This window comes from Pseudomonas sp. MAG002Y (assembly GCF_019400845.1).
Taxonomy (GTDB): Bacteria; Pseudomonadota; Gammaproteobacteria; order Pseudomonadales; family Pseudomonadaceae; genus Chryseomonas; species Chryseomonas luteola.
Window position 1 is genome coordinate 115,150 of record NZ_WOEJ01000002.1, and the last position, 56,205, is coordinate 171,354.

General features: G+C 58.9%; 55 protein-coding genes and 1 pseudogene (2 of these 56 cut by a window edge). 34 read left to right on the forward strand and 22 right to left on the reverse strand.

The features are described 5' to 3' along the window. Together GM154_RS03485 and GM154_RS03490 are read left to right on the forward strand one after the other, a co-directional pair. On the forward strand, positions 1-135 hold the 3' portion of the coding sequence (locus tag GM154_RS03485) for a phospholipase D-like domain-containing protein (RefSeq protein WP_219651009.1). 1,110 nt of this gene lie to the left of the window's left edge; the window shows 135 of its 1,245 coding nt (coding positions 1,111-1,245); its start codon lies off the left edge, out of view; the stop codon is at positions 133-135. Between the two features lie 58 nt (positions 136-193). After that, positions 194-817, forward strand: coding sequence for a phosphatase PAP2 family protein (locus GM154_RS03490; RefSeq protein ID WP_219651010.1), 624 nt, complete (start codon positions 194-196; stop codon positions 815-817). Here the strand turns inward: GM154_RS03490 and GM154_RS03495 are convergent. From GM154_RS03495 to GM154_RS03515, 5 genes are all read right to left on the reverse strand, one after another. Next, positions 789-1,262, reverse strand: coding sequence for a nucleotidyltransferase family protein (locus GM154_RS03495; protein WP_219651011.1), 474 nt, complete (start codon positions 1,260-1,262; stop codon positions 789-791). The genes GM154_RS03490 and GM154_RS03495 overlap by 29 nt on opposite strands. 49 nt (positions 1,263-1,311) lie before the next feature. Continuing rightward, the gene (gene ureG / locus GM154_RS03500) at positions 1,312-1,926 is read right to left on the reverse strand and encodes an urease accessory protein UreG (protein WP_010795863.1); all 615 of its coding nucleotides are present in this window, start codon (positions 1,924-1,926) and stop codon (positions 1,312-1,314) included. A gap of 13 nt (positions 1,927-1,939) precedes the next feature. After that, positions 1,940-2,611: an urease accessory protein UreF gene (locus tag GM154_RS03505; RefSeq protein WP_219651012.1), complete on the reverse strand. Its 672-nt coding sequence runs from the start codon at positions 2,609-2,611 to the stop codon at positions 1,940-1,942. Further along, a complete protein-coding gene (gene ureE / locus GM154_RS03510; protein WP_219651013.1) occupies positions 2,608-3,108 on the reverse strand; it encodes an urease accessory protein UreE in 501 nt (166 codons plus the stop codon). The genes GM154_RS03505 and ureE overlap by 4 nt, the downstream gene beginning before the upstream one ends. A 95-nt stretch (positions 3,109-3,203) precedes the next feature. Continuing rightward, entirely contained in the window at positions 3,204-3,896 is a 693-nt protein-coding gene (locus GM154_RS03515; RefSeq protein WP_219651188.1) for a TetR family transcriptional regulator, read from the reverse strand. A gap of 222 nt (positions 3,897-4,118) precedes the next feature. On the opposite strand from GM154_RS03515, the gene GM154_RS03520 reads away from it, so the two are divergent. Next, positions 4,119-5,426, forward strand: a complete 1,308-nt coding sequence (locus GM154_RS03520; protein ID WP_010795859.1) for an MFS transporter — start codon at positions 4,119-4,121, stop codon at positions 5,424-5,426. Between the two features lie 60 nt (positions 5,427-5,486). Here GM154_RS03520 and GM154_RS03525 read toward each other — a convergent pair whose 3' ends face one another. The 3 genes from GM154_RS03525 to GM154_RS03535 form a co-directional block, all read right to left on the reverse strand. Continuing rightward, positions 5,487-6,002, reverse strand: a complete 516-nt coding sequence (locus GM154_RS03525) for a hypothetical protein (protein ID WP_010795858.1) — start codon at positions 6,000-6,002, stop codon at positions 5,487-5,489. 154 nt (positions 6,003-6,156) lie between these two features. After that, positions 6,157-7,056: an alpha/beta hydrolase gene (locus GM154_RS03530; RefSeq protein ID WP_219651014.1), complete on the reverse strand. Its 900-nt coding sequence runs from the start codon at positions 7,054-7,056 to the stop codon at positions 6,157-6,159. 476 nt (positions 7,057-7,532) lie between these two features. After that, positions 7,533-8,063 carry a GNAT family N-acetyltransferase gene (locus GM154_RS03535; RefSeq protein ID WP_162842006.1) on the reverse strand — a complete coding sequence of 177 codons (531 nt, stop codon included), beginning with the start codon at positions 8,061-8,063 and terminating at the stop codon, positions 7,533-7,535. A gap of 118 nt (positions 8,064-8,181) precedes the next feature. On the opposite strand from GM154_RS03535, the gene GM154_RS03540 reads away from it, so the two are divergent. From GM154_RS03540 to GM154_RS03605, 14 genes are all read left to right on the forward strand, one after another. Beyond that, positions 8,182-8,697 carry a Rho termination factor N-terminal domain-containing protein gene (locus GM154_RS03540; protein WP_219651015.1) on the forward strand — a complete coding sequence of 172 codons (516 nt, stop codon included), beginning with the start codon at positions 8,182-8,184 and terminating at the stop codon, positions 8,695-8,697. Beyond that, on the forward strand, positions 8,697-9,080 hold the full coding sequence (locus GM154_RS03545) for a DUF3140 domain-containing protein (RefSeq protein ID WP_219651016.1): 384 nt from the start codon (positions 8,697-8,699) through the stop codon (positions 9,078-9,080). The genes GM154_RS03540 and GM154_RS03545 overlap by 1 nt, the downstream gene beginning before the upstream one ends. Next, entirely contained in the window at positions 9,080-9,508 is a 429-nt protein-coding gene (locus GM154_RS03550) for a VOC family protein (RefSeq protein ID WP_019367358.1), read from the forward strand. Before GM154_RS03545 ends, GM154_RS03550 begins: the two co-directional genes overlap by 1 nt. Before the next feature lie 174 nt (positions 9,509-9,682). Continuing rightward, complete coding sequence (locus GM154_RS03555; protein WP_219651017.1) at positions 9,683-10,819, forward strand: gluconokinase, GntK/IdnK-type; 1,137 nt, start codon at positions 9,683-9,685, stop codon at positions 10,817-10,819. A 65-nt stretch (positions 10,820-10,884) separates the two neighbouring features. Next, entirely contained in the window at positions 10,885-12,162 is a 1,278-nt protein-coding gene (locus GM154_RS03560; protein ID WP_219651018.1) for a TRAP transporter large permease, read from the forward strand. Positions 12,163-12,225: 63 nt separating this feature from the next. After that, positions 12,226-13,242, forward strand: a complete 1,017-nt coding sequence (locus GM154_RS03565; protein ID WP_219651019.1) for a TRAP transporter substrate-binding protein — start codon at positions 12,226-12,228, stop codon at positions 13,240-13,242. A gap of 230 nt (positions 13,243-13,472) precedes the next feature. Then, complete coding sequence (gene ssuE / locus GM154_RS03570) at positions 13,473-14,057, forward strand: NADPH-dependent FMN reductase (RefSeq protein ID WP_219651020.1); 585 nt, start codon at positions 13,473-13,475, stop codon at positions 14,055-14,057. Between the two features lie 95 nt (positions 14,058-14,152). Next, positions 14,153-15,127, forward strand: coding sequence for a sulfonate ABC transporter substrate-binding protein (locus tag GM154_RS03575; RefSeq protein WP_219651021.1), 975 nt, complete (start codon positions 14,153-14,155; stop codon positions 15,125-15,127). After that, positions 15,124-16,113: an aliphatic sulfonate ABC transporter substrate-binding protein gene (locus GM154_RS03580; RefSeq protein WP_219651022.1), complete on the forward strand. Its 990-nt coding sequence runs from the start codon at positions 15,124-15,126 to the stop codon at positions 16,111-16,113. The genes GM154_RS03575 and GM154_RS03580 overlap by 4 nt, the downstream gene beginning before the upstream one ends. Then, complete coding sequence (locus GM154_RS03585; RefSeq protein WP_219651023.1) at positions 16,110-16,250, forward strand: hypothetical protein; 141 nt, start codon at positions 16,110-16,112, stop codon at positions 16,248-16,250. Before GM154_RS03580 ends, GM154_RS03585 begins: the two co-directional genes overlap by 4 nt. A gap of 68 nt (positions 16,251-16,318) precedes the next feature. Beyond that, positions 16,319-17,482 carry an FMNH2-dependent alkanesulfonate monooxygenase gene (gene ssuD / locus GM154_RS03590; RefSeq protein WP_219651024.1) on the forward strand — a complete coding sequence of 388 codons (1,164 nt, stop codon included), beginning with the start codon at positions 16,319-16,321 and terminating at the stop codon, positions 17,480-17,482. A 9-nt stretch (positions 17,483-17,491) separates the two neighbouring features. Next, positions 17,492-18,283, forward strand: a complete 792-nt coding sequence (ssuC, locus tag GM154_RS03595) for an aliphatic sulfonate ABC transporter permease SsuC (protein ID WP_219651025.1) — start codon at positions 17,492-17,494, stop codon at positions 18,281-18,283. Beyond that, the gene (gene ssuB, locus GM154_RS03600; RefSeq protein ID WP_219651026.1) at positions 18,280-19,083 is read left to right on the forward strand and encodes an aliphatic sulfonates ABC transporter ATP-binding protein; all 804 of its coding nucleotides are present in this window, start codon (positions 18,280-18,282) and stop codon (positions 19,081-19,083) included. Before ssuC ends, ssuB begins: the two co-directional genes overlap by 4 nt. 19 nt (positions 19,084-19,102) lie before the next feature. After that, the gene (locus GM154_RS03605) at positions 19,103-19,318 is read left to right on the forward strand and encodes a molybdopterin-binding protein (RefSeq protein ID WP_219651027.1); all 216 of its coding nucleotides are present in this window, start codon (positions 19,103-19,105) and stop codon (positions 19,316-19,318) included. 82 nt (positions 19,319-19,400) lie between these two features. Here GM154_RS03605 and GM154_RS03610 read toward each other — a convergent pair whose 3' ends face one another. Both GM154_RS03610 and GM154_RS03615 read right to left on the reverse strand, forming a co-directional pair. After that, a complete protein-coding gene (locus GM154_RS03610) occupies positions 19,401-23,543 on the reverse strand; it encodes a CheR family methyltransferase (RefSeq protein ID WP_219651028.1) in 4,143 nt (1,380 codons plus the stop codon). A 252-nt stretch (positions 23,544-23,795) separates the two neighbouring features. Beyond that, positions 23,796-24,413: a hemolysin III family protein gene (locus GM154_RS03615; protein ID WP_197872567.1), complete on the reverse strand. Its 618-nt coding sequence runs from the start codon at positions 24,411-24,413 to the stop codon at positions 23,796-23,798. 348 nt (positions 24,414-24,761) lie between these two features. On the opposite strand from GM154_RS03615, the gene GM154_RS03620 reads away from it, so the two are divergent. Together GM154_RS03620 and GM154_RS03625 are read left to right on the forward strand one after the other, a co-directional pair. Beyond that, positions 24,762-24,980: a cold-shock protein gene (locus GM154_RS03620; protein ID WP_010795836.1), complete on the forward strand. Its 219-nt coding sequence runs from the start codon at positions 24,762-24,764 to the stop codon at positions 24,978-24,980. 80 nt (positions 24,981-25,060) lie between these two features. Continuing rightward, positions 25,061-25,411, forward strand: coding sequence for a DUF3509 domain-containing protein (locus tag GM154_RS03625; RefSeq protein WP_010795835.1), 351 nt, complete (start codon positions 25,061-25,063; stop codon positions 25,409-25,411). 116 nt (positions 25,412-25,527) lie between these two features. Here GM154_RS03625 and GM154_RS03630 read toward each other — a convergent pair whose 3' ends face one another. After that, a complete protein-coding gene (locus tag GM154_RS03630) occupies positions 25,528-25,737 on the reverse strand; it encodes a cold-shock protein (RefSeq protein WP_010795833.1) in 210 nt (69 codons plus the stop codon). Between the two features lie 530 nt (positions 25,738-26,267). Between GM154_RS03630 and GM154_RS03635 the strand changes: the two genes are divergently transcribed. Continuing rightward, positions 26,268-26,477 (forward strand): cold-shock protein, encoded by a 210-nt coding sequence (locus tag GM154_RS03635; RefSeq protein ID WP_019367346.1) that lies wholly within the window; start codon positions 26,268-26,270, stop codon positions 26,475-26,477. A 54-nt stretch (positions 26,478-26,531) separates the two neighbouring features. Further along, positions 26,532-26,798, forward strand: coding sequence for a hypothetical protein (locus GM154_RS03640; protein ID WP_010795831.1), 267 nt, complete (start codon positions 26,532-26,534; stop codon positions 26,796-26,798). A 690-nt stretch (positions 26,799-27,488) separates the two neighbouring features. Here GM154_RS03640 and GM154_RS03645 read toward each other — a convergent pair. Beyond that, complete coding sequence (locus tag GM154_RS03645) at positions 27,489-27,662, reverse strand: general stress protein (protein ID WP_010795829.1); 174 nt, start codon at positions 27,660-27,662, stop codon at positions 27,489-27,491. Positions 27,663-27,936: 274 nt separating this feature from the next. Between GM154_RS03645 and GM154_RS03650 the strand changes: the two genes are divergently transcribed. The 4 genes from GM154_RS03650 (at position 27,937) to GM154_RS03665 (ending at position 31,277) form a co-directional block, all read left to right on the forward strand. After that, positions 27,937-28,518: an alpha/beta hydrolase gene (locus GM154_RS03650; protein WP_219651029.1), complete on the forward strand. Its 582-nt coding sequence runs from the start codon at positions 27,937-27,939 to the stop codon at positions 28,516-28,518. 58 nt (positions 28,519-28,576) lie between these two features. After that, entirely contained in the window at positions 28,577-29,215 is a 639-nt protein-coding gene (locus GM154_RS03655; protein WP_219651030.1) for a peroxiredoxin, read from the forward strand. 229 nt (positions 29,216-29,444) lie between these two features. Further along, entirely contained in the window at positions 29,445-30,887 is a 1,443-nt protein-coding gene (locus tag GM154_RS03660) for an ATPase domain-containing protein (protein ID WP_219651031.1), read from the forward strand. Positions 30,888-30,914: 27 nt separating this feature from the next. Beyond that, positions 30,915-31,277, forward strand: coding sequence for a response regulator (locus GM154_RS03665; RefSeq protein WP_074822007.1), 363 nt, complete (start codon positions 30,915-30,917; stop codon positions 31,275-31,277). Between the two features lie 12 nt (positions 31,278-31,289). On the opposite strand, the gene GM154_RS03670 is transcribed toward GM154_RS03665, so the two are convergent. Beyond that, entirely contained in the window at positions 31,290-32,639 is a 1,350-nt protein-coding gene (locus GM154_RS03670) for a sodium:proton antiporter (protein WP_219651032.1), read from the reverse strand. 178 nt (positions 32,640-32,817) lie between these two features. On the opposite strand from GM154_RS03670, the gene GM154_RS03675 reads away from it, so the two are divergent. Further along, positions 32,818-34,740: a PAS domain S-box protein gene (locus GM154_RS03675; RefSeq protein WP_219651033.1), complete on the forward strand. Its 1,923-nt coding sequence runs from the start codon at positions 32,818-32,820 to the stop codon at positions 34,738-34,740. 2 nt (positions 34,741-34,742) lie between these two features. Here GM154_RS03675 and GM154_RS03680 read toward each other — a convergent pair whose 3' ends face one another. From GM154_RS03680 to GM154_RS03720, 9 genes are all read right to left on the reverse strand, one after another. Next, positions 34,743-35,312 (reverse strand): HD domain-containing protein, encoded by a 570-nt coding sequence (locus GM154_RS03680; protein ID WP_010795822.1) that lies wholly within the window; start codon positions 35,310-35,312, stop codon positions 34,743-34,745. A gap of 207 nt (positions 35,313-35,519) precedes the next feature. Further along, positions 35,520-37,262, reverse strand: a complete 1,743-nt coding sequence (locus tag GM154_RS03685) for a ClcB-like voltage-gated chloride channel protein (protein ID WP_219651034.1) — start codon at positions 37,260-37,262, stop codon at positions 35,520-35,522. Positions 37,263-37,404: 142 nt separating this feature from the next. Then, the gene (locus tag GM154_RS03690) at positions 37,405-38,715 is read right to left on the reverse strand and encodes an MFS transporter (protein ID WP_010795820.1); all 1,311 of its coding nucleotides are present in this window, start codon (positions 38,713-38,715) and stop codon (positions 37,405-37,407) included. A 194-nt stretch (positions 38,716-38,909) separates the two neighbouring features. Further along, entirely contained in the window at positions 38,910-40,244 is a 1,335-nt protein-coding gene (locus tag GM154_RS03695; protein ID WP_010795819.1) for a sigma-54 dependent transcriptional regulator, read from the reverse strand. Continuing rightward, on the reverse strand, positions 40,241-42,001 hold the full coding sequence (locus tag GM154_RS03700) for an ATP-binding protein (RefSeq protein WP_258019721.1): 1,761 nt from the start codon (positions 41,999-42,001) through the stop codon (positions 40,241-40,243). Before GM154_RS03700 ends, GM154_RS03695 begins: the two co-directional genes overlap by 4 nt. A 124-nt stretch (positions 42,002-42,125) precedes the next feature. Next, the gene (locus GM154_RS03705) at positions 42,126-42,854 is read right to left on the reverse strand and encodes a DUF4198 domain-containing protein (protein WP_219651035.1); all 729 of its coding nucleotides are present in this window, start codon (positions 42,852-42,854) and stop codon (positions 42,126-42,128) included. A 93-nt stretch (positions 42,855-42,947) separates the two neighbouring features. Further along, positions 42,948-45,071 carry a TonB-dependent siderophore receptor gene (locus GM154_RS03710; RefSeq protein WP_219651036.1) on the reverse strand — a complete coding sequence of 708 codons (2,124 nt, stop codon included), beginning with the start codon at positions 45,069-45,071 and terminating at the stop codon, positions 42,948-42,950. A gap of 177 nt (positions 45,072-45,248) precedes the next feature. Next, positions 45,249-45,527 (reverse strand): DUF3820 family protein, encoded by a 279-nt coding sequence (locus GM154_RS03715; RefSeq protein WP_010795815.1) that lies wholly within the window; start codon positions 45,525-45,527, stop codon positions 45,249-45,251. Between the two features lie 82 nt (positions 45,528-45,609). Further along, positions 45,610-46,503 (reverse strand): chemotaxis protein, encoded by an 894-nt coding sequence (locus GM154_RS03720; RefSeq protein WP_074822021.1) that lies wholly within the window; start codon positions 46,501-46,503, stop codon positions 45,610-45,612. 315 nt (positions 46,504-46,818) lie between these two features. On the opposite strand from GM154_RS03720, the pseudogene GM154_RS25885 reads away from it, so the two are divergent. The 8 genes and pseudogenes from GM154_RS25885 to GM154_RS03755 form a co-directional block, all read left to right on the forward strand. Then, a pseudogene (locus tag GM154_RS25885) lies at positions 46,819-47,523 on the forward strand (cache domain-containing protein); the annotation flags it as partial. 132 nt (positions 47,524-47,655) lie between these two features. Continuing rightward, positions 47,656-48,384, forward strand: coding sequence for a methyl-accepting chemotaxis protein (locus tag GM154_RS25890; RefSeq protein ID WP_374940298.1), 729 nt, complete (start codon positions 47,656-47,658; stop codon positions 48,382-48,384). A 151-nt stretch (positions 48,385-48,535) separates the two neighbouring features. Beyond that, the gene (gene kdpF, locus GM154_RS03730) at positions 48,536-48,625 is read left to right on the forward strand and encodes a K(+)-transporting ATPase subunit F (RefSeq protein ID WP_010795812.1); all 90 of its coding nucleotides are present in this window, start codon (positions 48,536-48,538) and stop codon (positions 48,623-48,625) included. A gap of 10 nt (positions 48,626-48,635) precedes the next feature. Next, on the forward strand, positions 48,636-50,336 hold the full coding sequence (gene kdpA, locus GM154_RS03735) for a potassium-transporting ATPase subunit KdpA (RefSeq protein ID WP_219651038.1): 1,701 nt from the start codon (positions 48,636-48,638) through the stop codon (positions 50,334-50,336). 1 nt (position 50,337) lies between these two features. Next, positions 50,338-52,383, forward strand: coding sequence for a potassium-transporting ATPase subunit KdpB (gene kdpB / locus GM154_RS03740; RefSeq protein ID WP_219651039.1), 2,046 nt, complete (start codon positions 50,338-50,340; stop codon positions 52,381-52,383). Between the two features lie 28 nt (positions 52,384-52,411). Then, positions 52,412-52,957, forward strand: coding sequence for a potassium-transporting ATPase subunit KdpC (gene kdpC, locus GM154_RS03745; RefSeq protein WP_219651040.1), 546 nt, complete (start codon positions 52,412-52,414; stop codon positions 52,955-52,957). Further along, positions 52,954-55,599: a sensor histidine kinase KdpD gene (locus GM154_RS03750; RefSeq protein WP_219651041.1), complete on the forward strand. Its 2,646-nt coding sequence runs from the start codon at positions 52,954-52,956 to the stop codon at positions 55,597-55,599. Before kdpC ends, GM154_RS03750 begins: the two co-directional genes overlap by 4 nt. 60 nt (positions 55,600-55,659) lie before the next feature. After that, on the forward strand, positions 55,660-56,205 hold the 5' portion of the coding sequence (locus GM154_RS03755; RefSeq protein ID WP_219651042.1) for a response regulator. The gene runs 156 nt beyond the window's last position; the window shows 546 of its 702 coding nt (coding positions 1-546); its start codon is at positions 55,660-55,662; the stop codon falls past the right edge of the window.

Sequence of the window (56,205 nt, forward strand, 5' to 3'; positions counted from 1 at the left end):
CTAGAGGTGGTGATGCAGGATTACGCCATGGCCGAGCGCATTCGCCAGCTCCATGAGCAGTTGTGGAACAGCCCCTATGCCGACATGATCAGCGTGACGCGTACTTACCCGGAGCCGCATCCCGGTATGCCGTGATTACCAACGGGACGGGTATCGGGCTGAATGCTGCTCACCCTGGAAAGGAGTCTGTACCGTGACACGTAAACCGCTGCTGATCGCTTGGGCAGGTGGCCTTGTGCTGATCCTGCTGGGATATGGCGTGATCGACCAGCCCATTGCCTATTGGGCCCATGCAGGCGACCTGCGCCGCCTGGCGTGGCCCAACCTGATGACCCATGTGGCGGACTGGCTGACGGTGCTGGCGGTACTGCTGATCATTGTCTTGGGCATCGGTCAGCGATTGTTGCCCGTGCATCGTCACCGCTGCTTCGTGCTGGCCTTCAGCGTACTGGTCGCCAAGGGCGTGAAGGATTCGCTCAAGCCTGTCTTCGGTCGTTATTGGCCGGAGACCTGGACCCACGGCAATCCCTCACTGATCCATAACCAGGCTTATGGCTTCAACTGGTTTCACGGCGGAGACTGGTACGCGTCCTTTCCTTCCGGACATACCACAGTTGCCTACGCTGCCGCCGTGGCGATTGCCCTGTGCTGGCTCCGCCTGAGGGGACTTGCGGTAGTAATAGCCGCGGTGGTACCGGTGGGGCTTTTGCTGTGTAACTACCACTTCTTTTCCGATGTGGTCGCCGGTGGCTTGCTTGGCGCCAGCGTAGCGGTACTCGTCACCAAGGTCATGGGTGTGGCATCGAAAGGGCGATAAGGTCTTCTGTATCCACTTCGCGTCCGAGCATAGCTTTGTAGGCAGCCAGCTCATCACGGTCCATTACCTGAAGGGCTACGCCCAGCAGCGTGGCGGGGCGGGCTTTGGCCAGGTTTGCCTCAAGGTCTCTCCAGGTTGAGTGGCCCTTATCGAAAATCCGGGCACCGGGCGTGCCGCCTATCTCGATCTTCACGCCTTCAACTTTGAACTGCGCGTACTCCACATCCCAGCTTTCTTCGCAGCGGCGTTCAAGGGGCTTGGTCGTGACAGCAGCACCGGCAGCGGCTATTTCTTGCAAACGGTCTGCTGGAACCAGGAGATCAATATCGTTCAGCGGGCGTCTGGCGCCATAAACATGGGCCGCCAGACCGCCACATAAAAGAAAGGGGATGTGTCGCTCGTTCAGCAGATCGATGATCCAGTGCAAGGCAGCAGCGTGACTCATGGGAACCCCTTTTGGCTCTACTGCGTATCTGCCTTGCAGTATAGAGGCGCTACGCAGCCGTCAGCATGCCCTGCTTTTCGATAAAGGCGATGATGTCCTCCAGGCCCTGGCCCACTTTCTGGTTGCTGAACACGAACGGCTTCTCGCCCCGCATCTTGCGGGCGTCACGGTCCATCACTTCAAGTGAGGCACCGACCATTGGGGCAAGATCCACCTTGTTGATAACCAGCAGGTCAGACTTGCAAATGCCTGGGCCGCCCTTGCGGGGGAGTTTGTCGCCCGCAGACACGTCAATCACGTAGATAGTCAGGTCGGACAGCTCCGGGCTGAACGTGGCGGAAAGGTTATCGCCGCCGGATTCGACCAGGATCAGATCAAGACCAGGAAAGCGGCGGTTGAGCTGGTCTACCGCTTCCAGGTTGATGGAAGCATCCTCACGGATGGCCGTGTGCGGGCAGCCACCGGTTTCCACGCCGATGATGCGCTCAGGGGCCAACGCCTCGTTACGCACGAGAAAATCGGCATCTTCACGGGTATAGATATCGTTGGTGACAACCGCCAGGTTGTAACGATCACGCAGGGCACGGCAGAGGGCGAGGGTGAGGGCCGTCTTGCCGGAACCGACCGGGCCGCCAATACCGACGCGCAGGGGTTGAGTGTTCATCGCGCTTGTTCTCCTAGGATCTGAAAAGACGGCTGTATTGTTGTTCGTGGGCCATGCTGGCGAGCGCCAGACCAAACGGTGCGCTGCCCCAGAGGGTTTCCGGTAGCGCACGGGCAGTTGTGAGGGCTGCGTCCAGGGCTGGCAGGAGTTCAGAGGTCAGTCGCTGTGCTGCCTGCTGGCCGAGGGGCAGGGTTTTCATCAGAACGGCCAGCTGATTTTCCAGCCACCCCCAGAGCCAGGCCGAGACGGCCTCTGCCGGGGCAATGGCCCAGGCACGCGCGGCAACCGCCCAACCCAGGGCAAACGTTGGCTCGCTGGCTAAAAGGTGCTCGCGTGCTTCGGGGTCCAGTTCGGGCAAGTCCTTGAGCAGTTGCGTCAGGGAAAAACCGGTCTGGCGGCTCTCCAGGCGCAGTTCTCGGGTTTCTCGGCTGGCTGAGTGGCGGCCTGCCAATTCAGCCAGCCGAAGCCAGTCGCCTGAGGCAGCCGCTTGACAGTGAGCCAGCAGCAGCGGTGCTTCGAAACGGGCAAGGTTAAGCTCCAGCTGATCTTCGAGCCAGACGCGAGCCGAGCTTGAGTCGGTTACGAGGCCGGTCTCGATGGCCGCCTCTAACCCTTGGGAGTAGCTGTAACCGCCGATGGGTAATTGCGGGCTGGCCAGACGCATCAATGCCCAGGCCGGGCTCATATCCGCACCCCGAAATGGTGCAGCCGAGGGCCATAATTGAAATCAGCCTCACCGTGGTGCGAGTGGTGATGCCCACCACCATAAGCGCCATGCTCAGGTTGGAAAGGCGCCTGGATCGATTCACACGTAGCGCCCAGTTGATCCAGCATGGCCTTGAGTACATGATCATCCAGAATGCGTAGCCAGCCATCGCCTACTTGCAGCGCAACATGACGGTTGCCCAGGTGGTAGGCAGCGCGGGTCAGCTCATGGGCATTGGCGCAGGTGATGTGCAAAAGAGCCTCGGGGCGGGCGCAGACGCGTACGATACGGCCGTCCTGGGCACGCAGCCCTTCACCGTCAAACAGGGGCGGCTGGCCGCGTTCGAGAAACAGCCCGACATCTTCGCCACTGACCGTCACGGTTCGCAGCCGGCTCTTGCTGCGCGCCTCGAAGCCAAGGTGAATTTCTTCGTGCCAGGTATCGGGGGAGGGCAGACGGGTGTGAATGACCAACATAAGGCAGTATCCGCTGTGCTTTATGAAGACTACAGCAAGCGGCCTGCCAGAACGCAACGGCTCGTTTCACCGGCGTTGCACAGGGGATCGTGCGCTCAGTTTGCCTGATTTCGGTGCAGCAGCGGGTCGGAGGGCAGGGGTTCGCCCTGATTTGGTGCGAACAGCATGTTAAGGCCGCGCCAGTGCTTAGCACCGATCATGATGAAGCGTAGCTGATGAATGATCTTGGCCTGGGGCGTCTTGTGCGGCTCCAGTCCCTCATCAGGTACATCAATCAGCTCGGGCAGAGTGGCGAATACGGTCTTGACCACCAGATCCGCCAGAACATCGATGTCCTGACACGTAAGGTGGGGCAGCCGGTTGAGCTGGGACAGGTCCAATGCAAGGTCATCAGTGATGCGCTGGCGCAGTTCACTGATGGCCTGACGAATCGACAGCGAACCGCCGTATTGCTCCCGGGCAAGAAAGATGAACTGGCTACGGTGTTCGGCGACGGCTTCGATAAAGATGCCGACCGAGGCATCAATCACACCACGCAGCTCGATTTCGTTATGACGTACCCGGCGCAGGGTTTCGCGAAAGGTCTCGCCCACTTCGGCGACCAGCGCAAGTCCAAAGGCATCCATATCGGGAAAGTGCCGGTAGAAGCCCGCCGGGACGATGCCGGCACTTCGGGTGACCTCTCGCAGGCTCAAGCTGCCGAAGCCGCGCCCACTGCTCATGAGCATGCGCGCAGCATCCAGCAGGGCATGGCGGGTTTGCAGTTTTTGCTCGGCGCGGGAGGACATGGCGGTTTTCCAATCAGGCAAGGGGGTACTCTATCAAATACCCGCACGTCCGGTTGAAACACTTGTCGTGTGACAAAATCCGGGCGCCGGTAGTCTGTCTGCATATGGCGCACTATCCAGGTGATAATCGATGCGCTTAAAGATGAAGCACCCACGGCCGATAGCCGTGCCTTCAATCGCTCTCTTCCCGCCAGGATTGGCTCAGCTCAAATCAGACGACTCATGTTCAGCCCGCTTGTCACATTTCCCGCGCTCTATATTGCTACGCTCCTGATGCTGGCCGGTTCCGGCCTCTTCACCACTTACATCGGCCTTCGCCTGACCGAACAGGGGGCGGGCGATCTGTGGGTCGGCTGCCTGATGGCGGCATATTATTTCGGGCTGGTCTGCGGTGGCAAACTCGGCCACCGGCTGATCGCCAACGTAGGGCATATCCGCTCATACGTCGCCTGCGCCGGCGGCGCGACGGTGACGGTACTCATTCACGCCCTGACCGATCATCTGGGCGTCTGGCTGGTGCTGCGCTTCATCATGGGTGTTCTGATGATGAACCAGTACATGGTGATTGAAAGCTGGCTCAACGAGCAGGCCGAAAACCACCAGCGGGGCAAGGTGTTTGCTGGCTACATGGTGGCGGTGGATCTGGGGCTGGTGGTCGGACAGGCCTTGCTGGCCGTACACCCGGCACTGGATTACAAGCCGCTACTGCTGGTGGCAATCTGCTTTGCGTCCTGCCTGATTCCCATCGCCATGACGCGTCGCGTACACCCGGCCAAGCTGGTCGCCGCGCCCCTTGAAATCAAGTTCTTCTGGCAGCGCGTACCGCAGTCACTGGTCACGATCTTTGCCGCTGGCCTGATGGTCGGTGCCTTCTATGGTCTGGCGCCGGTATATGCCAACCGCAATGGGCTCGATACGGCGCAGTCGAGTATGTTTGTGGGTATATGCATCGTGGCAGGTTTTTGTGCACAGTGGCCGCTAGGCTGGTTGTCCGATCGGGTCGACCGCTGCAAGTTGATCCGCGCCAACGCCGTGCTGCTCTGCCTTGCGGCAATTCCGATGTGGGGATATATCACCTTGCCCTATGCCGGATTACTCGGCACCGGCTTTTTGACCGGCATGCTGCTGTTCACGTTGTATCCGTTGTCAGTGGCCTATGCCAACGACCATGTAGAGCCCTCGCGCCGCGTGGAGCTCTCCGCCATGCTGCTGACCACCTATGGCGTGGGCGCTTGTATTGGTCCGCTGCTGGCCGGTGCGCTGATGAATCAGTTTGGTCCCGGCATGTTCTACATTCTGGTGTCGATCTATGCCGTCATTTTGATCATCTGGGTTCAGCCTCGCTTCGTAACAAATGAGCATCTCGTGGATGAAGCACCACTGCATCACGTGGCGATGCCGGATACAGTTAGCCCGATGGCCGCAACGCTCGACCCCCGCGTGGAGGAAGTGCCCGAGGAGCTGATGGTGGATACGCCGCCTAACATTGGCCGCTCCGATGGCCTCCCGGATGAAAAGCCGGTCGCGTGAAACAGTCGTTATAAATAAAAAAGCCCGATCAACTGGTCGGGCTTTTTTATGGGGCCAGCATCAGACAATCCGGTGCATGCGGTGATGCGAACGGTCGATGGTCTGCTGTGAATCATCAGCAGCCAGCTGCGGCTGAATGTGCTCCTGTTGACGCTGGATCATCCGGTCAATGGTCTGCTCGGTGCCATCTTCGGCTACCTGAAGCTGGTGCTGCTGGCGATGGATCATCTTATCGATGGTCTGCTCGGTACCATCTTCAGCTAACTGGATCTGATGTTGCTGACGATGAATCATCTTGTCGATGGTCTGCTCAGTACCGTCTTCGGCCAGTTGGGCAGGAGTATTCAGGCGGTTTTGCTGGCGCTCGATCAGGCGACCCAGGGTCTGGTCGGAGCCGTTCTCAGTCAGCAGGCGTTCCTCAATGCTCTTGGTCTGACGGTTGATCATCTTGTCCACGGTGTACTGGCTGCCATCTTCTGCGTACAGCTGGGCGGCTTGGGGCAGGGATTGAGCAGCAACCAGAGTGTTGAATGCCAGGGCGGTGAGGCCGATACCGAATGCGATAGTGCGTTTCATGATCTGTTTCCTCGATGGGATCGTTTCGACAGATTCAGTATCGGTTCGAGTTGATCCATTAAAAAATGGATCGTAGGCATACCAAACATCACCGGAAATGATGCCCAATCGAGGTGGCATATGTTCTCGTTGATAGTGCAGGGCGCGCTGATCTCTAATACGCGCCTTTCAGCCCAAAGAGATCCCGTACTGCCCGGGCATATTCCTGGCTTCCGATGGACATGCTGTTGGTGTGGTTGCCTCCCTCAATGAGCAATAACCGCTTCGGATCCTGAGCTTTCCTGAATAACTCCTCGCTGAAGCGGGAGGGTACATACTGGTCACCTGTTCCATGGACGATCAGTACCGGCATATCAACCTGGTCGATCTTGTCGATGGAATTGAATTTCTCCGACATGATCCAGCGGATCGGCAACGAGGTGTCGACCACGGCAGCTGCCGCATCCGCCAGGCTGGTAAAGGTCGACTCGATGATCAGGCCGGCTGCGGCGGCGGGGTCGCCCTCCGGGTCTTTCTGTTTTGAAATCTGCTGAGCCAGGTTGACGGCTATTGCACCGCCCAGCGAGTGTCCGTAGATGTAGCGTTTTTTAGAGTCGGGCTGCAGCTCAACGAGGCGCTTCCAGGCCACCCGGGCATCCTCATACACCGTGCTTTCCGAGGGCAGATCGCCAGGGCTTTCACCAAAGCCCCGGTAGTCGATGGCCAGGACGGAATAGCCCAGGCTGCGCAGGGTAGTGATGCGACGCACCTGGGCGGTCAGATTCCAGCGTGTTCCATGCAGGTACAGGGCAGCAGGGGCATCTTTCTTTGCAGCAGGCCACCACCAGGCATGGACATATTGCGTCTTGCTGATCCCTGTCGTGACGGGGATGTTGAACTGCTGGACGCCGGCGGGCACGCCCGAGAACCAACTGGCAGTGCCGGGTTCGATGTTGAACACCAGCTCGCGCTCTTTGTGGGCGAGTTCAGAACAGCCAAACGGCAGACCCACACCCAGCAACAAGGCAAGAAAGGCCAAGGGGCGCCAGCGGCGGCGAATCAATGTGGTAGACATGAACAGGGCTCTTGCGAAATGCGGATGGACCGTTGGAGGCGCGTTACCTAAGAGAGACTGGGGAACCTGCCTGGCCGTTCGGCAGAAGCCTTTAATGAATATTTCAGCGAACGTCTGCGAACAACTGGCGTCTTAATAAGTGAACGCACTTAATCAAGGAGCATGGGTATGTTGAAGTTTATTGGGGGCACTGCCGGCGTTATTTTCATCATCGGCCTGATCGTGGTTATCGGCATCATCAAGTTGATCTTCTGATGCGAGGCTCATGAAAAGCCCACCTGAGCATGCGGTGGGCTTTTTTATGGGCGCATGCGTTACTCTTCTTCGTCCTCAGGCATTTCTTCAAAGTCATCCGGGGACAGTTCCGCTTCCTGGCGCTCTGGTGCTACTGGCGATTTATCGGCCATGCTAGGTCTCCTCTGAGTGGGTGTACCTGTTGTGAGGAGCCGAAGTAACCGAAGTTCTGTACAGCCGACTTACGGTGTATCGCTGCTGCCTTTACCCAGATTTTTCTGCATCATCACCACATCATGCCACTGGCCGAACTTGAGGCCGACCTTTTCCAGAATACCTATCTGACGAAAGCCCAGGCTGCGATGGAGCCCGATGGAGCCTGCATTGCTGCTGTCGCCGATAAGCGCCACCATCTGCCGCCAACCTCCCGCTTCGCAGCGCTCAAGCAATGCACTCAACAGGGCTTTACCCAGGCCGCGGCCACGCCAGCCTTCCTCCAGATAAACCGTGTCTTCCAGGGTGTAACGATAGGCCGATCGCGTGTGATAGAAGTTGGCATAGCAGTAGCCTCGTACCATGCCATCCAGCTCGGCGACCAGAAACGGCAAGGAGGCTTCCTGAAGGGTCCGCAGGCGTCGTTTCATGCCGGCTTCATCGGGTGGAATTTCTTCGAAGGTGGCCGTTCCATGCAGAACATGATGGGCATAAATGGCCTGGATAGCAGGAATATCCGACTCGGTGGCATCACGGATTTGAAGCGAGGGTAGCGGCATGACCATGTCCTTCTTGAAGCGTCCTTCTTGATACACCCCGTCGCCTGGCTAGAACAAGCGTCTCGATAGGTGGTCCCCATTTCCGAGGGGTCCGAAACTCTACTGAGGAGAAAGACAGATGTCTGCTACCGCCAGGAAGACCGATCCGGAATTGTGGAACAGTGTTAAAGAGGATGTGACGCGTGGCTCGAAGGGTGGTCGTGTCGGCCAGTGGTCGGCGCGAAAAGCGCAATTGGCGAGCCAGGAATACCAGAAGCGGGGTGGGTGTTATGAGGGCGGCAAGGGCCCCGATAACCATCTCCAGCAATGGACCGAGCAGGACTGGGGGACAAAGTCCGGCGATAAGTCCACCGAGACGGGTGAGCGCTATCTGCCTAAAAAGGCACGAGAGCAGATCAGCGACAGCGAATATGCCCGCAGCACTGCCAATAAGCGGCGCGACACTCGTCGAGGCAAGCAGCACTCCAAACAACCGGATGATGTTGCCCGCAAGACGGCGTCTGCCCGTAAGACCGCCCTATCCGATATGACCAAGACCGAGCTGATGGCGCGTGCAGCACACCATCAGGTCCGTGGGCGCTCGCGGATGAAAAAGGACGAGCTGATTCATGCACTCAAGCAGGCAGGTGAATAATGACAGCAAAAGCGCTTACCGATGCGGACAAGAAAGAACTGCGCAGTGAATTCAAACAGGTGGTCAACATGCCGCCTGCCCGGCTGCGCAAGTGGTTGCAGAGCGAGGAGAGCCAGTCTGTAGGCATGACGGCCAAAGGCCAAAAGGTCAAGGCAAAGGCTGACGGCGAGGCGGTTGGCCATGAGATGGGCGAGCGGATTCTCGAGATCAAAGGCAAGCGGCAGGCTGAGCTGAACGAAGATGACTACCTGGCCATGCGTAAGGTCATCGGCTATGTGCATCGGCACATCAAGCAGCGCCCGGATGGTGAGGTAGGTGATACGCGCTGGCGCAAGTCCCTGATGAACTGGGGGCATGATCCCATGAAGCAAAAGGCCAGCTGATGACATCTCCAACCGCTCCGCCCCTTGGTCCAGTACTGGAAACCGGTCTTTATGTAGCTGACCTGGAAAAGGCTCGCCGTTTCTATGAGGAACTGCTGGGCCTGAGCGTCATGTTTCATGATGAGCGTGTGGCGGCCTATGACGCCGCACCGGGTAGCGTTTTACTGCTTTTCCAGCAGGGCACGACCGATACGCCTGCTCAGCTTCCCGGCGGCACCATTCCACCCCATGACGGTTCAGGCAGACTTCATTACGCCTTTTCCATTGCTCCTGAATATCTACAGCCGTGGCGTGATCATCTGGCGACTCACGGGATTGTGATTGAAGGTGAAGTGCGATGGCCGAAGGGCGGAGTGAGCCTGTACTTTCGTGATCCTGATGGGCATTTGGTTGAGCTGGCAACGCCGGGGCTGTGGGAAAACTACTGATCTGCCCATTGCTCTAGCGCAGGGCATCCCACTCGGTTCATGAAATATCTTGTTACGTCTATACGGGACACGTTCGACTGGTGGCCTTTCAGTCTCATTGCCCAATTGTGATGTTAGCGCTAACATCAAACAAAAATAAGAATGAGCGCACCGAAAGGCGCTCTGGAGAGCGCGATGACTTCACCCGTCAGTACCTCCGCTACACCCGCTCAGGCCCTTGTCATCATGGGCGTCAGCGGTTCAGGGAAGACCGAGACGAGCCTGGGCGTTGCCCGCTGTCTTGGCTTTCGTCATATCGAAGCCGACCATTTCCATTCCGCTGAAAACGTGGCCCGCATGCAGGCCGGTACGCCATTGACCGATGCCGACCGTATCGAGTGGCTCGATTGCCTGCGGCTTGAGATGCAAAAGGCCGTTCAGGATGGCACGGGATTCGTGCTGTCCTGCTCGGCACTGCGTCGCAGCTACCGGGACCGTCTGCGTGATGCCGTACCCGGCCTGCGTTTCGCGTATCTATCGGTCGATTACGAAACGGCGCTCCAGCGAGTCGGAGAGCGTTCTGGCCATTACATGCCTACGTCACTCGTCAAGAGCCAGTTCGACACCCTCGAATCTCCCAGAGGAGAGCCAGGGGTGTTGTATGTCGATGCCTCCAAGGCCAGCGATGCGGTTGTTCAGGAGGTAAGCGCCTGGATGCATGCGCCAATTCCAAGTAACGAAATGGCTGCCTTGATCAGCCTAGCCTCAAAGATGCCCGATGCACCTTCTCCGCGGAACGAGCCGCCCCTGACCAGCGAGCCGATCTATAACAACCGCACGGCCCAGCGCTTCGATAAGCTCACCGACAGCTTGATGGCCATTCTGATGGCCTTCATGGTGGGTGCTGTCTTTGTCAATGTGGTGCTGCGTTATGCGTTCGGCTCCGGATGGGCCGGGGCCGAGGAGCTGTCCCGGCTGGCCTTCGTCTGGCTGATCTTTGTTGGCGTTGCGTCCAGCATGCGTCGCGGCGAGCTGATGAGTTTTACCCTGATCCGTGACAAGTTTCCGCGCATTGCCCGGCGGCTTGTCGATTCGGTCAGCGCCTTGCTGATTGCCACAGGCAGCGGCCTGTCTGCCTGGGGCGCGTGGTATCAGATGCAGTTTGGCTGGCAGAACGCGAGCCCCGTGGTGGGCTACCCGTTGGCTATCGCCATGCTGCCGGTACTGGTCAGCATGATTGCGCTCGCGCTGCTGGCACTGGTGCAACTGCTTAATGCCTGGCGTACCGAGCGGGAGGTGCCGCCGGCCCTGGCAAATGTCACGGCAGACTGAGCCCGGTGTAATCAGTCGATTCCAATAACAAGACTACGAGGCACTGCCTCCCTTAAGGGCTGATCATGACCGTTGCTGTCTTTCTTTCCTCCCTGTTGGGCTTCATGGCGTTCGGGATGCCGATTGCGTTTGCGCTTCTGCTGACCGGCGCGGTGCTGATGTGGTACCTGGACTTCTGGGATGTGCAACTGCTGGCCCAGAACCTACAGGCCGGTGCCGACAGCTTTCCGCTCCTGGCTGTACCGTTCTTTATATTGGCTGGCGAGCTGATGAACGCAGGCGGCATTTCCCGACGCATCATCACCATGGCCCAAGCCTTTGTCGGCCACAAGAAGGGCGGGTTGGGTTACGTTGCCATTGCCGCCTCGGTGCTGCTGGCCAGCATGTCGGGTTCGGCCCTAGCCGATACCGCGGCGTTGGCAACCCTGCTATTACCCATGATGCGTCAGCGCGGCTATCCGCTCAGCTCTTCCTGCGGACTGGTGTCGGCGGGCGGCATTATTGCGCCGATCATTCCGCCGTCGATGCCCTTTGTGATTTACGGCGTTGTAACCAATACCTCGATCAGCCAGTTATTCCTGGCGGGTCTGGTTCCTGGGCTCATCATGGGAGCCGGGCTGATCATCACCTGGACATTGATCGCCCGAAGCATTCACGAGCCGCCGCAGCCCAAGGCTTCCTGGGCGGAACGCCGTCATGCCATCGTGGACGGCATTGCCGCCCTGATGCTGCCGGTGATCATTGTAGGTGGCCTGCGGGGCGGTATCTTTACACCCACCGAGGCAGCCGTGGTCGCGGCGGTGTATGCGCTACTGGTTTCAACGCTGCTGTACCGGGAGCTGAGCTGGAACGCGCTGGTTGAAGTGCTGACCCGGTCCAGCCGCACCACGGCCTCGGTGATGTTCCTGTGTGCGGCCGCGACCGTTTCGGCCTACATGGTCACACTGGCCCAGCTCCCCGATGAAATCGCTGCCATGCTGGGACCGATTGCCGACAATCCCAAGCTGCTGGTAGCCGCCATCATGCTCTTGATGGTAGCCATCGGCATGGTGCTGGACCTTACGCCCACCATCCTGATCCTGGGGCCTGTCCTGGCACCCATTGCCGCCAAGGCGGGCGTCAACCCGGTTTATTTTGGCGTGATGTTTGTGCTGATCGGCTCGATCGGCCTGATTACACCACCCGTGGGCACGGTATTGAACGTGGTCGGAGGGATCGGACGCATCCGTATGGAAAAGCTGGTACAGGGCGTGTTGCCCTTCTTCTTTACCTATATCGCCATTGTTGTCCTGCTGGTGATCTTTCCCGAGATCATTACCGTACCGCTGAAGTGGTTGCATTGAACGGCCTGGGCCCTTGTAGAGCCCAGGCATCAGGCTTTATCAACAACAATAAAAGGAACGCCCATGAAACGCTTTCTCTTCGCAACCCTGGCCACGGCTGTGCTCTGTGGTCCGCTGGCCGCCCTGACAACCCAGGCCGCCGATGATATTCGTCCCCGCATGATCCGCTTCGGCTATGGCCTCAACGAAGACAGCAACCAGGGACGCGGCGCCAAGGTGTTTGCGGAGGAGGTGGCCAAGGCGTCAGGCGGCAAGCTCAAGGTGCGCACCTTTGGCGCCGGTAGCCTGGGCCCGGATGCCCAGATGCAGAATGCGTTGATTGGCGGCGCGCAGGAAATGATGGTGGGCTCTACCGCGACCCTGGTCGGCATCACCAAGGAAATGGCGATCTGGGATACGCCCTTTTTGTTTTCCAATGCAAAGCAGGCGGATTATGTGCTCGACGGGCCGGTCGGCCAGCAGATCATGGACAAGCTCCAGGATAAGGGCCTTGTTGGCCTCGTCTACTGGGAAAACGGCTTTCGCAACATGACTAACAACGTTCGCCCGATAAACAAGCTGGAAGACTTCTCCGGCATCAAGGTGCGGGTGATGCAGAGCCCGGTCTTCATGGATACCTTCAAGCAGCTGGGTGCCAATGCCGTGCCGCTGCCGTTCTCCGAACTCTTTACCGGCCTGGAAACCAAGGCCGTGGATGGGCAGGAAAACCCGTTCAACACGATTCTGTCATCCAAGTTTTATGAGGTGCAGAAGTACCTGACCGTGACCAACCACGTCTATAGCCCCTGGATCATGATGGCCTCCAAGCGCTGGTGGGATGGGCTGTCCAAGACCGAACAGGACATCCTGATGGAGGCAGCCAGAAAGGCACGTGATGCCGAGCGGCTGGACACACGCGCCGAAGGCGAAAAAGCCCTGGAAGAGCTGAAGGCCCACGGAATGCAGATCAACCAGGTAAGTGCAGAGGAAACCCAGCGCATGCGTGAAAAGGCGCAGCCGGCCATCCAGTCGGTTATCGATACCGTGGGCAAGCCGCTGTTCGATCAGGTTCAGGCTGAAATCCAGAAAGCGCCGCAGTAAGGGGCACTTCACCCTGTAAATCGAGGGTGCAGTACCAATCTTCCGCACTCTGCTTGCAAGCCTTAACAACACCAGAAAACCCCGGCCCGCGCGCTGGGGTTTTTCATATATACAAAAAGTTATAAGTAAATGAATAAAAATGATTTTTAGGTATAAGCTAAGGCTTGCTATGGTTCGCTACATACCTGAAGGGCATACCGACCCTGACAGGACAGTTGAAGGGGAACGGCATGCTAGTGGTTTCGCTGGCGGGCAGCCCGGGGGCCAAATCCCGATCGAGCGTACTGCTCGGCGAGGCCCGGCAATGGCTGAACGCACATGGGGTCGAGGTAGCCTCCTGGCGCATCCAGGATTTCCCGCCTGAAGATTTGATCCAGGCGCGGTTCGATAGCCCTCAGGTCAAGGCCTTTGTCGAGCACGTGCACAATGCGGACGGCCTTGTGGTGTCCACACCGATCTACAAGGCCTCGTTTTCCGGGGTACTCAAGACGGTGCTCGATCTGCTGCCGGAGCGGGCACTCAGCCACAAGGTAGTGCTGCCGCTGGCAACCGGCGGCTCCATTGCGCACATGTTGGCGGTGGACTACGCACTCAAGCCGGTTCTGGCTGCGCTCAAGGCGCAGGAGATCCTGCCCGGCGTGTTCGCCGATGACAGCCAGGTCAGCTATGAAAGCGAAACACCGCTCTCATCTGCACTGGCGGAGCGTTTGGACGAGTCACTGGAGCTTTTTCTAGCCGCACTGGCCCGTCGACCGAAGCCGGTCGAGCCACATGTTTTGACAGCGCAGCTGACACAGGCACGCTGGAGCATCTGATGTAACCACTCCCCCACGGGAGAACAGATTACCGACCTTACTGACCCGACAACGGGGCAGCAGGCAGGACACCACTCGAAGCCAAGGAGCACGCGATGCGCGTCAAACCCTTGCATCGAGGATGGGTTGCCGCGCTGCTGCTGGCCCTGTCACTCGATGCCACCGTTCAAGCCGCCGAAACCTTACGGGTCGGCTATCAGAAATACGGCACGCTGGTGCTGCTCAAGGCCCGTGGCACGCTGGAAAAGCGCCTGGCCGAGCAGGGCGTTACCGTGCAATGGACTGAATTTCCCGGCGGCCCTCAATTACTGGAAGGGCTGAATGTTGGCAGCATCGACTTTGGTGTTACTGGTGAAACCCCACCCGTTTTCGCTCAGGCGGCGGGTGCTGACCTCGTATATGTCGCCCATGAGCCGCCCGCGCCGACCAGCGAAGCGATCCTGGTGCCTAAGGATTCTTCCATCCAGGCGCTGGCCGATCTCAAGGGCACAAAGATCGTTCTGAACAAGGGCTCCAACGTTCATTACCTGCTGGTTCGCGCGCTGGAAATGGCAGGCCTGAAATACAGCGACATCCAACCAATCTACCTGCCTCCGGCTGATGCCCGTGCCGCTTTTGAGCGCGGCAGTGCCGATGCCTGGGTTATTTGGGACCCGTATCAGGCGGCTGCGGAAAAACAGCTTCAGGCGCGCACGCTTACCGACGGTACCGGGCTGGTCGACAACCACCAGTTCTATCTCTCAACACGCCCTTACGCCCAACAGCACCCGCAAGTCATTGCCACGCTGGTCGACGAGGTTCGCTCGGTAGGGGAGTGGGCAAAGGCCAATCCTGAGGAGGTCTCCAAGCAGGTCGCGCCGCTGCTCGGCTTGCCGGAAGACATTGCCCGTACGGTCGTGGCGCGGCAGGGCTACGGAGCCCAGTTCATCTCCCCTGAGGTGGTAACCGCGCAGCAGAAAATTGCTGATGCCTTTACGCAGATCCGTCTGATTCCCAAAACGCTGGCGGTTCGTGACGTGATCTGGACACCGCCTGCCAACCTTGCCCAGCGCGCGGAGGTAAAACCATGAAGCCTGCTTTCCTGACCCGCAGCCTGATCCTGCTCGGCACGCTGGCAGCGTTCGCGTTCCAGACCGCCTCGGCCGATCCCGCCGAGTTGCGCATCGGTTATCAGAAGAGTGCCGTGAATCTGGTGGTGGCGCGGGAGAAGCGCTTCCTGGAGACGCGCTTCCCGAACACGCAGGTTCGTTATGTGGAGTTTCCGGCCGGGCCGCAGCTGCTCGAAGCCCTGAACGCAGGCAGCATCGATTTGGGTGCGACAGGTGATATCCCGCCGATCTTTGCCCAGGCTGCCGGAGCCGATCTGCTCTATGTTGGCACCGAGCCCGCCAAGCCGTTGGCCGAAGTCATTCTGGTGAGCAAGGACAGCCCGATCCACACCCTGGCGGATCTCAAGGGGAAAAAGGTAGCCTTCCAGAAAGGCTCCAGCTCCCATGCGCTGCTGCTTCGAGCGCTTAATCAGGCAGGCCTCAACTACACCGATATCCAGCCGGTCTACCTGCCGCCTGCCGATGCCCGTGCAGCCTTCGATCAGGGCAACGTGGACGCCTGGGCCATCTGGGATCCCTTCTATTCGGCGGCGCTATTAACCGGTCAGGTGCGTGTGCTGACCGATGGTCGTAACGGGCTTTCCAACTCAGGCTCCTTCTACTTGGCGGCCCGTCCGTTTGCCGAGCGCAATCCAGACCTTATCCCGCAGATCTTCAATGCGCTGAACCAGGCCGAGGCGCTCACGCGGGCCAATCCCGAAGGCAGTATCGAAATCATGACGCGCCAGCTGGGACTGCCGCAGGACGTGGTGGCCTCCTATTTCAGCCACCGTCCGGATTCGCCCATCAGCCCGATTACTGCCAGGGACATCGAAAACCAGCAGCAAACCGCTGACCTGTTCTACCAGAACCGCCTGATTCCCAAGCCGATACGCGTGGCCGACGTTGCGACGCCCGCCGTACCGGTTACTGCGCAACGCCAAACCAACACCGAGGTGACGCCATGAATACCAAGCCCCTGCCTACGATCGCCAGCCGTCTGGTCGAGCGCTACCTGAATGGGATGGATCGGGCGATGGCACGCGTCATGGTGTGCCTTTGTCGACGCCCATGTGCAGCCCTTGCCCCTGGTGCCCACGGCTGATGCCGCTAAAAGCACCCTGAAGCCCACATTCGAATTGACCCAGATTTCCATCTGACGGAGCACTGTACATGAGCAATCTCAACGTTTTCTGGTTTCTACCAACGCACGGCGACGGCCATTACCTCGGCACAGCAGAGGGCGCCCGCGCCGTTGACCACGGCTACCTGCAACAGATCGCCCAGGCGGCGGATCGGCTCGGGTTTGGCGGCGTACTGATTCCTACCGGCCGCAGCTGCGAGGACTCCTGGCTGGTGGCGGCCTCGCTGATCCCTGTGACCCAGCGACTCAAATTTCTGGTAGCGCTGCGCCCCGGCATCATTTCACCCACCGTTGCTGCTCGTCAGGCCGCTACGCTCGATCGCCTGTCCGGCGGGCGGGCATTGTTCAACCTCGTGACCGGCGGCGACCCGGAAGAACTGGCCGGGGACGGGTTGTTCCTGAGCCATGAGGAGCGTTACGAGGCCTCGGAAGAGTTCGCCCATATCTGGCGTCGCGTGCTGGAAGGCGAGACGGTCGACTTTGACGGCAAGCACATCAAGGTCAAGGGCGCCAAGCTGCTTTATCCGCCGCTGCAACAGCCGCGTCCGCCACTGTACTTTGGAGGCTCCTCCGAGCCTGCCCAGGAGCTGGCTGCCGAGCAGGTCGAGCTGTACCTGACCTGGGGTGAACCGCTTGAGGCGGTGCGCGAGAAGATCGAGTCTGTACGTGAAAAGGCCGCTCGCCATGGCCGTACCGTTCGCTTTGGGATTCGCCTGCACGTCATTGTCCGTGAGACGAACGAAGAGGCCTGGAAGGCGGCCGACCGGCTCATCGCCAATCTGGATGATGCCACCATCGCCAAGGCCCAGGCTTCGTTTGCGCGGTTCGATTCGGTTGGTCAGCAGCGCATGGCTGCGCTGCACGGCGGACGACGCGACAAGCTGGAAATCGCGCCTAACCTCTGGGCCGGTGTAGGGCTTGTGCGCGGCGGGGCGGGGACTGCCCTGGTCGGTGACGGCCCTACGGTGGCCCAGCGGATGAAGGAATATGCTGAACTGGGTATCGATACCTTCATCCTGTCCGGCTATCCGCACCTGGAGGAGTCCTATCGCGTGGCCGAACTCCTGTTCCCGCACCTGCCGCTCAGCCGGCCCGAGCAGCCGGCGGGTGCCAATAACATCAGCCCCTTCGGCGAGATCGTGGCCAACGACATCGTGCCATCCTCAACCACGAAGTATGCCGCGCAGAGCTGAGGAGGCGGTATGAATCATACGATCAACACCTCCCTGCAACGCGTAGCGCCCTGGGTGCTGCCCGTGCTGCTCCTGACCGGGTGGCAGGTGGCCGTGGAAACCGGCCTCTTGTCCAGCCGTATCCTGCCGGCACCCAGTGCAGTACTGGAAGCAGGCTGGAGCCTGGTGCGCAGTGGCGAACTCTGGCAACACCTCGCCATCAGCAGCTGGCGCGCCAGTATCGGCTTTGCTATCGGAGGTAGTATCGGCCTGCTCCTGGGCTTTATCACAGGGCTTTCGACCTGGGGCGAGCGTTTGCTCGACAGCTCCGTGCAGATGGTCCGCAACGTACCGCACCTGGCGCTGATCCCACTGGTCATCCTGTGGTTCGGGATCGACGAGTCGGCCAAGATCTTCCTGGTCGCCCTGGGTACGTTTTTCCCGATCTACCTCAATACCTATCATGGCATTCGCAACGTTGATCCGGCTCTGGTGGAAATGGCGCGCAGTTACGGGCTCTCTGGCTATCGATTGTTCACGCAGGTCGTGTTGCCCGGGGCGCTGCCGTCGATCCTGGTGGGCGTGCGCTTCGCCCTGGGCCTAATGTGGCTGACCCTGATCGTGGCGGAGACCATCTCGGCCAGTTCCGGCATCGGTTACCTCGCCATGAACGCCCGTGAATTCCTGCAAACCGACATCGTGGTTCTGGCGATCGTGCTGTATGCCGTCCTCGGCAAGCTGGCGGATCTTGCGGCCCGCGGCCTTGAGCGTGCATGGCTGCGCTGGCATCCGGCCTATCAGAAAAAAGGAGGTGCAGCATGACGGCTTTGCACAGTCTTCCTTACAAGCGGGGAACAGCCCTGACCCTGGAAGGGGTCGGCAAGCGGTTCGGTGAGCGCGACGTTCTTCAGGGCATCGACCTGACGATTCCCTCCGGTCAGTTCGTGGCCGTGGTGGGGCGCAGCGGTTGCGGCAAGAGCACCTTGCTGCGGCTGGTGGCCGGGCTGGATAAGCCGACTGGCGGGCAACTGCTGGCGGGCAAGGAGCCGCTTGCCCGGCATCAGGACGCGACCCGTCTCATGTTTCAGGATGCCCGCCTGCTGCCCTGGAAACGCATCATCGATAACGTCGGCCTGGGCCTCAAAGGCCATTGGCGGCAGAAGGCGCTAGAGGCGCTGGACGCCGTGGGGCTGGCTGAGCGGGCCCATGAATGGCCGGCTGCGTTGTCGGGTGGACAGAAACAGCGTGTGGCCCTGGCGCGGGCTCTGATTCATGAGCCGCGCCTGTTGCTGCTGGATGAGCCCTTGGGTGCGCTGGACGCCCTGACCCGCATCGAGATGCAGCAGTTGATCGAACGTCTCTGGCAGCAGCATGGATTCACCGTTCTGCTGGTCACGCACGACGTTGGCGAAGCCGTAGCCATGGCGGATCGCGTCCTGCTGATCGAGGAGGGCCGGGTCGGCCTGGACCTCAACATCAATCTGCCGCGTCCGCGCAACCGCGGCTCGGCCGGGCTTGCCGCACTGGAGGCCGAAGTGCTGGCCCGCGTACTGGCCCAACCTTCACTGCCCGACCATCACGACACCGACTACCGTCCCACGCAACTGCGCTGGGCACTTTGATCACTTGAGGAGCACAACCATGACCATCAAAGCCATCAACGTTCGTAACCAGTTCAAAGGCACCATCAAGGAAATCATCGAAGGGTCGGTGCTTTCTGAAATCGACGTACAAACCGCTGCCGGGATCGTTACCTCCGTGATCACCACGCGCTCGGTCAAGGAGCTGGAACTGGCGGTCGGCAGCGAGGTGATTGCCTTCGTGAAGTCCACGGAGGTCTCGATCGCCAAACTCTGATTGCCACGCGGTCACCCACGTCACGCTGCCTGTAGTTATTCCCCTATAAGGCACCTTTAGCCCGCCGCAAGGCGGGCTCTTTTTAAGACCGACGCCGATTGACCGTTTCAAGCGTGTGCTGGATAAGCGTATCGAACTGGATGGGCTTGCTTAAATGAGCGTCGAAACCCGCCTGCATGGCCTTGTCGATGTCCGTCTTGCTGCCGTAACCCGTCAAGGCAATCGCTGGCGTCTGCTGATTGAGACTGTCCTGACGCAACGCGATCATCAGCTCGTGTCCATCCATGCCCGGCATGCCAATATCCGACAGGATCAGATCGAACACATGCTCTTTGGCAAGTGCCAGTCCCTGCTCACCGCTGCAGGCCGGTGTAACCTCGGCCCCTTCGCTTTCAAGCAGCATCTGCATGGTTTCGACAATATCTTCGGAATCATCCACCAGCAGCAGCTTGAGCCCCTGCAGTTGTCCCGCCTCCGAGCAGGTGTCGATACACTCGCCAGTTGCCTCGTTGTGGCTGCATTTCGGTATCCAGACCGTAAAGCGTGAGCCTTGGCCCACGCCGGCCGATTCGGCTTCAATCCGGCCGTTATGAGCCTCGACCAACTGCTTTACCAGGGCCAGGCCAATGCCCAGGCCATGCCGGGCGCGCGCCGTATTGTGCATTTCAGCCTGGCCAAACATGTCGAATACCTTGGGTAGAAACTCAGGCGCGATGCCTTGTCCGGTATCGATGACATCCAGCCGGACGCTGTCGCCGTCTTCGCTCAGGCGGAGCGTAACGGTGCCGCCAGCAGGCGTGAACTTCACTGCGTTGTTAAGCAGATTCCATACGATCTGTTCCATCCGGGTGCGGTCCGCCTCGATCAGCAAGGGCTGCTCGGACACATTGGGACCCTCCAGGCGGATAGACTCGGCAACTGCCGTAGGCCGCAGGACATTGGCAATTTCCTGCAGCAGGCTGACAACATCCACTATCGTGCGATCGAGCTTGAGCTTACCGGTTCGCACACGTGAGAAATCGAGCAGATCGTCGATGATCTGGGCCTGACTGCGTACCGAGCGCTGGATCGTTTCGGCGGCGCGCAGCGTGGCGGCGGAGGCACGAACCGAGGGCGCGCGAGCAATCAACTCAACGTTCAACTGAATCAAATTCAACGGATGCTTCAGCTCATGGGACATGACGGCAAAAAACTCGTCCTTGAGCTGGCTGCTGGTTTCCGATCGGACCAGTTGATCGTCCTTCTCGCAGGCACGCTGATACTCTTCTGTGGTGTCCTGGGCGATCTTGGCATAGCCGCGTAGCTCGGTATCTTGCATAGGGTAGGTGACACCACTGCAATACAAGCGGCTGCCATCCTTGCGCTGATGCCAGCGTTTATCAAGGGAGTGGCCTTTCTCCCGGGCAATTCTAAGTTCCTCAAGGTGTATGCCCTTGGCCCGCTCTTCAGGCGTGAAGATGGTCTCGATGCAGTGCCCGGCCACCTCCGCCTCGGAATACCCGAACATGATTTCGGCGCCATGGTTCCAGGTGGTGATGAGTCCGTTTTGATCCATGGTGATGATGGCGTAGTCACTGACGCTTTGTGCCACCAGCTTCATATGGTTTTCGCTGGCGCGTACCTGCTCTTCAGCTTCACGTCGCCCGGTTATATCAATAAAGGTGAGTACCGCGCCTTCTATTCGGTCATCCGCCGTGCGGTAGGGCAGCATCCTGGCCAGATACCAATGCCCATTCGAGGCGCAGATTTCACGCTCGATCAGGTGCAGGGATTCGAAGACCCGGGTCGCGTCCTCAGCCAGTTCGTCGTAATCCAGCCGATGCGTGATATCGAGCAGGGAGCGTCCGGCATCGTTGGCGATGATATTGAACAACTCGGTTGCTCGGGGCGTGAACCATTTGATACGCATGCGACGGTCCACGAATACCGTGGCGATATCCGTCGAGGTGATCAGGTTCTGAAGATCGTCATTGATCTTGCCGGTCTCTTCAATTTTACTCTTGAGTTCAGCGTTAACAGTAATCAACTCTTCGTTGATCGACTGCAACTCTTCCTTGCTGGTCTCCAGCTCCTCGGTGGCCGACCGCAACTCTTCATTGATGGCCTGAAGCTCCTCGTTGGATGCCTTGAGTTCTTCAGTAGAGGTTTCGGAGTGCTCGATGGTGAGCTGCAACTGCTCCTTGGTGCGGTGCAGCTCCGCTTCGAGCTGGGTGAGTACGCTGTCCTTGGCTTCGGTATGCGGTGTGCTGGACTCCATGCTCATCACATCCTCGACTTCATCGAAGATCACCAGCATGAAATCGCTGTTGGCCTCATCGTCGCGGAAGGGGCGCACGACCATGTTGATGTAATACGTCCGATCGTCACGGGTGATTCGCACCCGCCGTGCCTCGACGCTCTTATTGGACTGTATCGCCTGGAAGAGCGCAGTCCGCAATTCAACGCGCAGTTCGGGTAGTACCAGGGTTGGCAAGCTGTGAGACGGCTCGCCGCCCACATAGCGCAGGAACCGCCCGGCACGGTCCGACATGTGCACAATGTTCGATTCGTGATCGACGATTACGCTGGGTGGCGCATACTGCTCCAGTACCCGGCGATGCACTTCGGCAAAAGAAACCTTCTTGCTGCGGCTCCCCTGATGTTGGGGCAATTGTACCGCTGGATAGCCTGTGCTGAGTTGCAGTACCGGGCGGGACCGAAGGATCCCGGCCGTGTTTTTGGCCTGATAGATACGGTTCTTTTTATCGACTGGCGTAAACAGGTTGCTGCACATGTCGGCTGATTCGGAGCTGCCTAGAAAAAGATAGCCCCCTGGCTTCAACGCAAAGTGAAACGTTTGCAGGATTTCACTCTGCACTTCACGGTCCAGATAAATCAGCAGGTTGCGGCAGCAGATCAGGTCCAGCCGGGAAAAAGGGGGGTCGCTCAACAGGTTATGCGCCGCAAACAACACCCGCTCGCGAAGCTCTTTCTTGATCCGGTAATGGATCTGCTCTTTCGTAAAATGCTGGCGCAGACGGGGCGGAGGAACGTCCGTGACAATGGCTTGTGGGTATAGGCCTGCACGCCCTGTGGCCAGTGCCTGATTGTCGATATCGCTTGCAAACACCTGGATTTTGGCAGGCGAGCCTCTTAGCTCAGCCTGTTCGGTGAACAGCATGGCCAGGGAATAGGCTTCTTCACCTGTCGAACAGGCAGCAGACCATATCCGCATTTCACCGTCTTCGCTCTCTGCCGCAGCGAACTGCTCGAACAGGTCGGGAATAATGTCTCGCTCAAGCGCCTCGAAGGCTTCGCGATCCCGAAAAAAGTTGGTCACGCCTATCAGCATGTCTTTGAGCAGGGCGGGCGTTTCCTCGACATGATCATGCAGAAATGTTGCATAACTGCTCATGTCCGGGATGGAGTTGACCTGCATGCGCCGTTCGATACGGCGCAATATGGTGGCGGTCTTGTATTGCTTGAAGTTATGGCCGGTGCGCGTTAGCAGCAGCGTCAGGATATCCCGAAGGGCCAGCTGATTCGTTCGATTCCTGATCTGAGGATCGATCTGCGGCTCGTTCTCTTCACGGGGATCGTTAATCGGTATCTGGATATTTACCAGATTGGCAGCGATTTCCAGCAGCTTTGGCGGCATTTCAACCACAGGCAGGACGATATCCACCACACCGGTAGAGATGGCGCTGGTGGGCATCGAGTCATAATCGGCATCCTGTGGCGACTGCGCAAAGGTAATGCCGCCTTGCTCCTTTACCCGGGCAAGCCCCACCGAGCCGTCTGCTCCGGCGCCCGATAGCACGATGCCAATGGCCTTGGTGCGGTGAACATCGGCCAGCGTTCGAAAGAACAAGTCGATTGTTACCTGATCCCCACGGGTGCGCTGCGGCTCTCCTAGACGCAGATAGCTGTCGTTCATGCTGAGATCCTGGCCCGGCGGTATCACATAAACGTGATTCTTCTCGACTGGGACAGGACTTGTGACCTGCTTTACCGGCATCTTGGTTACGTTTTGCAGGATACGGTCAGCCGCGCTCGTGTGCTTGGGCGACAGGTGCATGATGACTACAAATGCCATGTTGCTATCGCTGGGCATGTGTTCAAAGAACTTCAGAAGGGCTTGCAAACCGCCTGCCGAGGCGCCGATACCTACCACCGGAAAATCAATAGTGCTGCGAGTCAGGTTCTTCTGATTATCAGGAACCGATGGTTGGGTAGTAGTGTTCATATAACCCCGTACGATCCAGCGACTCGCCTATAGGTGAGGCGAAATGTAAGTAACAAGCCTTGCGCAGGAGTACTGTCAGGCAAACCTGTTAAAGCTTTTATATGGTCCAAGACAGCGCTCAAAAATTAGAAACAATGCGGTGAGCAAAGGCCTTCAAGCATAGCGCCTGATTCAGGTCTTTTTCAGTAACAGACGAGTGGCCTGACTCCGGCCTGATACCTGTGTTCGCTGAATACTACTGAATTGAAGGTATCACACCACATACAGGGCGATGGTAATAAAGTGCAGCAGGCTGCCCCCCATGACGAATAAGTGCCAGATGCCATGCCAGTGGCGAAAACGGTGATCGAACGCGAAGAAAACGATCCCTAGTGTATAAAGGCAACCCCCTGTGACCAGCCAGGTAAAGCCTGCCGCGCCCAGCGACGCCAGCAATGGATTGACCGCGACCAGAACGATCCAGCCCATCACGGCATAAATTACAACGGACAGAACGCGGGCCTCTGAACGGGGTTTGATCTCCTGCAGCATGCCGATGGCCGCCAGCCCCCAGACGATAGCGAACAGCGTCCAGCCCCAGGGGCCTTTCAGTGTCACCAGGCAGAAAGGCGTGTAGCTGCCAGCAATCAACAGGTAGATGGAGAGATGATCCACCTTGCGCATGACGGTTTTCGCACGGCCCTGCACACTGTGGTAAATCGTCGAGGCGCTATAGAGCAGCACCAGCGTGACGCCATAGATAATGATGCTGATGACCTTGGTTGGTGAGCCGTCCAGGCTGGCCCGTACCAGTAGCCATACCGCACCCATGAACGCCAGGGCTGCGCCGATCAGGTGCGTCCAGGCGTTGAATCGCTCTCCGTAGTACATAGTTCTCCCAGGCTGAATGCCTTCGGTTCATATCAGTACCGCGCCTGCATCAGCGACAAGAACCCGTCTGGCATGGGCTTTCTAGACGTGCTCAATCAGGCCTGCCGCTGTGCTGAGCAGTTTGTCGCTTTGATCGCATGGCAGAGCAAGGATTCCCACCCGTCGCCGCACAGCTAAATAGCCGCACACCCCAGGCCGAATGCGCCTATGGTGAAGTAACTACGTTGCTATCATGCTGCCATGACCCCTTGAGGGTGTTTTATCTACACCCCAGCCTCTCTTTGGATCACTGCCGCCTCGGCTCGCACGGGATGTTTCCCTGCGGCCTACCTTATCCAGGAGCCTTTCATGTCTGATCGTCAAACCGGTACCGTCAAATGGTTCGACCGTGTCAAAGGGTATGGCTTCATTGTTCAGGCCCAGGGGCCTGAATTGTTTGTGCACCACAAGTCGGTCAACGGTGGTCATGCGGTCAAGCAGCTGATCGCGGGCCAGCCGGTTTCCTACATTGCCGCTGAAGGCAAATTAGGGAAGGGCATGCAGGCTGAACATGTCGAGGCACTCTAGGTGCCTCGCACTGGCTTGTGGAGCCATAAACGCAGCGCTGGCTGCCAATATCTACCATTCTGCTCGGCGAGGTGTTTCACATGAAGGCGTATCTCAAGACCCTGTCATCCTCCTTTGAGGTTAACCGGCCCGTCATTTCAGCCGTTCGACCTGACGGCAGTCTGACGCTAACGTTTTCAACGCAAAACAAGGATGTAGTGGCCATACGTGTGATTTCCGCAGCCGATCTGGATGATCAGGAGCGGTTACATACGGTTATTGATGGTATCAAGACGCAGCTCGCGGTTATGGCTGGGAAAATGAACCGAAAAGCCGCCACCCGCAGCAACATGGTGTACCTCAGCCGATTCCGCAGTGAGTGGGCATTGGCACCTTTGGCACCGGGTTTTACAAAGCCGTTTATATCACCGGATGGGCCCGTGCCTACCTGATCATTGTCCAGGTGCAGGCATGCCCACGGGGTATGCCTTGGGCGAATCGGTTGGCAGGCTATTTTCCAAGGCAATAAAAAAGCCCCGCAGTGCGGGGCTTTTTTGGATCAGGTGTCTTAAGCGACTTGAACCTGATCAGCTTGCATGCCTTTCTGACCTTTGACGGCCACGAAGGACACTGCTTGACCTTCACTCAGGCTCTTGAAGCCTGAACTTTCGATCGAGCGGTAGTGGACGAACAGGTCCGGACCACTCTCAGGAGTGATAAAACCAAAACCTTTTTCATCGTTGAACCATTTGACGGTGCCATTTTGACGACCAGACATGATGTATCTCCAGGGTAAAATAAGGCTGCGGCGCTGAAACATTCAGGCCGAGACTGAGGTGCGAAAGTAAAACGAGCCGAGGAGATGAAACGAAAAACAGAACATCAAGCCAGGTATCGAAGTAGCAGTTGCAAAGCAGTGAGATCACAATACGCTTTTTTCAGCTCTTGTATACCTTTATTTTTATTTTCTCGATTATTTTTCTCTGCTAAGAAACGGTTTAAATAACACTTGCTCAATGAAATCAGAGTGTTAGACCAAATAAATGGCAGACCTATAATATTTGGGAAGCATAAATAATGGAGTAATAATGGTCATATTTTTTTTTCATTTATTCCGTCCGTCTAGGTTCAGTATAAAAGCAACACATGGACGTGAAAGAGAGTACAGTGGCCTTACTGTATAGCTAATTGTCACCGCGATGCTGACTTGATGGCCTGTCTGAAATCATCTCCTCGGTTCCTCTGCCCGTTAGGTGCAGTCTCGGCGCATTTCAAAGGCTGCCGTGATTCATACCCAGGAGAAAAATCATGTCCATTAGACATCAAGGCACTATCAAGTGGTTTAGTGAAGATAAAGGATTTGGCTTTATTATTCCGCAAGAAGGACCAGACCTTTTCATTCATACGAAATCTTTTGAAAACCGAAGCTTCAGAGGCCCGAATGAAGGCCAGCTTGTGAGTTATCAGTTGATCGTAGGGCCTAAGGGCTTCGAAGCGGGACAGGTCAGAGAGCGTTGACATAAGGCCCCGCCAAGCCGGGGTTTTTCACGTTTATTAGCGTAAGGAAAATTCATGTCAACTGACGTATCAGCCCCTGTTCTCACCTATATGAAGTCGCAGTTTCTGCCCTTGGGTTTCCAAGTGCTAGAAGAGAGCGAAAAAGGCTTCGCCGTACGCATCTTCAATCAGCAAAGCGGTATTACCATTCTAGAAGCCAGACGAAATAGTTCACCTTATCAAATGAGCCAGGCTGAGGCGCAAGTGTGGGTGACGGGCATCAAGCGTGAAATAGATAATCAGTTTGATATTCGAAGAAAGAATAGTCTGGCCAAAGTTTAACGAGGCGCAACGGTTATTCATTAACTATACAGGTACTTCATGACTGCCTGGACAATCAAGACCAGTGACGGAAGAACGCTACATAGCTGTTCATTACGAGGAAAGTTGGTCACGGTGGTATGGCAGGAAAGAAACATACCGGCTATGTGTACTGAATCCCAGCGGCCGTCTATTGAATTTCGCCATGAACATCAGGCTCATGCGTTTCTCGCTTCGCTGAAATTGTTGCGGGTGGAAGAGTTCAGCGATGCCGCTATTGTGCAAACCATAGGAAGATGAAATCGGCTTTTTACCGGTATTGTTTTTAAGCTCTGGTTATCGGTGTGTCTGTTCTACCAATTTAATTCATAAGCCCTCTGGCAACTCCCAATTGCCCTCATCAGGTTATTACTTTTACACGCTTAAGGCAGATGTCTCTGTGTAGCTCTATTTTAGAGAGGCTATGCCAGACCCTCATGCGCTTGAGCTCTTCTCTGGAGGCCGAAATACTCCAAAGAGCAGGCTCTTTCTATCGCTCAGGCAGATACGTCTGAAGCGAGCGATCAGGTCATGTCAGGGAGGGTGACGATCAAAGAGGGGTATTAGAGGTTGGTAAAAGCGTGGATTTACTCAAACGGTAGGAAGTGTCTTCAGCAGCGCCTGAAAACAGAGCTTGAGCGGAAGCTGGGCCTCCGCTCAACCACTCAGCTGCTAGCTGCGGCCGCCGCCATGGCTGTTCTGGCCACCTTTTTTGCCTGCTTCAGAGGCCTTCTCGCGATCGTTGGCAAAGTTACCGCCGCTGTTCTGACCCCCTTTCTTACCTGCTTCGGAGGCTTTTTCGCGGTCGTTGGCAAAATTTCCTGGGTTGTCGTTTTTAGCAGTCATTTGAATTCTCCAGGGGGAAACCCTGATTCGGCTATTGATGATCAACAGCCTTCCTAGGTAAGGAGAGGGATATCCGCCGGGAGTTCAGATATTACGGGCTGATGGTAAGAAAGAAGACCAATGGCATAGGGGGCGTAATCATTCAGGCCAAAGCGCGGCAGCTTATCGAGGAACAAGCCTTATTCCATTAAATAATAAATCAATTATTACTTATTCTTTGTGCGTATTTTAGGTGTGCGTACACTGCTGGCATGACTCCTGTAGAGGCATCGCCATGGGCACCACCCCGATACACTATCTGATCGTTCCCGGCTGGCAGGGCTCGCCTGACAATCATTGGCAAAGCCACTGGCAGCGTGTTCTGCCTGATTGTTCTCGGGTAGAGCAAAAGGATTGGTTCATGCCGCAACGTCAGGAATGGGTGGATGAACTGGAGCGCAGCCTGAAGGCCTGCCACGCTCCGGTTATCCTTATCGCTCACAGCCTGGGCTGTGCAACCGTGGCCCATTGGGCCCAGCAGGCCGACCCTGAAACAAGACAGCGTGTAGTCGGTGCGTTGCTGGTTGCACCCGCAGACGTCGAGCGGCCGGCCTGTCCCGCGCCGCTAAAGAATTTTGCGCCATTGCCTCGGCAGGCTCTGCCGTTTCCGGCGCTGCTTGTCGGCTCCGGTAACGACCCCACTGCCACACCGGAGCGCGCGCGTTATCTGGCGAATATCTGGGGCGCCGCCTCAACGATCCTGGCCGATGTTGGTCACATCAATGTGAAGTCCGGTCATGAACGCTGGGAGGACGGTTTCACATTCCTGTACCAGCTGCAGCATCAAATCGAGCGAACGTCACGATACCGGGCTTAACTTATCCGGACCATCTGTCCAGGCAGGTGGCCCCTTGAACCGATACAGGAGGATCACCATGAGCCTTAGATTGGGCGATATAGCACCCGATTTCGAACAGGATTCCAGCGAAGGCCGTATTCGTTTTCACGAGTGGCTGGGCGATAGCTGGGGCGTGCTGTTCTCGCACCCGGCCGATTTCACGCCCGTCTGTACGACAGAGCTTGGGTTCACGGCCAAGCTAAAGAACGAATTCGCAGCCCGAAACGTCAAGGTCATTGCTCTGTCGGTCGATCCGGCCGATTCTCACCGCCGTTGGATCGATGACATCAACGACACTCAGAAGACCACCGTCAACTTTCCCATCATTGCCGATGAAGATCGAAAAGTGTCGGGCCTGTACGACATGATCCATCCGAACGCGAACGACTCGCTGACGGTTCGCTCGTTGTTTGTCATCGACCCGAACAAAAAGGTCCGGCTGATCATCACGTACCCGGCCAGCACGGGACGTAACTTCAATGAGATCCTGCGGGTGATCGATTCGCTGCAGCTGACCGATAACCATAAGGTGGCTACGCCAGCCAACTGGGAGCAGGGTGGCGATGTGGTGATCGTGCCTTCGCTCAAGGATGAAGACGAGATCAAGCAGCGCTTCCCGAAAGGCTATCAGGCGCTGCGTCCCTACCTGCGCATGACGCCCCAGCCAGACAAGTAACATTCCCCCGAGGAGCGGCAGTTGCCGCTCCCGTCTCTACAGGCGTGGTGCCCCAGGCGTTGCCGTCTGAGAACTCCTGCTCATTTGTCATCTCTGATAAGTACCCTGGGCCTCTCTCCGAAGCATTCGTCTGGATATTTGAGGCGCCGAGTCATAGTCTTGTCGACCTGTTCAGACCGCTCCGGTGTGGTCGATCAATGACTTTTACTCTTTGGCAGGGCCAATCGAATTGAAGCAACTAACGCGCCTGGAAAGTGGAATCGAGGGGCTGGATACCTTATTGCGGGGCGGCTTTGTGGCCGGCGCGTCATATATCATTCAGGGCCGTCCGGGTTCCGGCAAGACAATTCTGGCCAATCAGATTGCCTTCAACCATGTGCGCAAGGGTGAGCGTGTCCTGTTCGCCACGTTGTTGTCCGAATCCCATGAGCGGATGTTCCAGTTTCTTTCCACGCTCAGCTTTTTCGATCACAGCCAGATCGGCGGTGATATCCAATACCTTAGTGCGTTCGACACCATGGAGCAGGAAGGGCTGGAGCCGGTCGTCAAGCTGCTGCGCCGGGAAATCTCCCGGCAAAAGGCGACGCTGCTGGTGGTCGATGGACTGCTCAATGCCCGCTCCAGAGCCGAAACGCCTTTGGACACGAAGCGATTCATCGCCGAATTGCAGGCCCATGCCGCCTTTGCCAATTGTACGGTTCTGTTTCTGACCAGCTCGCGCCTGGATGACGGCAGCCCGGAGCTGACCATGGTCGACGGGGTGCTGGACGTGGGTGAAGAGCTTCGTGGCGTGCGCTCCATTCGTCGCATGAGCCTGCGCAAGACGCGTGGTAGCCCTGCAATTGCCGGGCTGCATGAGTATCAGATCACTGAAGATGGGTTTGTGGTCTATCCAAGACTCGAGGCTGTCTACAACACGCCTTATCGTCCGGAGCAGATTGATGAGCGCCGAGTCGGCACAGGGCTGACCAGTTTTGACCAGATGCTTGCAGGAGGCCTTAGCCGATCCTCCATCTCCTTGCTGATGGGGCCGTCAGGAAGCGGCAAAACCTCCATGGGCCTGAGCTTTATTGCCCAGTCCTCTCTGGAAGAACCCGGCGTGATCTTCGGGTTTTACGAGACGCCAGACAGGCTCCGGATCAAGGCACGCAGCATGGGGCTGGATCTGGGCGGCCTGATCGATAGCGGCGCTGTACATATTCATTGGCAGCCAACGATTGAGTTGCAGCTGGACCAGGTAGGCCATCAGATTATTGATGAGGTCCGCCGGTTGAAGGCCAGGCGGTTATTGATTGACAGCCTCGGCGCCATTGCTCGCATGGCCAGCAAGGAGGATCGACTCATGGAATTCTTTACCGCGCTCACCAACCAGCTCAGGTCTATGGGTGTCACAGTGTATGGCACGTGGGAGATGAAAGACCTCTTCGGGTCGGATATTCATGCGCCTGCGCCTGAACTGTCAGGCATTACAGACAATCTGTTCATGATGCGCTTTGCGGAAATGAATGCCGAACTCAAGCGGGTCATTTCCATATTGAAGGTGCGGGACAGCCACTTCGACCCGTCACTTCGTGAAATTGTTATCAGTGATAGTGGTATTGATTTAGCTAAGGCTTTCAGAAATGCGGAGATGGTTCTTTCAGGCTCAGCAACGTCGAACAGTCAGGGCTGATGTCGTCATTACAGGGAAGGTAAATACATGACGACGATTCTGGTGGTCGATGACGAGTTTTTAATCGCTGAAATTCTCTCGTTCGCGCTTGAGGATGCGGGGTTCCAGGTCAAAACGGCCAGCAATGGCCAAAAGGCGTTGGATGCCTTGCTGCGCGAGCAGCCTGCGCTGGTCATTACGGATTTCATGATGCCCTTGATGAATGGCATGGAGTTGGCCCAGGCCATTCATGACCATCCCGATCTCAAGGCGATACCCATCATCCTGACCACCGGTGCGCAGGCGCATATCGCTCAGCAGAACCAGCATCTGTTCAATGCCATCTTCGAAAAGCCTTTCGACGTCTTCAAAGTCATCGACACGGTCAAAGCACTTACCGACACGGTATAAGCCCGCGCCAGCTCATGCCTGTTCTTTCGCATGTTTACGCTCATAGCGATCCAGCAAGGGCTGGGTAGTGACTCCGTGCAGCAGGATGCTGATAGTCACGACGGTCAAAGTGATGTCGATACTGTCCTTGAGTGAGCCTTCCGTAAGGCCGTGGTTCAGGGCATAACTCAGGTAGTACAGGCTGCCGATCCCTCGTATGCCGAACCAGCCGATCAGTGTGCGCTGGGCAGGGGTCGCCCAACGTCGACCCATCAGCAAGTACACGCTTAAAGGGCGGATCACGCAGAACAATATCAGCGCCAGCCCTGCCGCGCGCCAGTCCCAGTGGGGGTAGAGCAATACGCCCAGCAGCGTGACCAGCAACACTTCCAGGGAGCGTTCCAGCAGGTTGCCAAAGGCCAGCATGTCACCCATCAGCACACCGGCTGCCACGGTGGGGCTGCTCAATTTGTCCTGGTCGAGCCGGTCGGCCTGTACGACCGATCCGGTCATGTGACCCAGTACCGGCTGGGTCTGCTCCTCGGCTGGAATCTTGGCGTGGCCGGAGGATGAGACCTCCACTCGACGCAACCCCACGCCCGCTGCAAACACCGCAAGAAAGCCCCAGGCGCCGACCAGATCGGCCAGTACATAAGCCAGACCTATCAGGGCCAGTGCAAGAAAGTCATTGGGAGAGATGACGCTATCGCGGTGCTTGATCCGCAGGTAGATGGAAAATCGCCCCATCAACCGCCCCAGGGTGTAGCCGATCAGAAGACCTGCAGGCACGGCCCAGAGCAGGCGATGCAGAACCCATTCACCCAGCCAGTCGGCCTGTACGCTATCGTGGTGCATGACCAGCAAGGCCAGGGCAACAAACGGAAAGGCCGTGCCGTCGTTAAGGCCTGCCTCACCGGACAGCGAGTAGCGCACCCGGTCGAAGTCCCGGGCATGGACGACCTGGACGAGTCCGGCCAGGACCGGATCGGTAGGGGCCAGGGCCGCGCCGATGAGAAGGGAGGTGCCCCAGTTGAGACCAAACAGGTAGTGACAGACCAGGGTACTGCCGGTAATACAGCACAGCATGATCGGTCCGGCCAGCATATAGGCACCGCGCCAGGCCGGGTCTGTCAGGGGTAATCGCAGTTTGAGTCCGGTCACGAACAGGGAGATCAGAACGGCAACTTCCGTCAGATGCTCCATCCAGGGGGCCACGTCCTGAAAGCTTTCCTGCCAGAGGCCCAGCCCCAGCGGGCCAATAGCAATGCCAAATGCCAGGCAAACGACGGATGTAGTGACAGGAAGCCAGCGAAGGTAGGCCGATGCCAGGGCCAGAACCAGCAGTAACGTACTGAGTACGCCTGCCCATTGAATGAAAGTCATGCGCTCATGGATACCTGATACTGAAACGTTATGGTTCGAGACATGACAGGGCGTACTGGTTCAGGTTATCGGATCAAAACGCTATCAATGACATACTGTGGCCTGACGAAACCATGAGCAGAAACGGCTGCTTATCTGTCAGACTGTGAAATAGTCCCGCTTTAGCCTGACCATTGCCATGTTGCCAGCAGCCGATCCTTCCTACGAAACCGAACGCTTGCGCGTCCTGAATGCGCTTGAGCTGATGGATTCGCCTGCCGAGCCTTTTTTCGACCGGATTACCCGGCTGGCGGTACGTACACTGGGTATGCCCATCGCCTATATCTCGCTGGTGGATGACAAGCGGCAATGGTTCAAGTCCCAGATTGGCCTGGATATCGTGGAAACCAGTCGGGAGTCCTCGTTCTGCGCTCATACGGTATTGGCGCAGCAGGCTATCTTTATCGAAGACACAACGCTGGATGAGCGGTTTAAAAACCATCATCTCGTCAAGGGTGGCAAGCATATTCGCTTTTATGCCGGGATCCCCATCACGAGTATCGAAGGTCTGGCGCTCGGTGCATTGTGTGTCATGGACACAACGCCGCGCAGGCTGGAGGCAGAAGAGCTTGAGGCGCTCAACGACCTGGCCGCCCTGGTCTGTCATGAGGTTCAGCTGCGCGAAACAACCCTGCTGGCCCGCCGTCACGTCAAACGGTCGAAAGCGGTGTTCGAGACACGTGAGGCGCGGTTTCGAGCCATTTTCGAACGGGCTGCGGTAGGCATCTCTCTGGTAGGCAGGAATGATCGGTGGATCGATATCAACGATGCGCTCTGCCGCATCCTTGGTTACAGCCGCGAGGAGCTGCAAACGCTGACGTTCTGGGAGCTTATTCATCCGGACGACCTGGAGGAGTTCAGGCAGTTGGCCGAGTGGCTCAGTACCGGCAGGATCGATGCCATCGACCTTGAGCGGCGGGCGCTCAATAAGCAGGGCGAGCCGGTATGGGTCCGGCTGAGTGTAAGCCGTCTGGAGGATCACGACGGCAATGCCAGCAGCATCGTCGCGATCATTATCGATGTTCATGCGCGCAAGGAAGCCGAAGAGGCCCTGGCGGCTCTGAAGGAGGATCTGGAGCAGCGTGTAGTGCTTCGAACCCATGAGCTTCAACGTGCCAATGAGCAGCTATCTCAGGCAATGGCGCACCAGCTACAGTCTGAGCAGGCGCTTCGTCGGCGTGAGGCAGAACTCAGCAGCGTGATCGAGCATGCCAATGATGCCTATGTCCGTATTGACGAGGCGGGGATTGTCACAGCCTGGAATCGTCAGGCAGTCGAAACCTTTGGCTGGACGGTGGAAGAAGCCCTGGGCCAGCCGTTGAGTGACATGATTATTCCGCCTGCCCTGCGCGAAGCGCATCGGGTGGGAATGGCCCGTTATTTGTCGACCGGTGAGGCTAAGGTGCTCAACCAGCGCCTGGAACTGCCTGCCATACGGCGTGATGGGTCTGATATTCCGGTCGAGGTGCGTATCCGGGCTCTGAATGTAGAGGGGCAGTCCTTTTTCAGCGCTTTCCTGCACGATATTTCCGAGCGCAAGGCGGCTGAAGCAAGACGTGAATACGAAGCGCGCCATGATGCACTGACGGGACTGTTGAATCGTCGTGCCCTGATGGACGTCTTGCCCAAGGCCATTACGCGAGCTGAGCGGAACAAGGTGGATCTGGCGCTACTCTTTCTCGATCTGGATGGTTTCAAGGCCGTCAACGATGCCCGGGGACATGATGCCGGCGATGCGCTGCTGCGTGAAATCGCAAAGCGCTTGCAGGAGGGCGTCCGCAAGTCCGATGAGGTTATCCGCTTGGGCGGCGATGAGTTCACGGTCATGCTGGAAGGGCTTGTGGATGGCGCAAGTGATGCGTGTCGTCTGGCCAGCCTTCTGCTTGAAAAGATTCAGGCGCCGATCTGGCTGGGTGACTACGAGGCCAGAGTAAGTGCCAGTATTGGCATCACGCTCTACACGCCGGGCTCCGCCCTCTCGGCGGACGACCTTATCAAGACTGCCGACACGGCCATGTACGAGGCGAAACGGGCCGGCAAGGCCCGGTTTCACTTGATGTAGGCCTAGTGAGCGACTGTTCTGCGCTCGGTTTCTTCATCCAGTTGTTCACGGATGGCAGCCAGCAGCGGGTGTGCGGAGGTGTATTGGCGGCCGTAGTTCAGGTTGAAGCCATAATCGAAGTCTGGCGGATTCAAGCCCTGGTTGTGCTGGAGAATGGTCTCGAGCTTATCCAGGCCCTTGGCAAGCTTGGCCTCTGGAGAGGAGCCGTTCTCGTACTCGTCCCACAACGCCAGAAAACGTTCCTGACGCTCCGCGGGGAGCGAGGCCAGCAAGGTTTGCAGGTCCTGGCGCTCCTGCCCGGACTTGCTCAGGCCCGGCCGTTGCAACACGGCCGGGATATCGCCACTGATGGCTTCGCCCAGGTCATGGATGAGGCAGATTTTCAGCAGCTTGGCAAAGTCGATGCCCTGGAGTTCGTCTTCGTACACCATGGCCATGAGGCATAGCCGCCAGGTGTGTTCCGCGGTGCTCTCCTGCTTTCCCGAGCGGGTATAGGCGGTGCGAAGGGTATCCTTCAGCATCTCGGCATCCTTGAGAAAGCGGAGTGTTCCCATTAATTCGCTTAGTGTCATGCAGGCCACTCCTGTCAGGGTGAATCAATACAACGAATCGAGTGCGCAGGGCCTGAATGTGCAGGCGCGGCGCGGGACGCTCGATAGATGATGGCTTGGACAGCACAAAGGTGAAAAGGTGAGAGAAGATTGGGTCTTCCCGCATTAACGCCTGACGCAAGAGACAGCAGGGCATTGCCACCGGGGCGATACCCTGCAAAACCCGCCTTATAAATACAGCTTCAGGTGCGCCAGGACCTGACTTTTCGATATATAGCCCAAAAGCCTGGGGCAGGACTGGCTTTCTACCACCGGCAGGCGTTCGCCGGGATGGTTCAGGAAGGCTTCCAGGGCAACCGTGAGGTTATCGTAAGGGTGCAGCAGGGGAAGCGTATGACCCGGCAGGTCCCTGGCGAGCAGGTTGGCATCAAGTGTTCCAGCCGCCTGGGCTCTGTTGAGGTCTCGCAGCGCGACGATCTTGACCAGCAGGCCATTTTCGTCGATTACGTACACAAACTTGACGATCTGCTCGCGGAACGTTTGCAGCACTTCTTCCAGCGTGGCTGATGCTGGTACGGTTTGAGCGCCCTCGTTAAGAATGGCTTTAACCTTGAGGTTGCGCGTCTGGTTACGGGCTTTCCAGAGTTCGTTGTTTTTGGCGGTCACGGCGTACATGGAGCGGGGCGAGAATGCGCCACTGATGTAATAGCCAGCCACCACGCACAGCAGCAACGGCAGCACGATGTCATAGCTCAACGTCATCTCGAACACCATGAGGATTGCCATGAGCGGCGCCCGGCTGGTGGCAGCGAGAAACGCGCCCATGCCGACCACGACATAGGTAAAGGTTGGCGCATGCAGGGTAGGGGCGAGATGCTCGACCAGGCTGGCAAACAGCACACCGATGGCGGCGCCGACAAACAGGGTCGGCGTGAAAATGCCGCCTACCGTTCCCGTACCGGCTGAGGCGGTTGTCGCCAGGACCTTGAAGACCAGCAGGGCCGCCACGGCTGTCCAGGGCCAGGGGTGGTTGATGAAGTCATTGATGACGCTATAGCCGTTACCCCAGGTCTGTGGATAGAAGATCGAAATCAGGCCGACCACGAGGCCACCGCACCCCAGCTTGATGGGCAGCGGCAGGGGAATCTGGTCGATTCGCTTGCGCGAGCGTTCTAGCAGCCAGAGAAAGAGCGGGGCCAGCGCGCCGAGCAGGATGCCCAAAAGAATAAACATCAGGTCTTGCGACAGGCTCAGGGGCTCGAACAGCGGTACGCTGTAGATTGAGTGATACCCCGGCAGTGAGCGCATGGTGAGGTTGGCTATTACGGACGCCATGATCAGCGGAGGCATGCGCTCCGCCACGATGGAGCCCAATACGATCTCCGCCACAAAGAAGGCACCGGCAATCGGGGCGTTGTATACAGAAGTGATCCCGGCTGCGGCCCCGCAGGCCACCAGGGTCCGCATCTGCTCCGGTGAGATCGTGCGAAAGCGACCCACCAAAGAGGCGCAGAGGGCGGCCAGCTGCACCATGGGGCCTTCCTGTCCGATAGAGGAGCCGGTGGCAATCGAGCACAGTGAAGATGAACTGCGTGCCAGCGTCTGCCGAACCGGGATACGGCCATCGCCCAAGGTGATGGCTTCCATGTAGTCCGAATGCGCCGTGGCCTTGGTATAGCGTCGACTGAGCAGGAGCAGGAAGCCCGCCACGATCCCACCCAGCGTAGGCACGATCAGGCGCATGTACCATTCGCTGGACTGGGCCAGCTCGACCACGTCGGCCGTTTTGCCGAAGGCCGCGAGATGGATGAGGTCAATCGCATGGCGAAAGCCCAGCGTGACCAGCGCCCCGACGATCCCGATCGGGATGGCCCAGAGCAGGGTACTCAGGTTTTCAGCATCGCCGAGTCGTTCGCTCAGGTGCTGCCAGGTTTGACGAAAGGACGATACCAGCCGGGTGATGACCCTCATAAACAATCCGAAGCCACAAGAAATGCTGTTCGGATCATGGACCATGCCTCGCTCAAGGGCTATCCCCCTGTGATGGCAAAAGCGTCCTGATTGATGCTGGCTGCGACAGGAAAGGCCCCTTGCGGGGCCTTTGGAGGAAGGATTATTCGTGGGTAATGCGGGAGTGGTCTCGTGTGTCTTTCATGAACAGGTAGACCAGAAGTGAGCAGGCGATACAGCCGGTAACGTACCAGTAATAGCCGGTCTCCATGCCGATGCTCTTGAACCACAGAGCTACGTATTCCGCGGTACCGCCAAAGATCGAAACGGTCAGTGCATAGGGCAGACCCACACCCAGGGCACGGATTTCAGTGGGGAACAGCTCGGCTTTCACCACCGCATTAATCGAGGTGTAGCCGCTGACGATGACCAGTGCCGCCATGATCAGGAAGAACGCGCCCCACATGGACTGAATAGTGTGCAGCGCAGACAGGATCGGAACGGTGAATATCGTGCCCAGTACCCCGAAGGCAATCAGGATGGGGCGACGGCCGATCTTATCGGACAACGCGCCTACTACGGGTTGCAGCAGCATGAAGAGAAACAGCGTGGCCGCCGAAATCATGGTCGAGTCGGACTTGCTCATGCCTACGGTGTTTACCAGATACTTCTGCATGTAGGTGGTGTAGGTGTAGAACGCCAGGGTGCCGCCCATAGTCAGGCCTACCACGGTCAGCAGCTCCTTGGGGTGGCGCATCAGCGTACGCATCAGGCTTTCCTGGACGACGCTTTCATCCTTTTTCTTGAAGGAGGCGGTTTCTTCCATTCCACGGCGCAGGTATAGCGCGGTGACAGCGCAGGCCGCACCGATCAGGAACGGAATGCGCCAGCCCCAGCTTTCCAGCTGCTCGTTGGTCAACGTCAGCTGCAGGATGATCAATACTGCCAGGGCGATGAGCTGGCCGGAGATCAGTGTGACGTACTGGAAGCTGGAAAAAAAGCCACGGCGTTCCTTGGTCGCCATCTCACTGAGGTACGTGGCAGAGGTGCCGTATTCGCCCCCCACGGAAAGCCCCTGTAAGAGGCGGGCCAGCACCAGCAGGACGGGAGCGGCTACCCCGATGGTGGCATAGCTGGGCGTTAGTGCGATGATCAACGAGCCGCCGCACATCATGACGACCGACAGCATCAACGCAGCCTTACGCCCTTTTTTATCGGCATAAACGCCCATCAGCCAGCCGCCGATGGGACGCATCAGAAAACCTACGGCAAAGATGGCGGCCGTGTTCAGCAGCTGAGCGGTGAGGTCGCCTTGCGGAAAGAAGGCCTTGGCGAAATAAAGCGAGAAGGCGGCATAGACGTACCAGTCGTACCATTCGACCAGGTTGCCAACGGAGCCACTAAAGATGGATTTGATGCGCTGTGACGTGGTCTTGGGCGTTACGCCCGCGGCCAGGGTGGCGGTGCTTTCCATTCGGAATCCTCTCTTATCATTGTTGTATGCCGCTGCGTGAACGCACGGCTTGTCATCCTGACTGCACGAGGCGTGCCATCAGGGTGCTGGCCGTATCCAGCGGGTTGTAGAGGAGGGCGTAAGCGAAATATTGCCGAAGGCCTTTAAACCATAAGCGGATTTCCGCCTATAGTCACTGCAGATTAAGCCTGGGGTCAGCCGTCTGTCTCTAGAAAGACTTCACGCATCAGCCCATGGCGCTGCATTTTTTCATTGAGGGTACGCCGTGGAAGCTTGAGCTCTTCCAGTACGGCTTTTATGTCGCCCTTATGCCGGGCCAGCGCATTACGCAGGCATTGTGCCTCGAAGGCTTCCATTTGCTCATAGAGGGAAAGGTCCGCAGTTGATTGCGGAGCGCCGCTATCCAGGCCCAGCACATGCCGCTCGGCCGCATTGGCCAGCTCCCGGACATTGCCCGGCCAGTCATGGGCCAGAAGGCGCGCCAACTGGTTACCGCTGGGCGTGCCGGGTTCGCGGCCCAGGCGTTTGGCAGCCTGCTGGAGAAAATGCTCGAACAGAAGGGGGATGTCCTCACGGCGCTCGCGCAGCGGTGGCAGGTAAAGCTCCGCTACGTTGAGACGGTAGGCAAGGTCCTCTCTGAACCGGCCGGCACGGGCTTCTTCCAGCAGGTCAGGCTTGGTGGCGGCAATGATGCGCAGGTCCACAGGAATGCTCTGATTGGAGCCGAGCCGCTCCAGCTGCTGCTCCTGCAGGACTCGCAGCAGCTTGGCCTGCTGGGCGAGAGGCATGCTTTCGATCTCATCGAGAAACAGGCTGCCGCCGTTAGCATGTTCCAGTTTGCCGATCCGCTTGCCGGTTGCCCCGGTAAAGGCGCCACTCTCATGCCCGAACAGCTCAGCCTCGAACAGCGTATCGGGGATGGCGGCACAGTTGAGCGCGACAAAGGGCTTGGCGCTACGGGTGCTGAAATCATGCAGGCAACGGGCGACCAGCTCCTTGCCGCTACCCGTTTCACCCCGCAGAAGGATATTGACGGGCGTATTGGCGAGTTCAAGCACCTGTCTGCGCAGCGTTTCCATGGGGCGTGAATAGCCGATCAGCCGTGCAGCCAGCTGGGCTTTCTGATCCGAGTGATCGTGCAGGCGCCGGTTCTCCAGCACTAGACGGCGTTTTTCCTGGGCGCGCTTGAGGCTGCCGAGCAGGGCCTCGGGGCTGAAAGGCTTTTCCAGGAAATCATAGGCACCCTGGCGCATCGCTTCGACGGCCATGGTCACATCGCCGTGGCCGGTCAGCAGGATGACCGGCAGGTCCTTGTCCAAGGTCTGAAGCTGCTCGAGCAGGGAGAGCCCGTCCAGGCCGGGCATGCGGACATCGCTGATGATCACACCGGCGAAGTCAGGCGTCAGCTGCGCCAGGCAGGCCTCGGCGCTGGCATACAACGCGACCTCGAACCCCGAGAGTTGCAGCCATTGCTGGATGGCTTCCCGGATAGTGGATTCATCATCGATGACGATTACGCGGTCCGTCATGTTGGGTCCTCTTCGATCACCATGGGCAGGGTCAACATAAAACGCGCGCCCTGGGCCGTATTGTCAACCGTCAGCTCGCCGCCCAGTTCGTGGACGATAGCGTACGATACGGCTAAGCCAAGGCCCAATCCTTCACCGACCGGCTTGGTGGTGAAGAACGGGTCGAAAACCTGGCTCAGATGTTCTTCTGCAATCCCGCCGCCGGAATCCGTGACGGACAGTAGCCAACGGCCTCGCTCGGGTGTCAGAGCAATATCCAGCTGGCGAATCGATTTATCCGCCATGGCATCCAGTGCATTGCGCAGAAGGTTGACGAGCACCTGCTCAAGACGGATGGCATCACCACGCACCTTGGCGGGTCGGCTCATGCGCAGGCTGACGTCGACCCGCTCGTTCTGGACCCGTGGCGCCAACAGCTCGAAGGACTTGTCTACTACGCAGGCCAGATCCAGCGGTTCGCGAAGACCGGCAGGCGTCTTGCGGGCATAGGTTTTCAGATGACCGGTCAACGCAGCCATGCGGCCCAGGAGTTCATCGATACGGACAAGGCTCTGGCGAGCCTCATCGTGACGCTGCTGGTCGAGCAGGAGGCGAACGCTGGCCAGCTGCATGCGCTGGGCTGTGAGCGGCTGGTTCAGCTCATGGGCGAGGGCGGCGGACATCTGCCCGAGCGCGGCCAGTTTGGCGGCCTGGATCAAACCGTCCTGGGCGGTTCGCAGGTCGGCGGTACGGGCTTCGACCAGACGCTCCAGCTCATTACGGCTGCGCTGGCGCTCACGGGCCAGACGCCGTCGCTGCTGAAGAAAGAGCAGGGCGAAGACCAGGGCAAACCAGGCACCGGCGGCCGCAAGGCCCGTGGTTTGGGCCGTGGCAGGAAGACGAGAGCGATCACGCAGCAGGTGCAGCGTCCAGCCTTCTTCGGTGAGGGGCAGTGAAGTCCAGAGAAAATCCTGCACGCCCAGGGGGCCGTGGACCCGGGTGAGGCGCTGATTCTGCGCCAGGGTGTTCATGGGCTGATAAGTGAGCGGCAACAAGGGCTGACGGTTGTACTGCCGGGTCTCCTCAAGTTCGGCATGGTCATCGGGCCTTAGCGACTCGAGGATGCGGTAGCGCCACCCCGGCTGGTTGGCGATAAACACGATTCCACGCGCATCGCTTACCAGGATGATATCCGGCTGCTGGCTCCAGGAGTGTTCAAGCTCTGGAAATTCCAGCTTGACCACAATAGCCCCAAGAAAGGTGCCGTCGTCGGCCGTCACCGCCTGGGAGAGAAAGTAGCCGGGTATGCCTGTGGTGACGCCTACTGCATAGAAACGACCTGCCCCCCGGGTGCGCGTCTGTAGAAAATAGGGACGAAACCCGTAGTTATGCCCTACATAACTGGTGGGCAAGCGCCAGTTGCTGGCAGCCACGGCAAGGCCCGTGCGGTCGAGCAGTTCCAACGTGGATGAGCCAGCGGCCCGGTTGAGCTGTTCGAGCTTAAGGTTGAGCCGATGCTGGGCTTCGGTACTCAGGGGCCCGGCCAGACTCTGGCTCATCTCGGGATCAAGTGCCAGAACGGCGGGTAAGGAGCGGTAGCGGTCGATCAGGGTTTGCAGGTTGCGGGCATAAAGGTGCAGCTGCTCTTCGCTCAGGGCACCGGCTTCGCGCAGGGCATAGCGCTCAGCCTGACGTGTGGCGGCATAGGCCACCAGCACGGCACCAGCCACGATGACGAGCGAGGCAACGAACAGACGCGAGGAACGGGACAGGCGCATGGCAGACTTCGCGATCAGCGGAGCACGGATCATACTGCGTTCGGCCGGTACTGACAGCCCAGTCACCGAAATGCACGTGAACGGCTTTCCGGTGACAGGGCTGTTTCAGAGGTCTACGCCGGCATCAATGGTGGTGGTCGCTCGGGCTGACAAAGACCAGGGTGGAAAACATCCCGCGCACGCGGCCGTTGGGGTCGTCCTGCTTGACCTCCGTGTTGGCGCCGATCACGTTACGACCATGATGGCGCACCGTAATCTGTGCCCGGCCCTGGGCATCGGTCGTGACGCTGATGTGATCAGGGTCGTTGATCACATCGTCGTACAGCTTGATACCGGAGGCGGGCTTGCCGTCGAGCAGGACTTGCACCTCCAGCGTCTCACCCGGCTCTACGGCCAATGGATCGCGCTGAGGAATAATGGCGAATTTAAGTGCGTCCAGAGAGGGCAGCTTGGCGTCTTTTTCCATAACCGCGAGGCTGTACTTGTAATAGCGTCCTGAGGCGAGGGCGCCCGATACCTCAGTTGCCCCTTTGTTCACCCACTTCTTGTCCTGGCCTTGTGCCCAATAGCCATTGTCCAGTGCAACCGCCAGCACCGCTGGTGTAGCGGCCGGTTTCAGACGCGCATGGTCGCTCTGCTTTTCAACCGTGATCGGTACGGGCTTGCCGGAGGTGTCGTATGCCCAGGCACCGGAAATCCGTGCAGGGTCATAGGCGTCCTCTTCGGCGCCTTCGCCAAAGACTACTTCGATCTGGCCGCGGCGCTCCTCCGGCCAGAGCGCATGGGCAAACAGCGAGCCGCTGAAAACGGACAACGCAAGGGTGGCGGCCACCAGGGTGTGCTTGGTATTCATGTCGAGGTTCCTGTAGCGAGCGTGACGGGATACAGCGTTTCGATAAAAGCGAAGCGTGTGCAGGCGATGAATCCGACACACGCCGCGTTCGGCTTACAAGGTGATGGAAACTCCGGCCTGCAGGGTGCGTGGCGCACCGGGGTAGGCCCAGATCGAACCCCAGGCACGCTCGTCGTATTCCTCGTTGAAGACGTTGTCGAGGTTGAGGTTCAGGCGAATACGGTCGGTCAGCGAGTAATAGGCAAGCAGGTCGACCACGGTATAGGACGACATGTCGAACGCCGTGGACGAGGTGCTGCCCTTGCGGTCGCCTACGTATTTGAGGCCAACGCCCACGCCCAGCCCGCTCAACAGACCCGAATCGAATTCATAGGTATTGAGCAGATTCACGCTGTGCTTGGGAACGTTTGCCAGACGGCTGCCGGTGGGCATGGTAGACGTCGTGCTCTTGGTCACTTCGGCATCGACATAGGCATAACCGCCAATAACGCGCCATTGCGGCGTGATATTGCCAGCCAGGCTGAGGTCGAAGCCACGGCTGCGCACTTCGCCTGCCGCAATCTGGTAATTGCTGTCGAGCGGGTCCGATGTGAGGACGTTTTCCTTGGTGATATGGAACAGGGCTGCCGTAATACTCAGGTCATGCTCCGGCACGTCGTACTTGATGCCAGTCTCGTAGGCGATGCCTTTTTCCGGGTCGAAGGCCTGGCTGCTGCGATCGGCGCCCCGGTTGGGCTTGAACGAGCGAGCCGTGTTGGCATACACGGCCAGCGAGTCGGTCAGGTCATACACCAGGCCGAAGCGAGGCGAGACGGCGTTATGTGCTTGCTCCCAGCTGCCTGATGCGGACAGGTAGTTCGTGTACTGCTGCTCGAAGCGCTCCAGCCGCGCACCAACCTGGGCCTTGAGCCGGTCGGTAAGTTCGACCTGATCCTGCAGGTACAGCGCGTAAGACTTCAGGTTCTCGTCATCATGGGTGGTCGTACGGGTCAGGGCAGGCAGCGGCTGGCCATACACCGGCGCATAGAGGTCGAGCGGGAAGGCACTGACGCTGCCGCTGGAGCGGCGGATAAAGGATGTGTAATTGAAATCGTCATACTCGACACCAGCCAGCAGGGTGTGAGCAAAACCCGCCGTCTTGAAGTGGCCTTCAACGTTGGTCTGGAAGGCTATATCGTCCCATTCCAGGGTGCGCTCGCTATAGTTCCGGCCAATGGTGCGGCCATCGGCTGCCAGTCCATTGTTCTCTACGGCGCCGCCGTCCAGGCTACCGTCGAGATACTGCACTCCGCCACGAATGGCCCAGTCGTCATTGAGCTGGTGTTCCAGACGCAGCTGGGTGGTGGCGTTTTCATTACGAAGTTTGCCGGCGTCTTCCTCGCCCAGGAAACGATCGCGTGGAAGCTGACCGGCCTGGGTGGCATAACGGGTAACGCCCCGATCCATAGGATGGCGGTTGTGCAGGTAGTCGCCCTCTAGGATCACGGCGGTACGGTCGCTCAGCTGCCAGCGCAGCACGGGCGCTACGTTGTACCGTTCGCTTTCCACATGGTCACGAAAGCTGTCGCTGCCTTCAGCCACCAGATTCAGGCGATAGGTAAATTCGGCGTTTTCATCCAGTGCGCCGGTGGTGTCCAGCGTGCCGCGGCGCAGCCCCTGGGTGTTGAACTGGCTGCCCAGAACGGTTTTCCGATCGGCCTGGGGCTGCTTGCTGACAATATTAAACGTGCCGCCCGGGTCGCCTCGGCCATACAGCATGGATGCAGGGCCACGAAGTACCTCTAGGCGCTCGATCGTGCTGGCATCCGGCATGTTGGGATAGCCACGGTTGACGGCAAAGCCGTTGCGGTAGAACTCCTGGGTACTAAAGCCCCGCACCAGGAACTCAGTCAGACCCTGTCCGCCAAAGTTGTTGCCTCGTTCTACGCCCCCCGCGTAGTCCAGGGCATCTTCAAGGCGGGTGGCACCAATGTCTTCTACGACCTGACGCGGCACTACGCTAATGGACTGCGGCGTCTCGTGGATGGCCGTATCGGTACGGGTGGCACTGGCCGAACGGGTTGCCCGATAACCTTCAACGGGGCCTTGAGCGCTTTCGGTCACGTTGGCTGTGATTTCCATCTGCGATAACGAGGCTGGCTCGGAGTCGGATGAGGTTTCCTGGGCATAGCAGGTGAAGGCGTGCAGAGAGAGCACGGGGACGATAAGACGCCGCATTTCTTCTTCTTTTCCTTGGTAAGAACCGCCAGACGCGGAGATAGGATGCGGATGCTATATATTATGATAATCGTTATCAATAACGAGTTGGTAGCAACTTGATTGCGTCGTCTGGAATGCGATGAGCACGGAATGCGTTGTCCTAACGCCTCAGGTGTTTAGGCGGAAGAAAGACGTCTAGTCGAAGGAGAACCGCTTGGGCCTTACAGGTTTGTCTGGAAAGCGGGTTCCAGACTTGGGCGGGTGCGCTTTGCGCAGCGGTTCGAGCAGCGGTGACAGACCGTTGTGGTCGATCTCCTGCATCAGCTGGATCAGGCGGCCGATTTCGCCCTTGGGAAATCCTTCGCGGGCGAACCAGTTGAGGTAATGGCCGGGTAGATCGGCAATGACGCGACCCTTGTATTTGCCATAGGGCATTTCACGGGTCACCAGCAGTTGCAGATCCTTCGGGTCCATAAAGCCTCACAGGGTAACGGTTGGAATGCCCGGATCTTCACCGGACCCGGACATTCTACCGTATCGAGGCTGACAGGCGAGGTCAGCGCCCCTGAACGGCATGGGCCGCTCGAATCACGCAGCGGGTCAGCTCCGGTGGAGAGAACTTGGTGAGTACGTCGTTGGCACCTGCCTTCTTGGCCCTGTCGCTGTTCATGGAGCTGTCCAGTGACGTATGCAGCAGCACATAGAGGCTGCTGAAGTCTGGACTCTCGCGCAGGCTCTGGGTAAAGGCGTAGCCGTCCATTTCCGGCATTTCAATGTCGGAGACAACCACGTTGATCTCATCATCTGTGCCTTGTAGCTCTAGAAGCTTTTCAATGGCTTCTTTGCCGCTGCGGGCAACATGGCAGCGGATATTCAATGTCTGCAAGGCATGAAGCGACAGGTTGCGCGCGACTTGGCTGTCATCCACGATCAAGATACGCGTTGCCTCTAGGGCTTCAATGTCTTCTTCGTTCAGGGCCGAAGGCGTCTGCGGTATGGCAGGCGGTGCAATACCATGGATAACCTTTTCGATATCCAGCACCTGAACCAGCGTGCCTTCCACTTGGGTCACGCCGGTGACAAACGCGCGACTACCCGAGCCGAAGGGGGGCGGGATGATGTCGCTCGACCGGCAGTGAATGATCTTGGCAACGTTCTGGACGTGTAGCGCCTGCTTGGTACGGCTGATCTCGGTCACGATCAGGCAGCCGCCAGAAGGGTCGACCAGGGGCTGTTCGCCAATGGCACGGCTCAGGTCAATCACCGATAGCGAGGCGCCTCGCAGGGTCGTGACGCCTTTGACATGTGGATGCGACTCAGGCATGCGCGTCAGGGGCGGGCACGGAATGATTTCGCTGACCTTGAGCAGGTTGATGGCCATGAGCTTTCCGCTGCGCAATGAGAACAGCAGCAGCGAGAGGGAGTCATCGGACGGATTGTGCTTGGGCATGTGCGACCTGTTCAGGAGTTCAACTTGGCTGCCAGGACTATCGGCCAATAGACGCGAAGGTTTAGGCGAAAGCTTGCTTCATTCTGTCGCATCCGCCCAAAGAGCCACTGGCCGGGCGAGCGTAGCCAGTCATCGGGTCGGGCTTCAGATCCCCGAAAGGGAGTCGATGAATCCAAAGACAGCCCGAAAAAGAGTCCGGGCACCGTCATGTCATGTGAGCTTCAACAATAATAAACAGGAGCCTGTTGCATGGATGTCTTACGCAAATACCCCGTTCGTGCGCGTCTGTGGTTGATCCTGACCGTCGCGGCCCTGATGCTGCTGGCCTTCGGCGCGCTGACGCTCAGGGCCTCCTATGAGCACCTCTATCAGGGCAAGGCCGAAAAGACGCAGCATGTGGTCGAAACCGCCCTGGGTGTGTTCACACATTTTCAGGCGTTGGAAGCGGGCGGCACGCTCAGCCGTGAGGCGGCGCAGCAAGGCGCCTTGGCCGTGCTCAAAGCGCTTCGCTACGGTCGCAACGACTACTTGTGGGTCAACGACCTGCAACCGCGCATGGTCATGCATCCGATGAACCCCAAGCTCGACGGGCAGGACCTTTCTACCTATAAAGATCCTGACGGCAAAGCGCTGTTCAATGAGATGGTAGTCGTGGCGAAAAACGGCGGTGGGGTTGTGGCCTACCGTTGGCCCAAGCCCGGCGCCAGTGAGCCAGTGCCCAAGGTTTCCTACGTCAAGCAGTTCGAGCCCTGGGGCTGGGTACTGGGAACAGGCGTCTACCTGGATGATCTGCAGGCCGAGTTTCGCGCACAGGTCTGGCAGACGGCAGGCGTCGGGGCCGTCATCGTATTGCTCATGGGCGTCTTGATCTTTCTCATTCAGCGCAGCATTACCCGACCGCTGACGTCGACCGTCAGGGCGATGGCCAGTATCGCCAGTGGCGAGGCCGATCTGACCCACAGGCTCGACACGTCGGGTCGTGACGAGTTGTCTGAGCTGGGCCGCCATTTCAACCGGTTTTCGGAGCATTTGGGTGAACTCATTCGTCAGCTACTGACGGCTGCTCATTCGCTGGATCGTCATTCGGGTGAGCTGGGTGCCATTGCGGCCCAAAGCCAGCGGCACAGCGATACCCAGACCCAGCAGATGGATATGCTCGCCACGGCTATTAATGAAGTGACGCATGCCATCCAGGACGTGGCCCGCCACGCCGAGCAGGCCTCAGGCGAGGTGCAGTGTGCTGAGCGTCGGGCCGATCAGGGGCAGGTCAGTATCCAGACCAGCCTCCACCAGACCGAAGGGTTGTCAGATACCATTCTTCAGGCCGCCCAGGTCATCGAATCACTGGCGCAGGAGAGTACCCAGATCGGCACCGTACTGGACGTGATCCGCTCCATTGCCGACCAGACCAACCTCCTGGCCCTTAACGCTGCTATCGAGGCAGCACGTGCCGGTGAGCAGGGGCGCGGGTTTGCGGTAGTGGCCGATGAGGTCAGGCTTCTGGCACAGCGCACGCAGAAGTCCACCCAGGAAATTCATGCCATGATCGAGCGGCTGCAGGCCAATTCAGGCGCGGCGGTTCGGGTCATTCAGGAGAGCCGGCAGGCTTCGCAGCACACCATCGAGCAGGCCGGTCAGGCCAGCGACAGCCTTGAGCAGATCAACCAGACCCTGCGTAACCTTGCAGCGGTAAACGCCTCGATTGCGAGCGCTACCCTGCAGCAGTCCCATGTGGTGGAGGAGATTAATCAGAGCGTCGTGCAGGTGGCCGGCCTTGCTCAAACCAACGCCACGGCGAGCGTGCAGACGAGTCAGGCCAGCCAGCAGCTGCGTGGCATTGCCGATCAGTTGGGTCATCTGCTCGGCCAGTTCAAGGTGTAATACCTTCCCTTGCAGGGCCGGTCCTGACGGGTCGCCCTGCATTTCTTAACGCTTTCTTTACGCCTCCCTGGGGGCTTACGTCTCGATCCTTTACAGGACTCCTCCCGACAATGCTCTCCATCAGCGGTCGTGCCGCGTAAAGGAGAGAGTCATGAGCGTTCTGGATAGCCTGTGCCTGCTATTGGCCGTGGGCCTGTTCGTGTACCTGCTGGTGGCGCTGATGCGCGCCGACCGTTCGTGAGGCCACGACCATGAGCACTGCCGATGGCTTGTTGATTTTCCTGTTTTTGGCGTTGTTCCTAGCGCCAGCGCCTCTTCTGGGGCGTTTTTTCTACCGTGCCCTCGAAGGCGAGCGCACCTGGCTTACCCCGGTCCTGGCGCCGCTGGAGCGGGTGGGCTATCGCCTTGGCGGAGTCGATTCCCATCATGAGCAGAGCTGGCAGCAATACGCCCTGGCACTGCTCATGTTCAATCTGGTCGGCTTGCTGGCCTTGTTTCTGATGCTTCTGCAGCAAGCGTATCTGCCGCTCAATCCGCAGCATCTGCCGGGTCTTGAATGGACCCTGGCACTGAACACGGCGATCAGCTTTGTCACCAACACTAACTGGCAGGCCTACAGCGGTGAGGCGTCGCTGTCGTATTTCAGTCAGATGGTAGGGTTGGGCGTACAAAACTTCGTAAGTGCTGCGACCGGGATTGCCGTGCTGGTAGCCTTGAGCCGCGGCATTACCCGCCGCAGCGCGCTGGCACTGGGTAATTTCTGGGTCGACCTGACCCGCGCGACGCTCTATATCCTGCTACCGCTCAGCCTGGTGCTGGCCGTGTTGCTGATCTGGCAGGGCGTTCCGCAAACTTTTTCGGCCTATATCGACGCCCAGACGGCCCAGGGCGGTACGCAGGCCTTACCGCTGGGGCCAGCCGCCAGTCAGATCGCCATCAAGCAGTTGGGCACTAATGGCGGTGGCTTTTTTGGCGTGAACTCCGCGCACCCCTTCGAAAACCCGACGGCGCTGAGCAATCTCCTGGAAATGGTCTCGCTGCTGCTGATCCCGGCCGCACTGGTGTTTACCTTTGGCCATTATGTGAAGGATCTGCGGCAGAGCCGGGCGATTCTGGCCTGCATGCTGGGCCTTTTGCTGATCGGCATAGGCGTATCGCTGTGGTCCGAATGGCAGAGCAATCCGGCCCTGGCCTCGCTGGCGGTTGAGCAGGGCGCCTCGCTGGAGGGCAAGGAAAGCCGCTTTGGCATCACAGCCTCGGTGCTCTGGTCGGTTGCCACCACGGCGGCCTCCAACGGGTCAGTCAATGCAATGCATGACAGCCTTTCGCCGCTGTCTGGGCTGGTGGCGTTGTTCAACATGATGCTGGGGGAGGTCATCTTTGGCGGGGTAGGCGCCGGGCTCTACGGCATGTTGCTCAACGTGCTGATTGCGGTGTTCCTGGCCGGGCTGATGGTGGGGCGCACCCCGGAATACCTGGGCAAGAAGCTTGAAGCGCGGGAAGTTCGCCTGCTAGTGGCAACACTTCTGGTCATGCCGCTGGGCGTGCTGGTGCTGGGGGCTCTGGCCATCAGCTTGCCGGGACCGGTATCGGCCATCAGCAACCCCGGCCCCCACGGCTTCAGCCAATTGCTTTATGCCTATACCTCCGCCACCGCCAATAACGGCTCGGCCTTTGGCGGGTTCGGTGCCAACACGCCCTTTCACAATCTGATGCAGGGGCTGGCCATGCTGCTTGGCCGTTATGGCTACATCCTGCCGGTACTGGCCATTGCCGGGAGCCTCGCCGCCAAGCGTACCGTACCGCAGGGGCCAAACAGCTTTCCTACTCACGGCCCACTGTTCGTCACGCTGCTAACCCTGACCATCCTTCTGGTAGGTGGCCTGACCTTCCTGCCGACCCTGGCCCTTGGGCCGATTGCCGATCAACTGATGCTTTTCGGTGGACATTGATATGAACATGCATACCCAACCGACCACTGCTGCCGCTGCGCCTGCGCCCGGCAAACCGCTCTGGCAGGCAGCGCTGGTCCAGGCGTTCGTGAAGCTGGACCCACGGCAGCTGGTGCGCTCGCCGATCATGTTCGTTGTGGAGCTGACTGCCGTTTTCACCACCGTGCTGTGCTTTTTGCCGCAAGCCGGAGTGAGTACCGCCGTGGCCGTACAAATCACTTTGTGGCTGTGGTTCACGGTGCTCTTTGCCAACTTTGCCGAAGCCCTGGCCGAGGGACGCGGCAAGGCGCGTGCCGATAGCCTGAAAGGCGTAGGGCAGGACCTTATGGCCCGTCGCCAGACCTCGGACGGTCTGTTCGAAATGGTGCCGGCCGTGGGGTTGCGCAAAGGAGATGTGGTCCGCGTCGAGGCAGGTGAGCTGATTCCGGGAGATGGTGAGGTCGTCCAGGGGATCGCTGCTGTCAACGAGGCGGCCATTACAGGCGAATCCGCCCCGGTCATCCGTGAGTCCGGCGGGGATCGCTCGGCCGTAACCGGCAATACCCAGATCGTCTCGGATTGGCTGCTGGTGCGCATCACGACCAATCCGGGCGAATCTACGCTGGATCGCATGATCGCCCTGGTGGAAGGGGCCAAGCGGCAGAAGACGCCTAACGAGGTCGCGCTGGATATCCTGCTGATCGGCCTGACGCTCATCTTTCTCCTGGTGGTCGCTACGCTTCAGCCCTTTGCTCGCTATGCCGGTGGCGACCTGCCCATGCTGTACCTGGCGGCGCTGCTGGTGACGTTGATTCCGACCACCATTGGCGGCCTGCTTTCGGCCATTGGCATTGCCGGGATGGATCGTCTGGTGCGACTGAACGTGATTGCCAAATCCGGCCGTGCTGTGGAGGCTGCCGGGGACGTGCATACGCTGCTGCTGGACAAGACCGGCACCATCACCTTTGGCAACCGCCGGTGCAGCGCCATGTATGCGGCAAGCGGCATTACGGCCAAACAGCTGGCTGAAGGCGCCCTGCTGGCGTCACTGGTGGACGATACCCCTGAGGGCAAATCCATCGTCGAATACCTGCGGGCTCTACATCCCATGAACGAGCCTGCCCGTGATGCGGTCACGCCGATCACTTTTAGCGCCGAGACACGCCTGTCCGGTATTGATTGGGACGGCCACGTCTACCGAAAGGGGGCAGTGGACGCCGTGCTGCGTTTTCTGGGCATGACACGCAGCCACCTGCCGGATGTGCTGGCCCGCGAGATCGACCGCATTGCCAAGGATGGCGGAACACCGCTACTGGTCTGTGCCGATGGGCAGCTGCTCGGAGCCATTCACCTGAAGGATGTGGTCAAGCCCGGTATCCGAGAGCGTTTCGCCGAGCTGCGCAAGCTGGGTATCCGCACCGTGATGGTAACCGGTGACAACCCGCTGACCGCCGCGGCGATTGCGGCCGAGGCGGGTGTTGATGATGTGATCGCCGAAGCCACGCCTGAGAAAAAGCTGGCCCGCATCCGTGAGGAACAGGCGGACGGCAAGCTGGTCGCCATGTGCGGTGATGGAGCCAACGATGCTCCGGCGCTGGCCCAGGCTGATGTAGGCATGGCCATGAACGACGGCACCCAGGCGGCTCGCGAAGCGGCCAACCTGGTGGATCTGGACTCCGACCCTACCAAGCTTCTGGACGTCGTGCAGGTGGGCAAGGAGCTATTGGTTACACGTGGTGCGCTAACCACCTTTTCCATCGCCAATGACGTGGCCAAATACTTCGCCATCTTGCCAGCATTGTTCGCCAGTATTTATCCGCAGTTGGGTGCACTTAACGTGATGGGCCTGCACAGTCCGCAAAGCGCGATCCTGTCCGCCATTGTGTTCAATGCCCTGATCATCGTGGTGCTGATACCCCTGGCGCTACGCGGTGTGCGTATCCAGGCCGCCAATGCTAGCCAATTACTGCGCCGTAACCTGCTGATTTATGGCCTCGGCGGCCTGCTGGTGCCGTTCGTGGGAATCAAGCTGATCGATATGGTGTTGACTGCCGTAGGGCTGGCCTGAGCGGCCGGTCTTCCTTAGGAGAATCGTTATGTTTGCGCACGTTCGTCCCGCCCTGGCCATGACGCTGGTCCTGAGCCTGATCACTGGAGTGGCCTACCCGCTGGTGGTCGCCGGTGTCGGACAGGCCGCCTTTGCCAGTCAGGCCAATGGAAGTCTGATTCGCAACCCGGCGGGTCAGGTCATCGGCTCGGCATTGATCGCACAGCCCTTTACCGGAAACCAATGGTTCCACCCGCGTCCCTCGGCGGGTGATTTTGCCACGGTGTCCAGCAGTGCGAGCAATCTCGCGGCATCCAACCCGGCACTGGTACAGCGAATCGCCGAGTCGCTGGGGAATGAGCAGGGCAGTGGGCCGGCGCCGCTGGCGTTGGTCATGACGTCGGGCAGCGGGCTTGACCCGGATCTGCCGCCGGAAGCCGCCCGATATCAGATTGCCCGGATAGCCCAGGCGCGCGGTATACCGGCCGATGAGCTGGAAAAACTGGTCGTCGAGCATACGGAACGCTCGCTGATCGGGCCGCCAGTGGTTAATGTGCTGCAACTTAATCTGGCCCTAGATGAGCGTACGCGATGACCGATGCCGCCGAGCGCGCCGATGCACTGCTTGCCGACCACGCCGAAGGACGTGGCCGGCTAAAGGTATTCCTGGGCGCGGCGCCCGGTGTCGGCAAGACCTACGCCATGCTCCAGGCTGCCCAGGCTTTGCAACGACAGGGTGTGGACGTGCGGATCGGCGTTGTGGAAACCCACCGACGCGCCGAGACTGAAGCCTTGGTCGCTGGTCTTGCGCAACAACCGCTACGGCGATACGACTACCGGGGCATGCACCTGGCGGAGCTGGATCTGGACGGTGTACTCGCCAATCCACCCCGGCTCGTGCTGGTCGATGAGCTGGCGCATACCAATGCGCCGGGGAGCCGCCACGCCAAGCGCTGGCAGGACATCGAAGAGCTCCTGGCCGCCGGGATCGATGTCTACACCACCGTCAACGTCCAGCATTTGGAAAGCCTGAACGATCAGGTGCGTGATGTGACCGGCGTACAGGTACGTGAAACCGTACCGGACCGTCTGTTACAGGATGCCTATGAGATCGTTCTGATCGATTTACCGCCTCGCGAGTTATTGGAGCGTCTGCGAGAGGGCAAGGTTTACGTGCCCGAACAGGCACGGGCCGCTATCGATGCCTTTTTCAGCCAGACCAACCTTACTGCCCTGCGCGAGATGGCCATGCAGACGGCAGCGGCGCGGGTCGACTCGGATCTGGCCCGGCGTTATCGCGCCCAGGGGGAGGATGCTCCGGCGCTCCTGGGGCGTCTGCTGGTAGCGGTCAACGGTGACGGCCAGGCGGAGCGGCTGGTGCGCCATGCGAGTCGAGTGGCGGAGCGCCGGCACCTGCCGTGGAGCCTGGTGCATGTCGAGACCGGGCGGACACAGGACGAGGCCGAGCGCGCCCGCCTGCAAGCCGCCCAGCGTCTGGCCGAGCGGCTCGGGGGTGAAGTGGTCATTCTGCGGGCCGGGGAGGTGGCGAAATCCCTGGTGAATTACGCCGTGGAGACACGGGCCAGCCTGTTGCTGGTCGGGCGCAGCCGGCCCACCTGGGTTCGCCGTCTGTTTGGTACGGGGCTGGCCTCGCGCTTGCTACAGTTCGAGGCGGGGCTTGAGATCAGTGTGCTGGACGCCCGCGAGGAAGTAGGCACCTCCCTGCCAAAGGTGTCCCAACGCAATGGCCGGGATTACCTGCTGGCGATCGGCGCTACTGTGGGCGCTGCCCTTCTGGCCAAGGCCGCCTCCAGCCTGCTGGAGCTTCCCAATATTTCGCTGGTGTTCCTGACCGCCGTTTTGCTGGTTGCCATTCGTAGTAGCCGTGGTCCGGCCATCCTGTGCGCGGTCCTGAGTTTTCTGACCTATAACTTTCTGTTCATCCCGCCGTTGTTCTCGTTCACCATTCAACGTGAACAGGATGTGCTGACACTCATGTTCTTTCTGTTCATGGCAACGCTCACCGGCAATCTGGCGGCCCGCCAGCGAGGGCAGCTGAACAGCCTCAGACAGGCCCAGACCGAAACCGGCGCCCTGCTGGAGCTCTCCCGCAAGCTGACGGCCGCCACTGACCGGCAGGCGGTACTGAAGGCTGCGGCGCAGCAGCTGAGTTCCACCGACATCGAGGTCTGCCTGATGAGCCGGGATAGCCATGAGCAATGGCATGTCGAGGCTGGAGCCGCTAGCGTCCTGAATGAAAGCGAGCGTGCCGCGGCTGACTGGGCGTGGAAGCACGAGCAGCCAGCGGGCCATGGAACGGATACCTTGCCCCATGGGCGCTGGTGGTGGTGGCCCCTGGCATCCGAAGAGGGCCCTCTGGCGCTGCTGGGTATTGCCTTGAAAGACGGCAGGAGCCTGAGCGCCGAGGAGCGCCGGCTGTTTGCTGCGCTGGGTCAGCCGCTGGCCCAGGCGCTGGCGCGGGCGCGTCTGGCCGAAGACCTGGAGGCTGCACGCCTGCATGGGGAAACCGAGCAGCTACGCAGCGCCTTGCTGGCCTCCGTATCGCATGACCTGCGCACCCCGCTTACCGCCATGCGCGGCTCTATCGACACATTGGCCACGCTGGGCGACAGCATCAGCGCCGAGGATCGCCAATCGCTTCTGGACACGACACGTCTCGAAGCCGAACGTTTGGATCGGTATATCCAGAACCTGCTCGACATGACCCGGTTGGGTCATGGCGGGCTGCAGCTGGCCCGCGACTGGGTCTCCCCAGGCGACGTCGTGGCCAGCGCCCTGAGCCGACTGAAGCCTGTACTGGCACCGCTGCATGTCGAAACGTCGGTTCCCCTCGATATGCCGCTGCTCTATGTGCATCCTGCCCTGATCGAACAGGCCCTGATCAACGTATTGGAAAACGCGGCGCGGTTTTCCCCGGAGCACGGGCGCCTGCGCGTTGCGGTCGAGCATGACAATAAAGAGATCCGCTTGGCTGTGAGCGACCAGGGCCCCGGTATTCCAGAGGCGGAACGTGCCCGGATTTTCGATATGTTCTACACCGCCGCACGGGGTGATAGAGGCGGACAGGGTACAGGGCTGGGATTGGCAATCTGCCAAGGCATGGTGGGCGCGCACGGCGGTCGCGTGACTGTTGATACCGGCCTTGACGGAAGGGGGGCGACCTTGACCCTGCATCTGCCGCTGCATCCACAACCGCTCGGCGACAGCGAGGGCTGAGGCGTTTCGCCTTTCAATAACGTAGCATGCGGCAAGTGTTCGCTTTTTCTGAAGGCTTCCATGACCACAAATGCACCCTTGATCCTGATCGTCGATGACGAGCCGCAGATTCGCAAATTCCTGCGCATCAGCCTGACGGCCCAAACCTATCGGGTCATCGAGGCTGCCACCGGTGCAGAAGGATTGGCCAAGACGGCACTGGAGCGGCCTGATCTGGTCGTGCTGGATCTGGGTCTGCCGGATGAAGATGGGCAGGCCATCCTCAGGGAAATTCGTGAATGGTCGTCCGTACCGGTACTTATTCTGTCGGTTCGGGCGGATGAGCAGGAAAAGGTCCGTGCACTGGATGCAGGGGCGAATGACTACGTCACCAAGCCCTTCGGCATTCAGGAGTTTCTGGCCCGGGTACGGGTATTGTTAAGGCAGGGTGTGGCCCAGCCGCAGACAGAGTCAGCCCTGAGCCTAGGAGCGCTCAAGGTAGATTTTGCCTTTCGCCGCGTCACGGTGCAGGACAGTGACATCGCCCTGACGCGCAAGGAATATGCAGTGCTTGAACACCTTGCTCGTCATCTGGGGCGTGTGGTGACCCAGCAACATCTGCTCAGG

Coding starts and splice junctions, on each gene's coding strand:
- GM154_RS03615 (WP_197872567.1), bottom strand. CDS start 24,413: ATGTACTACGGAGAGCGATTCAACGCCTGGACGCACCTGATCGGCGCA.
- GM154_RS03750 (WP_219651041.1), top strand. CDS start 52,954: ATGACCGATGCCGCCGAGCGCGCCGATGCACTGCTTGCCGACCACGCC.
- ssuD (WP_219651024.1), top strand. CDS start 16,319: ATGAGCAATCTCAACGTTTTCTGGTTTCTACCAACGCACGGCGACGGC.
- GM154_RS03635 (WP_019367346.1), top strand. CDS start 26,268: ATGTCCATTAGACATCAAGGCACTATCAAGTGGTTTAGTGAAGATAAA.
- GM154_RS03630 (WP_010795833.1), bottom strand. CDS start 25,737: ATGTCTGGTCGTCAAAATGGCACCGTCAAATGGTTCAACGATGAAAAA.
- GM154_RS03495 (WP_219651011.1), bottom strand. CDS start 1,262: ATGAGTCACGCTGCTGCCTTGCACTGGATCATCGATCTGCTGAACGAG.
- GM154_RS03540 (WP_219651015.1), top strand. CDS start 8,182: ATGTCTGCTACCGCCAGGAAGACCGATCCGGAATTGTGGAACAGTGTT.
- GM154_RS03575 (WP_219651021.1), top strand. CDS start 14,153: ATGCGCGTCAAACCCTTGCATCGAGGATGGGTTGCCGCGCTGCTGCTG.
- ssuE (WP_219651020.1), top strand. CDS start 13,473: ATGCTAGTGGTTTCGCTGGCGGGCAGCCCGGGGGCCAAATCCCGATCG.
- GM154_RS25890 (WP_374940298.1), top strand. CDS start 47,656: ATGCTCGCCACGGCTATTAATGAAGTGACGCATGCCATCCAGGACGTG.
- ssuB (WP_219651026.1), top strand. CDS start 18,280: ATGACGGCTTTGCACAGTCTTCCTTACAAGCGGGGAACAGCCCTGACC.
- GM154_RS03670 (WP_219651032.1), bottom strand. CDS start 32,639: ATGACTTTCATTCAATGGGCAGGCGTACTCAGTACGTTACTGCTGGTT.
- GM154_RS03715 (WP_010795815.1), bottom strand. CDS start 45,527: ATGGACCCGAAGGATCTGCAACTGCTGGTGACCCGTGAAATGCCCTAT.
- GM154_RS03640 (WP_010795831.1), top strand. CDS start 26,532: ATGTCAACTGACGTATCAGCCCCTGTTCTCACCTATATGAAGTCGCAG.
- GM154_RS03530 (WP_219651014.1), bottom strand. CDS start 7,056: ATGTCTACCACATTGATTCGCCGCCGCTGGCGCCCCTTGGCCTTTCTT.
- GM154_RS03720 (WP_074822021.1), bottom strand. CDS start 46,503: ATGCCCAAGCACAATCCGTCCGATGACTCCCTCTCGCTGCTGCTGTTC.
- GM154_RS03580 (WP_219651022.1), top strand. CDS start 15,124: ATGAAGCCTGCTTTCCTGACCCGCAGCCTGATCCTGCTCGGCACGCTG.
- GM154_RS03680 (WP_010795822.1), bottom strand. CDS start 35,312: ATGACACTAAGCGAATTAATGGGAACACTCCGCTTTCTCAAGGATGCC.
- GM154_RS03690 (WP_010795820.1), bottom strand. CDS start 38,715: ATGGAAAGCACCGCCACCCTGGCCGCGGGCGTAACGCCCAAGACCACG.
- GM154_RS03655 (WP_219651030.1), top strand. CDS start 28,577: ATGAGCCTTAGATTGGGCGATATAGCACCCGATTTCGAACAGGATTCC.
- GM154_RS03610 (WP_219651028.1), bottom strand. CDS start 23,543: ATGAACACTACTACCCAACCATCGGTTCCTGATAATCAGAAGAACCTG.
- GM154_RS03710 (WP_219651036.1), bottom strand. CDS start 45,071: ATGCGGCGTCTTATCGTCCCCGTGCTCTCTCTGCACGCCTTCACCTGC.
- GM154_RS03535 (WP_162842006.1), bottom strand. CDS start 8,063: ATGCCGCTACCCTCGCTTCAAATCCGTGATGCCACCGAGTCGGATATT.
- kdpB (WP_219651039.1), top strand. CDS start 50,338: ATGAACATGCATACCCAACCGACCACTGCTGCCGCTGCGCCTGCGCCC.
- kdpF (WP_010795812.1), top strand. CDS start 48,536: ATGAGCGTTCTGGATAGCCTGTGCCTGCTATTGGCCGTGGGCCTGTTC.
- GM154_RS03520 (WP_010795859.1), top strand. CDS start 4,119: ATGTTCAGCCCGCTTGTCACATTTCCCGCGCTCTATATTGCTACGCTC.
- GM154_RS03525 (WP_010795858.1), bottom strand. CDS start 6,002: ATGAAACGCACTATCGCATTCGGTATCGGCCTCACCGCCCTGGCATTC.
- kdpC (WP_219651040.1), top strand. CDS start 52,412: ATGTTTGCGCACGTTCGTCCCGCCCTGGCCATGACGCTGGTCCTGAGC.
- GM154_RS03515 (WP_219651188.1), bottom strand. CDS start 3,896: ATGTCCTCCCGCGCCGAGCAAAAACTGCAAACCCGCCATGCCCTGCTG.
- kdpA (WP_219651038.1), top strand. CDS start 48,636: ATGAGCACTGCCGATGGCTTGTTGATTTTCCTGTTTTTGGCGTTGTTC.
- GM154_RS03685 (WP_219651034.1), bottom strand. CDS start 37,262: ATGAGGGTCATCACCCGGCTGGTATCGTCCTTTCGTCAAACCTGGCAG.
- ureG (WP_010795863.1), bottom strand. CDS start 1,926: ATGAACACTCAACCCCTGCGCGTCGGTATTGGCGGCCCGGTCGGTTCC.
- GM154_RS03565 (WP_219651019.1), top strand. CDS start 12,226: ATGAAACGCTTTCTCTTCGCAACCCTGGCCACGGCTGTGCTCTGTGGT.
- GM154_RS03620 (WP_010795836.1), top strand. CDS start 24,762: ATGTCTGATCGTCAAACCGGTACCGTCAAATGGTTCGACCGTGTCAAA.
- GM154_RS03705 (WP_219651035.1), bottom strand. CDS start 42,854: ATGAATACCAAGCACACCCTGGTGGCCGCCACCCTTGCGTTGTCCGTT.
- GM154_RS03645 (WP_010795829.1), bottom strand. CDS start 27,662: ATGACTGCTAAAAACGACAACCCAGGAAATTTTGCCAACGACCGCGAA.
- GM154_RS03695 (WP_010795819.1), bottom strand. CDS start 40,244: ATGACGGACCGCGTAATCGTCATCGATGATGAATCCACTATCCGGGAA.
- GM154_RS03550 (WP_019367358.1), top strand. CDS start 9,080: ATGACATCTCCAACCGCTCCGCCCCTTGGTCCAGTACTGGAAACCGGT.
- GM154_RS03585 (WP_219651023.1), top strand. CDS start 16,110: ATGAATACCAAGCCCCTGCCTACGATCGCCAGCCGTCTGGTCGAGCGC.
- GM154_RS03505 (WP_219651012.1), bottom strand. CDS start 2,611: ATGAGCCCGGCCTGGGCATTGATGCGTCTGGCCAGCCCGCAATTACCC.
- ssuC (WP_219651025.1), top strand. CDS start 17,492: ATGAATCATACGATCAACACCTCCCTGCAACGCGTAGCGCCCTGGGTG.
- GM154_RS03560 (WP_219651018.1), top strand. CDS start 10,885: ATGACCGTTGCTGTCTTTCTTTCCTCCCTGTTGGGCTTCATGGCGTTC.
- GM154_RS03605 (WP_219651027.1), top strand. CDS start 19,103: ATGACCATCAAAGCCATCAACGTTCGTAACCAGTTCAAAGGCACCATC.
- GM154_RS03555 (WP_219651017.1), top strand. CDS start 9,683: ATGACTTCACCCGTCAGTACCTCCGCTACACCCGCTCAGGCCCTTGTC.
- GM154_RS03675 (WP_219651033.1), top strand. CDS start 32,818: ATGTTGCCAGCAGCCGATCCTTCCTACGAAACCGAACGCTTGCGCGTC.
- GM154_RS03650 (WP_219651029.1), top strand. CDS start 27,937: ATGGGCACCACCCCGATACACTATCTGATCGTTCCCGGCTGGCAGGGC.
- GM154_RS03700 (WP_258019721.1), bottom strand. CDS start 42,001: ATGCGCCTGTCCCGTTCCTCGCGTCTGTTCGTTGCCTCGCTCGTCATC.
- GM154_RS03625 (WP_010795835.1), top strand. CDS start 25,061: ATGAAGGCGTATCTCAAGACCCTGTCATCCTCCTTTGAGGTTAACCGG.
- GM154_RS03545 (WP_219651016.1), top strand. CDS start 8,697: ATGACAGCAAAAGCGCTTACCGATGCGGACAAGAAAGAACTGCGCAGT.
- GM154_RS03665 (WP_074822007.1), top strand. CDS start 30,915: ATGACGACGATTCTGGTGGTCGATGACGAGTTTTTAATCGCTGAAATT.
- ureE (WP_219651013.1), bottom strand. CDS start 3,108: ATGTTGGTCATTCACACCCGTCTGCCCTCCCCCGATACCTGGCACGAA.